Genomic DNA, 57671 nt, shown 5'->3' on the forward strand with positions numbered 1-57671 from the left:
GGGTCCCTGTCCGCGATGAAGTTCACACCCCGCGTGCGGGTGTCGTTCGTGGCATGGCGGATCGCGTAGATCTCCCAGGTCTTCATGGCGGCTCCTCCCGTCCTTCGCGCGCCGGGGCTCCGTCCTCCCGGTCATTGCCCCGGCACACCGTCCGACGATGCGCCGCCGCGACGGAAAGCGCAAACCCCCCGGTGACTGTGCCCGGTTTCCCTTGCCCCGGCTCGCGCGGGCATCGCTGCCCGAGCGGCTGCTTTCCGAAGCCACCGCCTGCTCGCCGCTCGTGGAAACTGTGGTACAGTGTCTTGCAGACCACGAGGAGGAGGAGCGGGGTTTTGCTGGAACATGCGCTTGTTCTTGATGCGTCGGGGGCGCCGATCCGGCACCGGCAGAAGACCCGTTCGGCCGACTGGGACGAGGTCGAAGAGTTCTGCCGGACGGTCTACATGCGGTATCGTGTGCGGCCCCTCGATCGCCTGTCCCGGCCCGACGCGACGATGATTTCCGCCAGGGCGGGACGGGTGACGATGACCCGGTTCGCCTATGGGACCGGCATTCACCTTGACCGGTTCGATCCGGACGCCGGAAACATTCTTGTCCTGAACACGCTGCGCGGGGCCCTGGATCACCAGACCGACGGCGGTTCGATCAACACCGGGGCCGGCGAAAGCTTTGTCGTCGACTGTTCCCGTGCCGAATACTGGCTTGAGGGAGATCCGGACCACATGCAGCTGAACCTGACGATCCCGCATCAGGTGATGGCGGATACGGCAGAGCGGTGGTTCGGTTTCGTCCCCGACGACCGGCTCTGGACCAGCCGGGTCAAGATCGGCGGACCCAACTCTGCCTGGCCCGCGCTGCTCGACTACGCGACGCGGGCCCTGGCGCGGGACGGCGGTATCTCCTCGGACGCGGCGCTGGCGCGACATATCGAGGAGATGCTCTGCGTCGAACTGCTGCGCCAGTGGGCGGCCGCTGCCGGGCTGAACCTTGAAACGGGCGCGCGCTGTGCCGCCCCGGCCTATGTGCGTGCGGCGGAGGAGATCATGGAGGCCGAAGCGCGGGAGGCGCCGGCCATCGGTGATGTCGCGCTGCGTGTCGGCGTTTCCGCGCGGACCCTGTCGGGCGGGTTTCAGAGGTTCCGGGGGATTTCGCCGCGGGCCTATCTCGCGGCGCGACGGATCGAGGGCTTCCGCCGGGACCTTGAAACGCTGCCGGGCGATGTGACGGTCACCGCGATTGCCTCTGACTGGGGTTTCGCGAACTTCGGCGCACTGGCTGGCCGGTATCGCGACAGGTTCGGCGAAACGCCGTCGCAGACACGCGCGCGGACGGCGGGGCGCGCCCGCCCGCACTGACTCGGCTTCCGAAACCGGACAGTCCATGCCGGTCACGGACAGCGCGCCCGTCCGTTGTCCGGCAGTCTTCCCTGCACGTCTTCAAGGGAGGAACCAATGAAGGACATCAAAACAAACGATCTGAAAACCCGCTGCGACGCCGTTCTGGAGGGGCTGGTCACCGGACCGTCGCGTGTGCCCGGTGTCGTCGCGATGGCGACGGACCGCGCTGGCGACATCTATTCCGGCGCGGCCGGTGAGCGGCGGCTGGACGGAGACGCGATGACGGAGGACACGGTCTTCGCCATCTTCTCGACCACCAAGGCCATCGCGGGCACGACCGCTCTGCAATGTGTCGAGGAGGGTCTGCTGGACCTCGACGCCCCGGCGAAGGACTATGCCCCGGCGATCGGCGCGCTTCAGGTGATCGACGGTTTCGACGCCGACGGCACCCCCCGGCTGCGTGCCCCCGAAAGCGATGTCACGACCCGCCAGTTGATGCTGCACACCGCCGGTTTCGGTTATGATTTCTTCAACGAGTTTTACAAGCGTCTCGCCGAAGAGCAGGGCCAGCCCTCTGTCGTCACGGGGAGCCGCGCCTGTATCGAGACCCCGCTGTTGTTCGATCCGGGCACGAAGTGGGAATACGGCACGAATATCGACTGGGTCGGACAGGTCGTCGAAGGCATCCGCGGCAAAAGGCTGGGCGAGGTCATGCAGGAGCGGATCTTCGATCAGCTTGGCATGCGGGACATCGGCTTCACCCGGACGCCCGACATGAAGGCGCGGACCGCGACGATACACGCGCGGGGCGAGGATGGCGGGCTGACCCCGATGGACGATTTCGCGCTGCCCGACGATCCGGAGGTCCACATGGGGGGCCACGGGCTTTACGCGACCGTGCCGGAATACATGAAGTTCATCCGCATGTGGCTGAACGACGGAGACGGGCCGAATGGCCGGGTGCTGAGGCCCGAGACGGTTGAATGGGCCGTGAAGGGCGCGCTTGTCCCGCCGCAGAAGGTCACGATGCTGCCGGGCGTCATCCCGTCGCTGTCGAACGATGCAGAGTTCTTCCCGGGTCTGGAAAAGGACTGGTCCTACACCTTCATGGTCAATTCCGAGGAGGCCCCGACCGGACGTCCCGCCGGTGCCATAGGCTGGGCCGGGCTGGCGAACAGCTACTACTGGATCGACCGGAAGAACGGGATCGGCGGCTACTGGGCGACACAGATCCTGCCCTTCGCGGATGGTGTCTCTTTCCCGGGGTACATGGGGTTCGAGAGCGCGGTCTACGCCGCCCTCCCGGCCCGCTGACGCATATCCTGCACCGTATCGAAGAACGGGGCGGCGGCGCAGGCGCGCGGCCGTCCCGGACCGCGCGCGTCATCCGGTTGCCGACACCTGAATACGGTCACGCGGTCGCAGGCCCGGCGGACAGGGTGAATGTCGGCACGCGGAAATCCGACTCCGTTCTTGAGAATTTCAGCTGAACGGGCATCCCGATGGACAGGTCCGCGGGGTCCGCGTCCACGATGTTCGTCATCATTGTCGGCCCTTCTTCCAGGGTGACATAGGCGATGATGTAGGGCTTCGGCATCCGCCGTAGCGGCGAGAAGCTGTAGATCGTTCCGCGACCGGAAGCGTCCTTCCACACCGTGTCGGATGAGCTGCAGAAGGGGCAGATGTTGCGCGGATACCAGTGGGCGCGATCACAGGCGGTGCATGTCTTGACGAGGAACCGCCCCTCTCTGGCCGCGTCCCAGAAGGCCTGGGTTTCGGGTCCGGGGGTCGGGTCGGGATTGATGTAGCCGTCCATGTTATCCGCGCTCCAGAATGATGGTCGAAGAGGCGTGCCGGACGCCAAGCTGACCGCCGATCGCATTGGCGATGGCAAGGTCGCAGTCGGGCACCTGAACGGCGGGATGGGCCTCACCCCGGATCTGGCGGACGGCCTCCAGAGCCTTGGTCATGCCGCCGCGGTTGACCGGATGGTTGTTGCACAGCCCGCCGCCGTCGGTGTTCACCGCCAGCCGGCCCTGACCCGAGATCAGCGCGCCATCGTCGACGAACCGGCCGATCTTTCCCTTTTCGCAGAAGCCGAGATCCTCGATCTGGATCATCTCGGTAATGGTGAAGCTGTCGTAAATGGACGCATAACGGATGTCCGCAGCCGTGACCCGGGCCTGTTCGTAGGCCGTGGCGCCGGACTTCTGCGCCCCGGAATTGGTGATCTCCATATAGCCGCCGTTCTGGCCGACCGGTGCCTCGCCGCAGCCGATGACCTTGACGAGCGGGCGTCTGAGGCTGCGCGCGATCTCTTCCCGCGCGACGACCAGCGCGCCGCCGCCATCGGTCACGACACAGCAGTCCAGCCGGTGCAGCGGATCGGCGACGAGGGGGGAATTCACCACATCCTCCACCGTCACGACGTCGCGCAGCATGGCGTTCGGGTTGTGCTGCGCGTGGTGGGATGCCGCGACCTTGACCCAGGCCATCTGTTCGGCCGTCGTGCCGAACAGGTGCCGGTGGCGCTGTGCAACCATGGCATAGACGCCGAGGATCTGGATGCCGAAGGGATGTTCCCATTCGAAATCCGGCTGGTTCGGGTTGTCCGCCCGTTTCAGCGCGCCCTTGGACTTGCCTTCCTGCCGGGGACGGCCGGCAAGGGTGATGAGCGCGACGTTGCACTTCCCCGCGGCAATCGCCTGACAGGCATGGGCCACATGGATCAGATAGGACGAGCCCGAGGTGTTCGTCGTATCCACATGCCGCAGGTTCAGGTTCATGTAGTCGGCCAGCGACAGCGGTCCGGTGCCCGGCGCGTCGGGACCGCAGAAGAACCCGTCCACATCGTCCTTCGTCAGGCCCGCGTCGGCCAGCGCGCCAAGGGCAACCTCCGCATGAAGCTGCGCGACGGAGGTATCGGGGGCCGCGCGCAACGGGTGCTCGTAGGCCCCGACGACATAGCCGAGAGCTTGACGGTTCATGATGCTCCTCCTCGCAGTTCGGGGCGACACTAGGGGCGGGTCCAGGCTGCTTCAACAGATCAATTTTCGGCCGCCGGAGGAGAAAAACTCACAGCATGCCGGTGGCGTGCCGGCGCGAAACCGGGATAGGATCCGCCATCCGTAGCGGCGACAAGCAAGGATCCGGCCAATGCGACGTCTTCCTCCCCTGAATGCCCTGCGCGCGTTGGAAGCCGCCGGTCGCCACGGCAGCTTCTCACTCGCCGCCGCGGAGCTGAACGTGACGCCGGGGGCGGTGAGCCGGCAGATCAAGCTGCTGGAGGAAACCTTCGACATGCAGCTTTTCGAGCGCAGGAGCGGCGCGCTTGAGGCGACGGAGAAATGCCGGGATTACGCAACGATGCTGTCCGATGTCTTCGACCGCATCGAAACCGCGACCACGCGGCTGACGGAGGCGGAGTCGGATAACGAAATCAAGCTCTCCGCCTCCATGACCTTCACGCTGCGCTGGATGGTCCCCAGGATGACGAGCTTTCATGACCGTCACCCGCATCTCAGGCTGCGGCTGAGCGGGGCGATGCCGCCGCCGCGGATGAGCGACAGGGGAGAGGTCGATGTCTACGTGCAGCTTGGCGACGGCAGCCGCACCGACCTTGCCGTGGAGCGCCTGCTTGGCAACGATCTGGTTCCCGTCTGCAGTCCAAGGCTGCTAGAGGGCGGACCGCCGCTGGAAACCCCGGAAGACCTTGCGAACCACACCCTCCTGCATTCGATGCTCAGAAAGCAGCACTGGCCGCACTGGCTTCGGGCGGTCGGCGTGGACGGGGTCAACGGGCGGGATGGCAACACGCACGGGTCTTCGGCGCTGTGCTATCAGGCGGCCATCGAAGGTCTGGGCGTGGCCATGGCGCAGATCAACTTCGTCATCGACGACATTGCCGAGGGGCGGCTGGTCACGCCGTTCCGCACCATCGTGGCGGATACGGAAAGCTTCAACCTGATCCGCGACCGGACCGAGACCGCGACGAAGGTTCAGGATTTCGCGGGGTGGATCCACGGCGAGGCGCGGACGCATGAGGACCGGGTCCGGGCGCTGACACGGGATTACAAGCGGCTCCCCGCGCCGGTGTGAACCTTCCGTCAACGTCCGGTCGATTTTTCGTCGTTTGACTTGAGCGGACCTCAAAAGCTTGATCGCAAAAGAAACAGGCCGGTTTCCGGGCGGGTCGCCGCGATGCGACGCCCGGCGACGCAGGTCCTGACGCGGCAAGGAGGCGCCAGTCGGCCCGATGATTTTTGAACGGAATTTCCGGTATGTCTGACCCGAAGCCCCTGGCCGGCCGGCGGATCCTGGAAGTGCAGTCAGCCGGGGACGACCCGGCCGTCCGCGAAGCCATCGCCTTCTGCGGGCGGATGCTGAGCGATCTCGGGGCGGAGGTGCTGACCGGCCCGTCGTCGTCCGGCCAGCCCTTCCTGACCCAGGGCAAGACCCTGTCGAAGCACCCGGAGGGCCGGATCGACCTGGCCCTCACCGGGGCGGGGACCGCGCCGGGACAGGAACGCGCCCGGGTCTCCGTTTCGATGCTGCCGGAAGGGGCGGGCGATATTCCGGTGTCGGAATTCACGGTCATGGCAACGGGCGGGCTGCTGGACATCGTCGGCGATCCCGATCGCGCCCCGCTGCGCCTTCCCGGGCATCAGCTGGCACGGGCCGCCGGGCTGGCCGCATTCACCGCGGCCTCGGCCTGCCTGCATGGCGGTCAGAGCAGCCGCGCGCATGTTTCCCTTCTGGACACCGCGATCTGGCTGAACTGGAAAAGCCTTGTTGTCGCCAGGGAGAACGGCCGTGCCCCTTCCCGGCTTGGTGCCGGGTCGGAATGGCAGACGGTGCGATGCGCCGACGGATGGATGGGGCTGGTTTACCGGCAGGAGGACTGGACCGCCCTGAAAGCGCTTGTCGGCAATCCGAGGCTGGACGACCCCGACCTGAATGTCCGCGCCATCCGGCGCCAGCGCGCGGCCGAGGTCACCGCGATGATCGAGGAGCATTTTCTCACCATGACGCGGGCAGAGATCATGGGCTACGCCGGACGCAACCGCATTCCGCTTGGCGCCGTGCTCAGCCCGCGGGAGGTGATTGATGACGCACACAGCCGGGCCCGCGGGGCTTTTGTCGCGACACCCGGCGGGGTGATGCCGCGGCTGCCGGTGAAATGGAACGGCAAGGGGATCGGTCCGGGGCAGGTGCTGCGATGAAACCGCTGGCGGGCAAAACGGTTCTCGACCTCGGGATCATCACCGCAGGGGCCGCGACCTCGGCCCTGCTCTGCGACATGGGTGCGGAGGTCATCAAGATCGAATCCCCGACCTACCGCGATCCGTTCCGGATCTGGGTGTCGCTTCGGCCCGAGGACCGCGACAAGACCTCGCCGCATTTCGGCGCGACCAACCGGGGCAAGAAATCCGTCGCCATCAACCTCAAGGACCCGGACGGGCGCCGGTGTTTCCTTGACCTCGTCCGCCACGCCGATGTCGTGGTCGAGAATTTCCGCCGCGGCGTCCTGGACAAGCTTGGCATCGGGTTCGATGTGCTGAAGCAGGCAAATCCCGCGATGGTTCTCGCCTCGATCTCCAGCCAGGGCGAGGACGGGCCGGGGGCGGGGCAGGTGTCCTACGGATCGACCTTGGAATGCGTTGCCGGCATGGCCTGGCATCTGGGGTACGACGACAGTCCGATGGTCAGCGGGGTCGATCTGAACTACCCCGACCAGGTCGTCGCGATGTTCGCGGCGGGCATGATCGTGAACGCGCTGACCTCGGTCAGGGATTGCGGAGAGGGCGTTCACCTCGATCTGGCGCAGCGGGAGCTGACCTCCTTCATGATCGGCGATGCCTTTGCCGCGCCCGATGACAATCCCGTGCGCGGAAATGCGGATCCGGCCTTCGCTGTGCAGGACTGCTTTGCCTGTGCCGATGGCCGCTGGATCGCCGTCAGTTTGCCGGAGCCGCAGGTCGAAACGCTGGTCCGGGCGACCGGTGCGCGGGACGCCCAAGGTCTTGCCCGCTGGTGCGCGCGTCGGGACGGAGCGGCGGCAGAGGGCGGATTGCAGGCCGCCGGGATCGCCGCCGCGCTGTCCCTGCGCGGCGAGGAGGTTCTGGCCCGCCAGGCGTGGTCGAGCGCGATGATCGCGGGTCCGCGCGGCGAGGTCTGGAAAGGAACGCCCTTCGACTTCGGCTCACCGCTGACGCCGGACCCGGTGCCGGAGTTCGGCGCGGACACGACCGATGTGCTTCAGACCCTCGGGGGGATGGGCAGGGACGAGATCGAGGATCTCAACGACAGGGGCAGCATCGTGGCGCCGGACGCCGCGCTGGTGCGCACCCGATAGGAGACGACATGCAGAATGTGAAACTGTTCATCGACGGCGGCTGGACCGCCGGCGGCGGAAACGACTGGATCGACGTGATGAACCCGGCCACCGGCACGGTGTTCACGCAGGTCGCCGTCGCCACGCCCGACGACATCGAACGCGCCGTGGATGCCGCGGACCGGGCCTTTCGCAGCTGGTCGTCAGTGTCGGGATACGAACGCGGGCAGATGCTCAAGAAGGCGTCCCGGCTGCTTTCCGAGAGGATCGAGGACATCGCGCCGCTTCTCACGCAGGAACAGGGCAAACCGCTGGCCGAAGCCCGGCTGGAGCTGGGGAACGCGGCGGCCCTGATTGAGTGGTTCGGGGAAGAGGCGCGGCGGAGTTATGGCCGCGACATCCCCTCGCGCTCGGCCGGTGTGACGCAGACTGTCCGGCGCGATCCTGTCGGTCCGGTCGCCGGGTTCACGCCGTGGAATTTCCCGGTGGCCCAGTCGACGCGCAAGATCGCCGCGGGGCTGGCGGCCGGGTGCACCATCGTCCTGAAGGGGGCGGAGGAAACCCCCGCCTCGGTCGCCGCGCTGGTGCAGTGTTTTCACGACGCGGGCGCGCCCGAGGGTACGGTCGGGCTGCTGTTCGGCAACCCGGCAGAGATTTCGGGCGCGCTGGTCCCGCATCCCAGGATCCGCAAGGTGACCTTCACCGGCTCTACCCCCGTCGGCAAACAGCTTGCCGCGCTGGCGGGTCAGCACATGAAGCGGGGCACCTTCGAGCTGGGTGGCCACGCGCCCGCCATCGTCTTCGGCGACGCGGACCTGGATCAGGCTGTCGAACGGCTGAGCGGGGCCAAGTACCGCAATGCCGGCCAGGTCTGCATCTCTCCGACCCGGTTTCTGATTCAGGACGGTATCTATGAGGAATTCGTCGGGAAGTTCGTCGAAAAGGCCCGGGCCGTGCGCGTCGGCAACGGGATGGAGCAGGGGACAACCATGGGTCCGCTGGCCAATCCCCGCCGCATCGACGCGATGGAACGGCTGATCGCCGATGCGCAGGACCGGGGCGCGCGGCTTCTTGCCGGGGGCGGGCGTATCGGGAACGAGGGCAACTTCTTCGAACCGACCGTTCTGGCCGATGTGCCGACCGACGCGATGGCGATGAACGAGGAACCCTTTGGCCCGGTTGCCCTGATGCGCCCCTTCTCCGACCCGGACGAGGCGCTGGCGGAGGCGAACCGGCTGGACTACGGTCTGGCCGCCTATGCCTACACGACCTCTCCCGCGACGGTGCGGAGGCTATCCTCCGAGGTGGAATCCGGCATGCTGTCGATCAATCACCACGGGCTGGGCGTGCCCGAGACGCCGTTTGGCGGGATCAAGGATTCCGGCTACGGCACCGAAGGCGGGGCCGAGGCGATCGAAGCCTTCCAGAACCTGCGGTTCGTCAGTCACGCCGCCTACTGACATGCAACGCAAAGGGGCCGCAGGCGGGAGAACCTGCGGCCCCTGTCTGCCCCGCCGGGGGTGTCATTCCTGGCGGATGACATTCCTCAGCGTGCCGATCTTCTCGATCTCCACCTCGACCGTATCGCCCGGTTTCATCCAGACCGGCGGGGTCCGCGCCTTGCCGACGCCTTCCGGCGTTCCGGTGACGACGATGTCGCCGGGCCGGAGTTCGGTGAAGACCGAGACGAAGCAGAGGATCGTCTGCACGTCGAAGATCATCCGGTCGGTCGAAGAGCTCTGCATCACCTCGCCGTTGAGCCGTGTTTCAAGCGTCAGACCCGAGGGATCGCCAATTTCGTCCGCCGTCACCACCCAGGGGCCAAGCCCCCCGGTCGAGGGAAAGTTCTTCCCGACCAGTGCGGAGTATTTGTCCTGAAAGTCGCGCAGCGTGCCGTCGTTGAAACAGGTGTAGCCGAAGACGCAGTCGAGCGCGGTCTCGCGGGTCAGGTTGCGCGCAGATCGGCCGATCACGATACCAAGCTCGCCTTCGTAATCGAGGTTGTCCGACACGCCGGGCCGCAGGATCGGGCCGTCGTGAGGGGTGAGCGACAGGCGGTTGCGGGCAAAGAAACCGGGGTGCCCGGGAAGCTCCTTGTTCTTGCCCTCGGCAACGTGGTCCTTGTAGTTGCGCCCGACGCAGAGGATCTTTTCCGGGTCGGCAACAGGCACCGCGAATTCGATGTCGCTCAGGGCATGCCGGGGCGCGTCCTCCCGGTCTCTGACCGGCGCGCCTGTCTTCAGGGCGTCGTCCAGGGTCACGGGGCCGTCCGCGCCAAGGTCGCTGACGCTGTCGCCGGTCACGACACCCCAGGTCAGCCGGCCGCCGACCCTGTAGCTGGCGACCTTCATACCGTGATCCCCCGCTTGAAGGCGGGCTTGGAACGGAGGTCCTTCAGCAGCCAGGCGCCGCCGGTGTGAACGAATTTCCCTTCGAGTATCCCGATGCTGCTTGGCAGGTCCATCGGCGCGGCACCGCGCTCTCCGGTCGCGCCGGTGTGCACGAAGGCCGTGTTGTAGAGCCGCACCGTCGCCGTGCGTTCGTCAAGCACATCCACGACGATGTTGGACAGCACATGTCTGGAGTGACGATCCGGCGCGCGTTCGGCGATCAGGGCGCGCATCGCGTCGGGGCCGATGTGGTCGACACCCGCGCGCCGCCAGCAGCCGTCCGGTGCGATCACGGCGGCGAGGGCATCGGCGTCCCTTTCGTCCAGGGCCATGTAGAAACGTTTGATCTGGTTCGATATTTCGATCTGGGCATGCAATGCGACAATGGCATCCATGGGCAAGTCCTCCCTCTGGTCTCGGGGACCAAGACGCCGCAGGTTCCGCCATGGGTCAACCGAGTTTTCCGCAACCGGGTCGTGTGAAATTGTCGTTTGACCTTGGGCGGTTGCTAGGTCGTCATGGGCGGAAATCGAGGGAGGATTTCCATGAACGGCGCAGAAAGTCTTGTGGCCACACTTGTCGAGAGCGGGGTCGAGGTCTGCTTCGCCAATCCGGGGACGTCGGAACTGCATCTCGTGGCCGCGCTGGACCGTGTTCCGGGCATGCGCTGCGTGCTGTGCCTGTTCGAAGGCGGCGCAACCGGGGCGGCGGACGCCTACGCCCGGATGACCGGCAAGCCGGCGGCGGTCCTGCTGCACCTCGGCCCCGGTCTCGCCAATGGATGGGCGAACCTGCACAACGCCCGCCGCGCGCACGCGCCCGTCATCAACGTCGTCGGAGAGCACGCGACCTATCACATGGAGTTCGACGCGCCGCTGACCTCCGACATCCAGTCCGTCGCCGGCGGAGTTTCGGCCCATGTCGAAACCGTCGCGACCGCCGCAGAGCTTGGCGCGGCGGGGGCGCGGGCCGTAGCGGCGGCGCGGTCGGGCATGGGGCAGATCGCCACCGTCATCGTGCATGCCGATGCCGCCTGGACCGACGGCGGCGTGAAGGCCCCGCCCGTCGCGCCCGAACCTCCCGCGCCCGTGCCGGAGGACCGGATCGACGCGGCCGTCGCGGCGCTGGAGGCCGGGAATGCGATGATCCTGGCCGGCAACCTCGCGGTGCGGAAAGAGGCGCTGATCCTCGCCGCGGCCATCGCCGCCAAGACCGGCGCGCGGATCGCCACCATCGGACGCAATCCCCGGCTGGAACGCGGCGCCGGAACCGCGAGGACGGAACGGCTGCCCAACCCTGCCGGGCCCCAGACCAAGGCGCTGAAGGACATCCGAAACCTCATCCTGGTCGGAGAGACGGACCCGGTTGCCTTCTTCGGCCATCCCGACAGGCCAAGCCGCACCACCTCGCCGGAGTGTGCGATCCTGCAGTTGGCGGACATCCACGACGACGCGCTTGGTGCCCTGAAGGCGCTGGCCGGACGCGTCGGGGCAACCGCCGCCGATGCGCCGCTGGAACCGCACGATCCGCCGGCGCTGCCCGAAGGCAAGCTGACCCCGGATACCGTGGCCGCCGTCGTCGGTGCGCTGCTGCCCGAGAATGCGGTCGTGGCCGATGAATCGATCACCGTCGGCCGATCGATGTTCGCCGCCACGCGCGCCGCCGCGCCGCATGACTGGATCCACCTGACCGGGGGTGCGATCGGTGCGGGCATTCCCATGGCCACCGGTGCGGCGGTCGCCTGTCCGGGGCGCAAGGTCATCAACCTTCAGGCGGACGGCAGCGGGATGTACACGCTTCAGGCCCTCTGGACCCAGGCGCGCGAGGATCTCGACGTGCTGACCATCGTCTGGTCGAACCGGACCTACAAGATCCTGAAGGATGAACTGGCCAATGTCGGACTGCCCAATCCCGGGCCGACCGCGCTTGGCATGCTCGACCTCGGGAATCCCCCGCTGGACTGGCCCAGCCTCGCCCGCGGCATGGGCGTCGAGGGGCGCCGGGTCGACACCGTGGAGGCATTCATCGACGCGTTCCGCGACTTTGTGGAGGTCAAGGGTCCGCGTCTGATCGAAGTCGCGCTCTAGAGACCGCGGTGACCGTCATTGCAGCGCGACGCCTCCTCCTGTGCCCAGGCGACGAGGCCCTGCACCGCTTCGTCGGTCTGGGAGGGCGTGGCATAGACGACATGGAAGGTGGAGCCGTCCCGAACCGGTTCCGGGAACGGCGCGACAAGGGTTCCGGCGATCAGGTCGTCTTCGACAAGCGCGCGGATCGCCATGGCGACGCCGGCACCGGATCGGGCGGCCTGATAGGCCAGCGTGGAGGTTTCGACCAGATCCGTGCGTTCCTCGTCAAACCGGGGCAGACCATAGCCGCGGCACCACACCGTCCAGTCGTTCGGGCGTGCCCGCGACCTGAGGAGGGAGCAGCGGTTGAGATCCTCGGGATTGCGGATGTCGCGCTGCGCGAGGTAGCCGGGCGAACACACCGGGATCAGGTTGATGTCGATCAGCGGCACGGCAATCGTGTTGGGCGTCGTCCCGGCAAGCCGGAACGCCACGTCGATCCGCGCCTCCTGCAGGTCCTGGGGCGGACGGATCAGGCTTTCCACGCTGATCTCCTGCATCGGGAAGGCCGCGTGATAGCGCGACAGGCGCGGCAGGAACCATCGCATCGCGAAGGTGGTCGGCGCGTATATCTTCAGTCGCGTGCTGTCGTCCGGTTTCACGAAGGCCCGCGTGGCGCGGTCCATCCGGGCGAAGGCCTCGAACAGCTCCGCGGCGAGTTCGCGGCTTGCGTCGGTCGCCACGACCTCGCGATAATTGCGGTCGAAGAGAGGGCGACCGAGATAGTCCTCGAGCCCGCGCACCTGCCGCGACACCGCACCGGGGGTCACGAAGAGTTCGTCTGCCGCGCGCGTGAAACTGGAATGCCGGGCCGCGACTTCAAAGGCCCGCAGGGCGTTCAGCGGGGGAAGACGCCATACCATCAGCGGCGACCCCAGATACAAAAAATCAATCGCGTCATTCGGTAGACTCCTCCCTACAGACAGAAAGGCTATTTCAGGAATGACAAAATCTCAAGTTACTTCGAATACAGAGCTATGGCGTCTGATCGGTTCCCGGCGCTCTCCCTACGTGCGCAAGGTACTCATACTGGCAGAGGAGCTGGGTCTCGCCGGGCGGATCGAGCTGGAGCCAATTGTCGTTTCGTTCCGCAAGACGGAACCGCAGCCTCTGAACCCGCATCCGCTGAACCAGATCCCGACCCTGATCGCGGAGGGACGTCCGATCTACGACAGTCTGGTGATCTGCGACTGGCTGTGTTCGGTCGCGGGGGAATCTGGCGCGTCATACATGGACAGCGACAGGGGCCGCCACGACATGCTGATCCGCCATGCCCTTGCACAGGCGATGATGGATACGGAGATGAAGCTCTACAGCGAACGCAGCCGGAGCGGAGACGGGCTGAACGAATACGCCCAGGCCTACACCATCCGTCTTGGGCGCGGGTGCGATGCGCTGGAAGAACAGGCGGGCGACTGGCAAGACAGACCCTTCGACATCGCGCAGATCGCCACCGCCGCGATGCTGTCCTACGCCGATCTCAGGCTTGGCCACCTCGGGTGGCGGGACGGACGACCAGGGCTGGCGGCGTGGTTTGAAACCGTCTCGGCCCGCCCCTCCATGCGCGCGACGGAGTACCAGACGTGATCCGCATCGACTATGCCGACGTGAACGGGGTCGCGCTGCGCTATGCCCTGCGCGAGTCCGGACGGCCCCGGCTTGTCCTGATCCACGAGATGGGCGGGACGATGGAGAACTGGGACGAGGCCGCTGCGATACTCGCCGACCACTTCGACATCCTGACCTACGACACCCGTGGCGCCGGCCTGTCCGAAAAAATCGCCGGCGACGTGTCGATTGACGATCTGGCGGCGGATGCAGAGGCACTGCTGGCCCATGTCGGCTGGACCGGGCCGGTTCTGGTCGCCGGAACAGCGATTGGCGCGGCGACCGGGATCAGGTTGGCGCTGCGCGCAGAGGGGCGGGTGGCAGGGCTGGCCTGCCTGTCGCCCGCGCTCGGCGTCGACCCCGCGAAACGGGAGGGCACGCTGGACGCGGCACGGCGGCTGGTGGATCTCGGCGTGCGGGCGGCGACGGATCCGAGATGGGATGTCGTCTGGCCGCCTGACCTGAGGGACGTACCCGCGCGCGCCGCGGCGGTGCGGTGCCGGAAGCTGGGCAACGATCCCGAAAGTTTTGCCGCACTGTACCGTATGGTCGCCGGAATGGACGTCGCCGCGGATCTCCCGCAGCTTGCCTGTCCCGTGCTGTTCGTGGCCGGGCGCCGGGACGGAACCCGGCCGCCGGAGTACGTGAGATCCCTTGCCGCGCAGATCGCCGGTGCGCGGTACGAGGAGATTGAAACCGGGCATGTCATGCAGGCCATGGCCCCGGAACAGACCGCCGGGACGCTGCTCAGGTTCTTTTCCAGCCTGGCGTGACGTGCCGATTTCTCAACCGAGGGCGCGGGCGGGTCGGCGCAGCGCGGGCATAATGTCTTGATTTTCTGCGCCCGGGCGAGGGGGCCGGAGAGGCCGATTACCTAAAACTCAAATCATCCGCAACTTAATGTCGTTTGACGGTTTGGCCCCCCGCTCACACGATGAGACCCAGGTGGTTCGTCCGCGAACCGAGGGAGGAAGACAATTTGCCAATCGGACTAGAACATCGCGGGCATGTCGCGATCGTGACACTCAACCGGCCTGAGGCGCTGAATTCCATCGATCCGGAAACACGTGTCGAACTGCGCGGTATCATGGCCCGTCTCGGCGCGGACCCGGAAGTCCGCGTCGTGATCCTGACGGGGACCGGAGAGAAGGCATTCTGCACCGGGTCCGACCTCAAGAAGACGATGCCGCCTGCAGAAAGTTTCGCCTCGCTCGCCTTTGGCGCGACCGAACAGAAGCAGAGCACCGAAACCATCACGAACACCCTGTCGATCCCGCAGCCGGTCATCTGTGCCATCAACGGCATCGCCACGGCGGGCGGGCTGGAGCTTGCCCTGGCCTGCGACATCCGCATCGCCGCCGACCACGCGACCTTTGGGCTGTCCGAGGTGCGGGTCGGGTCCATTCCCGGCGGCGGCGGCACGCAGCGGCTGCCCCGGATCGCCGGGCTGACGAACGCCCTGCCCATGCTGCTGATCGGCGACCGTATCGACGCGGAAGAGGCGCTGCGCATCGGGCTGATCTGGAAAGTCGTGCCGGCGGAGGCGCTGATGGAAACGGCCCTCTCCGTCGCCGAGCGCATCGCCGGGAATGCGCCGCTGAGCGTTCGCGCGGTCAAATCGCTCGCCTATCAGGGGCTGTCGATGCCCCTGCGCGACGGCATCGACCTGGAGCGCATGACTTCAGGCGTGCTGCGCGACAGCAAGGACAGGATCGAAGGCCGCCGCGCCTTTGCCGAGAAACGCCCGCCACAATACCGGGGCGAATAGCGCATCGCAAAGCTGCGCAGAAGAAATGCCACAGGGAGAAGGAGATTGGCATGCTGAACAGACGGAGATTTCTGGGGACCACGGCCGCCGCTGCCGGTGTCGCCACGTTCGGAGGGCGCATGGCGCTTGCCGACGACGCCATTCTTGAAGCCGCACGCAAGGAGGGAACGGTCAACTGGTACTGTTCGCTCATCCAGGATCAGGCAGCGCGTCCGCTGAAGGCCGCGTTCGAGGCCAAGTATCCGGGTGTGACGGTGGAACTGGTCGCCGGCAAGGCGTCCGAACTGTTCCTCAAGATCAACGACGAACTTTCGGCCAGCCGGCTGCAGGCCGACGTCCACCATGGCGGCAGCACCGCGGCGAAACTGCTCGCCCAGGGTCAGCTTGCCGCCTACGTGCCGCCCGCCGCGTCCGCCTATCCCGATGACATGAAGGATCCGGACGGGTTCTGGACCGCGCAGGTCGTCAGCTTCCTCGTCCCCGCCTACAACACCGACATGGTGTCGGCGGAAGAGGCGCCGAAAACCTACGACGACGTGCTCGATCCCAAGTGGAAGGGCGCGATTGCCTGGGCGACCTCGATGACGCAGGGCGGCCCTCCGGGGTTCATCGCCACGGTTCTCGAGCTCATGGGCGAGGACGAGGGCATGGCCTACCTCAGAAAGCTCAGCGAGCAGCAGATCGTGAACGTGCCCGCCAACCAGCGGGTCGTGCTGGACCAGGTCGTCGCCGGAGAGTATCCGCTGGCGCTCTGCACCTTCTCGCATCATTCCGAGATCTCGAAGGGCAAGGGTGCCCCGGTGCAGTGGATCCCGCTTGAACCCAAGGTAACCACCACGGCGGATCCGGTCTTCCTGATGAAGGACGCACCCAATCCGAACGCGGGTAAGCTGCTGATCGACTTCATCGTCTCGGACGAAGGTCAGGAGGTCCTGGCCAAGGCAGGGTATATTCCCGGCAACCCGGCCTTCCGCGATCCCGCGCACAACCCGCCCGCCGTGTCGTTGTCTCCGTCGTTCGTTGGCGACAATATCGACACCTGGATCGGCATCTACGACGAGCTCTTCAAGTGACGCAGCAGGACACCATGAACCGGAGCGGGGGTGCCATGCACCCCCCTCCCGCCCGCGCACGACGGCGGCGGCCCCGCGCCTTCCGCGCTTCGGTGCCCTCGCTGATCATGACGGCGATCCTGTGCCTTCTCGTCCTGCCGCCGCTCGTCATGCTGTTCCGGACAAGCCTGGTGAACTACGAGGACGCCTCCGCACCCTATTCACTCATCAATTACGTGAAGCTGATCGAGGATCCGCTTCTTTACATCAGCACCTTCAACTCCGTCTTCTTCGCCGCGGGCGCGACCGTCGTGTCGCTGCTGATCGGCGCCACCGTCGCCTGGATCGTCGAACGGACCAACGCGCCGTTCAAGTGGCTGGCCTATGTGACCACCATCGTATCGCTCGGGACACCGGCGATCCTGTACGTGAGCGCCTGGATCTTTCTTCTGGGGCGCGCAGGCCCGGTGAACCAGTTGTGGAAAGAGATCACCGGATCCTTTCAGCCGCTGGTCAACGTCTATTCCATTCCCGGCATGATGCTGGTCGAGGGCCTGCTCTGGGTTCCGCTGGTCTTCCTGCTGTGCGGCGCGACGTTCAAACGCCAGAACGCCGACCTCGAGGAAGCCGCGCGCATGTCCGGCGGGTCCGTCTTCGACACCGTCTGGCGAGTGTCCCTGCCGCTGGCCAAACCCGCGCTCTACGGGCTCGCCATCTTCATCTTCATCCGTAATATCGAGGCCTTCGACGTGCCGGTCCTGCTTGGCACGCCGGGGGGTATCAAGCTGCTGACCTCGGACATCTACCTCAGCATGACCCGGGTTCCGCCGGACCTCGGCCATTCCAGCGCGTTTGCCATCGTGATGATCCTCTTCGTGTCGGCGCTGCTTTACCTTTACGGCAGGGTTTCCGCGAATGCGGATCGTTTTGCCAGCGTCACCGGCAAGGGTTTCCGCCCGCGTCCCTTCGACCTTGGCCGGTACCGCTGGATCGGCGGTTTCGTCATCATCCTCAACTTCCTGCTCGTGCTGGCCCTGCCCGTGCTGGCGGTGCTGTGGAATTCGGTCACGCCCTTCGTGCGCGGTTTCAGCCTGAAGGCGTTCAGCACCCTGACGCTCGAGAACTATGTGCATGTGCTGACGGACAGCTACTACCTGCAGCTTGCCCTGAACACTGTCTTCGTCGCGGCCATATCGGCCACGGTGGCCATCGCCGTCACCGCGGTCGCCGCATGGCTGTCGGTTCGGAAATGGCCGGCATCCGGGCCGCTGAACCAGCTTGCCAGCCTGCCGATCATCTTTCCAGGCATCGTCCTGGGCGTGGCGATGATCCAGCTGGCGCTGCGGACCCCCTTCGGGCTTTACGGGTCGATCTGGCTGATCGCGATTGCCTTCATCATCCGGTACCTGCCCTACGGCATGCGCTACGCTCAGCCCGCGGTGATGCAGATCCACCGGGAACTGGAGGAGGCGGCCAATGTCTCGGGTGCGTCCCAGCCCGGCACCTTCCGGCGGATCGTGCTTCCGCTGACCGCACCGGCCCTGCTGGCGGGATGGCTGTTCATCTTCCTCGTCGCCGCGAAAGAGCTGTCGATCGCCGTCCTTCTGGCCGGATCGCGGTCCAAGACCGTCGCCGTCGCGATGTTCGACCAGTGGACCAACGGGCAGGCCGGAGAGGTCGCCGCACTGGGGATCATCTGGACAATCGCCATGTCCTGCTGCGCAGCGCTCATGATGGCACTGTCGCGCAACGATATGAAATCTCAAGGAACTCTTTGATGGATTCGCAAAACCTCACTCTGGTCGTCGACGGTCTGTCGAAACTGTACTGGACCAAGTCCCGCACACCGGGCGGCGGCATCCAGCCGATCAGCTTCACGCTCGAACCCGGTACGTTCTTCACGCTGCTCGGTCCCTCGGGCTGCGGCAAGACCACGACGCTGCGCTGTCTTGCGGGGCTGGAGCATCCGGACGTCGGTCGCCTGTCCCTCGGCGGCACCACCTTCTTCGACGGAGAGGCGGGGGATCACGTCCCCCTCAACAAGCGGAACATCGGGATGGTCTTCCAGTCCTACGCAATCTGGCCGCACATGACCGTCTTCGAAAACGTCGCCTTCCCGCTGCGCGTCCGTAAGGAGCTGAAGCTTTCGGGCGAGGAGATCAGGCAGATGGTGACGCAGGCGCTCACCACCGTGGGGCTGGCAGGATACGAAAGCCGTTCCGCGACCCAGCTTTCCGGCGGCCAGCAGCAGCGCGTCGCCCTGGCCCGCGCCATCGTGCGAAAACCCGGCCTGCTGCTTCTGGACGAACCGCTGTCGAACCTCGACGCGCGGCTTCGGGACGAGATGCGGAACGAACTGAAACGCCTTCAGAAGCAGATCGGCATCACCACGATCTATGTGACGCACGATCAGGTCGAGGCGCTCGAGATGTCGGACGTCATCGCCGTCATCAACGCGGGGCAGGTGGAACAGATGGGATCGCCGCGCGATGTCTATGACCGCCCGGCCAACGCCTTCGTGGCGAATTTCATGGGCGCGACCAACTTCCTGTCCGCCCGGCTCAGTGCGGATCAGCCCGCCGACAGCCGCGGTACCGTGGCGCTGGACACCGGAGAAACTCTCGACGTCTGGTTCCCCCATGCCGTCCGCCGCACAGACCGCATCGCCGTGTCGATGCGCCCGGATGTGATCCGGCTTGCGGCGGCGGGGTCCGACAATCCCGAAGGTGGCAACCGCCTGACGGGGACTGTCGTGTCCTCCGGCTTCATGGGCAATATCGAGCGCTATTCCGTGAAGGTCGGGGACGAGATCATTCAGGTTCACCAGGCCCCGGATGCGCATTTCGACAGCGGCAGCCGGGTCGATCTGCTGTTCCGTCCCGAACGGACGCTCGGCCTGCTGGAGAACCGGGCCGAGGTCGTGGGGGCCGCCGCATGATCGACAAGCGCGTGGCCTCGCTGACCGAGGCGCTTGAGGGGATCGGGGACGGCGCGACTGTCATGATCGGCGGGTTCGGCGCGGTCGGACAGCCCGACGCCCTGGTCGACGCGCTTGCCGAGATCGGCCCGCGTGACCTGACGATCATTGCCAACAACGCGGGGTGGAGCGCGGAGACCGGGATTTCGCATCTCATGGCCCGCGGGCTGGTGCGCAAGATGATCTGCTCGTTCCCGAAAGGGTCCGAGGTGTTCAAGTCGCTTTACACCGCCGGCAAGATCGAGCTCGAGATCGTGCCACAGGGCACACTGGCCGAACGCATCCGCTGCGGCGGCGCGGGCATCCCCGCCTTCTTCACGGCGACCGGTTACCAGACCAAGCTGTCAGAGAGTAAAGAGACACGTGAATTCGACGGGCGACACTATGTCATGGAGCGCAGCCTGACCGCCGACGTCGCCCTGGTCGAGGCCTGGAAGGCGGATCGTTGGGGCAACCTGATCTACCGGGGGTCCAGCCGGAACTTCAATCCAATCATGTCCATGGCCGCGCAGCTGACCATCGCGCAGGCGTCGGAAATCGTGGACGGGGACGGGCTTGAACCGAATGCCGTCGTGACGCCGGGAATCTTCGTGAACCGCGTCGTGCAGGTGGAAAGTCGCGTGGACGACCTGCTGCGCGCGCAGAAAGCATCGTGAGGCGCAGATGACCGGAACCCCCACATCAATCGGCCTGGACACGGCAGGCATGGCCAAACGGCTGGCCGACGACATTCACGACGCCTGGTATGTAAACCTGGGCGTCGGTCTGCCGACGGAGGTCGCCAACTACGTGACCGAGGAACGGGAGGTCGTCTTCCATTCCGAGAACGGAATCCTCGGCATGGGTCCGACACCCGGCGACAACGAAATCGACCCGTGGCTGGTGAACGCTGGCAAGAAGCCCGTCACGCTCCGACCCGGTGCGTCATTGTTCCACCACGCCGACAGCTTCGCGATGATCCGCGGCGGTCACATCGACCTCTGCGTTCTGGGCGGGTACGAGGTGTCGCAGGCCGGCGATCTGGCGAACTGGACCACCCCGAGCGGCGATCTCATGCCTGCCGTCGGTGGCGCCATGGACCTCGCGGTCGGCGCAAAACGGACATGGATCCTGATGCGCCACACGACGAAGGACGGACAGCCCAAGCTGGTCGAAACCTGCACCTATCCGCTGACCGCGCCAGCCGCAGTCGACCGTGTCTATACCGAACTCGGCGTGTTCGAAATCCGCGACGGCGGCCTGCATGTCGTCTCCCTGTCCGAAGGCCTTGATCTGGAAACCGTACAGGCCCGGACCGGAGCGACCCTGCATGCCTGACCTTCGCCGCCTGACACCCGGCGAGGCACGGGCGAGGTTCCGCGCAATGCTATCGGCAGGCGACTGCATCCGCCCGGCCTCGGTCTACGACGCCCTGACCGCACGCATGGCTGCGGAACTGGGCTTTCCGGCGGGAATGCTGGGCGGGTCGGTGGCTGCTCTGGCGGTGCTCGGCTCGCCGGACCACGGATTGCTGACGCTGGACGAGTTCGCCGGGCTGTGCCGCCGGATCTGCCGGACGGGCGCCCTGCCGCTGATGGTGGATGCCGACCACGGGTATGGCAATGCGCTGAACGCCATGCGCTGCGTCGAGGAACTGGAGACGGCGGGTGTCGCTGCGCTGACCCTGGAAGATACCGCGCTGCCGCTGGCCTACGGACAGAATGGCGCGAAGCTGATCGGCCTGGCCGAGGCGAGAGACAAGCTGTCGGCGGCGCTGGAGGCACGGCAGGACCCCGGTCTGGTCATCATCGCCCGGACCGACGCCCGGTATCAGGATGCCGCCGACCTGACGGCCCGTGCCCGCGCCTTTGCCGATGCCGGGGCGGATGCGATCTTTCTGACCGGCGCACGCACGGTGGACCAGCTGACGGCGGTGCGAGAGGCCTCGGGCCTGCCGCTAATGCTCGCGGCACAGAAGGGCGATCTGGCCGGCGTCGATGTCGCTGCCCTTGGTGTCCGGCTTTGCCTGACGCCGCATGACACCCTGCCCGCCGCCCTGCGCGGCGCGTACCGGAGCCTTGCCGCCGTCGCATCCGCAGACGGAACCGAAGCACCGGAGGACCTGATGCGCCGGCTGAACGAAACAGAGCGCTACGACGACCTGATGCGGCGATTTCTCAAGAAGTAAGCCGCCGCGCGGAATCGAATTTTTCATATGCCCCGCGATTTATGGTCGTTTGACGCGCTGCAGCAGGACGCAAAGGGTGGCGATCAGTTTCCAGGGCTGAGAATATCCGGAGGAGGACCCAATTGAGCAAGGGATTACATAAGGTTGCGGGGGTCGTCGGTGTCGGCGACACGGACTGGCGCGCGGATTATGCCGCGCAGCGAAAGGGTGAACCGGCGCGGTTTGACGGGATCGGTCTGGCCTCGCTCGCGTTCAAACGGGCGCTGGCGGATTCAGGACTGAAACGCGACGATATCGACGGTCTCATCGTCGGCCCGACCACCCCCTACGAACGTATGGGCGAGGTGCTTGGCCTTGATACGAGATGGGGCGGGCAGGCCGACGCGATGCTTGGTGTCATCCAGGCCTGCATGGCGATCAAGTCCGGCCTGGCAGAGGTCGTCGCGCTGGTCTACGGCAACAACCAGCGTAGCGGAAAGGTCAACTACGGCGGCTCCAACGCAGCGGGGGGGCAATCCTTTCTGAGCTATGTCTACCACGCTCCATGGGGCTTCACCTCGCAGGGCGCCCTCTATGCGATGATGTTCCAGCGCTACATGGAGGAAACCGGTCTGACCTCGGCCCAGCTTGGCCAGGTCGCGGTCGCGCAGCGCGAGGCCGCGTCGCTGAACCCCGGCGCGGTCATGCAGGAAAGGATCACGACGCAGGATTACCTCGACTCCCGGTTCGTCTGCGAACCGCTGCACCTGTTCGACTACTGTCTCATAAACGACGGCGGCGTTGCCCTCATCATCGCGGAGGCAGAGCGGGCGAAGTCCATCCGCCCCGATCCGGTGATGATCCACGGGGTCGGCCGCTATGACCTCAACAGCGGCGCAACGAGCCTGGAGCCGCGCCTGACCGACTATTACCTGCCCGCGCAGCAGAAGGTGGCCGAGCAGGTGTTCAACATGGCCGGGGTCGGACCGGAGGACATGTCTTCCGCGCAGGTCTACGACAGTTTCTCCTGTCACATTCCGCTGGCTCTGGAAGGCTATGGCTATTGTCCGCCGGGCGGGGCCGGGCAGTTCCTCGAGGAAGGGCATCACAGGCTTGGCGGACGCCTGCCGGTCAACACCTCGGGCGGGCATCTGTCGGAAAGCTACATGCAGGGCTGGGCGCATCAGGTCGAAGCGGTCCGGCAGCTCCGAGGCCAGTGCGGTGCGCGACAGGTGCCCGGCTGCAATTATGTGCACTACAGTTCAGACGTGGCCGGCAAGGCCGTTTCGATCATCTACGGGAGGTAGAGATGGGCAAATCCATTCCGATCCAGGCGCTGACCGACCTGCCGATGTGGCAGAGCATCGAAGAGGGCGCGCTGAAGCTTCAGTTCTGCTCGGACTGCGACACCTGCCGCTATCCCCCTGCGCCGATCTGTCCGTCCTGCCTGTCGATGGACTCCGAATGGCGTCCTGTCACGGGCGAGGGGACGGTGATGTCCTGGGTGATCTTCCACCGGAAGTATTTCGACGATTTCCCGCCGCCCTACAACGCCATGGCCGTGCGACTGGACGAAGGTCCGATCATCGTGACCAACCTGCTCGATCCGGTGCCGGGGTCGTCGCTGATTGGCCGCAGGATCAAACTTGAGTATGTCGACCATGACGGACGCAAGCAGCATGGCGCCCGCCTGAAGGAGGCAGACTGATGTTCGAGCGCGAAGTATCCATCACCACGCGGCATGGCCGGATGACCACCTTCGCGGTCTGCCCGGACGAACAGGGACAGTGGCCGCTGATCCTGTTCTACATGGACGCCCCCGGCTACCGGGAAGAGCTGAAGAACATGGCGCGGCGCATCGCCAAACAGGGCTACTATGTGCTGATGCCGGACCTCTACTACCGCATCGGCACGGTCCGCTTCGACCTTCCCCGGCGTGAGGAGACGATGTCCGCCGTGGTCAAGGCCTGCATCCAGCACGCCATGAACCGCGAACAGATCATCGACGACACCGGCGCGGCGATTGCCTATGGCGATGCGCAGGCGCAGGTGAAGGAAGGCCCGGTCGGCTGCGTCGGCTACTGCATGGGCGGGCCGTTCATCACCTGGGCGGCGGCGGCCTATCCGGACCGGATCAAGGCGGCCGGGTCGCTTTACGGCGTGCGCCTGGTCAACGAGCTTGAGCAGTCGCCGCATCTCTGGATCGGCAAGGTCGAGGCGGAGGTCTATTTCGGCTTTGCCGACCACGATCCCGCCAGCCCCCGCGACAAGGTCGAGATCTTTACCAGGGCGATGGAAGATGCCGGTGTGAAACATCAGGTCGAATGGCTGACGGATACGGAACACGGGTTCTGCTTTCCCGAACGGGGCCATTACAACCCGGTCGCAGCCGAACTCGTCTGGACGCGGCTGTTCGGCCTCTGGGAACGCAACCTCGGCTGACCCGGCCGGGCATGGCGACGGACCGGAGCCGGGCGATCCCCGGCTCCGGTTTTCCGTTTCCGGACCGCCGGATAGCACCGCGTTTCAAAAAACTCATGACAAATTCACGTTTTCCTCGTTTGACCGGGGTAGGCGCCTCGTCAACCATCCCGGAGAGATGTGCGGCCGGGCCAGGGCGGAGGAGACCGGCCCCCCGGACACCGGAACCTTCGGCGTATATTTTCCGCGATCTCAGACCTTGGCAGACGGCCCGACCTTACTGCACGCCATCCCCGGCGTATGGCCTGCGGGTATGGCTGTCTGCGTCCAAACGGGATGACTGAAGTTGGACAGAAGACATTTTCTGAATACGGCAGCGGCGGCCGGACTGGTCACGGCGGTACCGAAACTGACCCTTGCGCAGGAACAGGCGCTGGTCGAAGCAGCGATTAAGGAAGGCGAGGTGAACTGGTACACGACCCTCGTCGTGAACCCGGCCGTCCGGCCGATGGTCGCCGCATTCGAGGCGAAGTATCCGGGCATCAAGGTGAACACCATTACCGGCAAGGTCGGCGACCTGCTGATCCGGGTCAGCGGCGAACTGGACGCCGACAAGCTTGAGGCCGACGTCTACCACGGGTCGACCACCCTGCAGGCGATGCGCAAGCGGGACGAGGTGGCCAGGTTCCTGCCCGACTCCGCACCGACCTATCCAGAGGCGATGGTCGACCCGGACGGGTACTGGATCGCGCAGGAAATCAACTATACCGGCCCGGCCTGCAATACCGACATGGTCAGCGAAGCCGACGCGCCGAAAACTTACGAGGACCTGCTGAACCCGAAGTGGAAGGGCAACATCGCATGGGCCGCCGCAATGCAGCAGAGCGGACCTCCGGGATTCATCTGCGCCGTGCTTGGCATCATGGGCGAAGACAAGGGGATGGAGTTCCTGAAGCGTCTGTCGGATCAGGACATCGTCAACGTGCCGACCAACCAGAAAGGCGTGCTCGACAAGATCGCGGCGGGGGAATACCCGCTTGGCCTGCAGATCTTTTCCCACCACGTTCTGATGATTCAGGAGGCCGGTGCGCCGGTCCGGTTCCTGTCCATCAGCCCGGCGGTCCTCAATACGATCGACCCCCTGTACCTGATGAAGAAAGCGCCCAACCCGAATGCGGGAAAGCTGCTGATCAACTTCATCTCCTCGCCCGAGGGGCAGAGGGTGCTTCTGGCAGGTCAATACAACCCGGCACACCCTGACGAACGTGATCCGGACAAGGACTACAAGGCCTTCACCCTCACGCCGAACATGGTGGCCGAACATCTGGAAAGATGGATCGGGATCTACGACCAGTACTTCGCCTGAAACAACGGGCCGCTGCCTTCCCGCGACAGGGGAGGCCGCGGTCCAGCGTGCAGGATTTTTCAGGGACGCCGCACCAGCTTGCCGGGGTTCAGCCGGTAATCCGGGTCGAAGAGAGACTTGATCCGTTCCTGCAACTTCAACTCTTCCGGCGGCAGAAGGCGATATGCCTCATCCAGCCGGTATTGCCCGATGCCATGCTCGGCCGAAATGGAACCGCCGAATTCGGTGACCATGTCGTGGACGAGCCGGTTGACCGCAACAGTGGACTCCTTTGTCACGCCGATGACGTTGTAGTGCAGGTTGCCGTCTCCAACGTGGCCGAAGACATGCAGCTTCAGGTTCGGATCGTAAGCCGTGATCGCGTCCCGCACCGCCGCGACGAAGCGGGGAAGGCTGCTGATCGGTACTGAAATGTCGTGTTTTGCCGAAGGACCGGCGGCCTTTTCCGCCTCCGCAAGGCTCTCGCGCAGGGCCCACATGTCCTGTGCCTGCTGCTGTGAGCTCGCCATTGCACCGTCCATGACCAGACCTTCGGAAAAGATGTGCTCCATGTAGTCGCCAAACACATCCGTCACGCCGCCGGAGACGCTCTCTGCCTGGATCAGCAGGACCCAGCCCGAGCGGTCGATCGGCATGCTCCGCCCGGTGAGATCGAGAACACGGTCAAGCGCTTCGCCCGACATGATCTCGAAGGCGGAGAGGCATTCGCCGATCCAGTCCCGGGCCAGTTCGAGCAGCGTCATCGCCATGGACACATCGGGCACGGAAAGCATGGCCGTCGCCGTATGCGCGGCGAGGGTCTGGATCCGGAGGGTGGCCGAGGTGACGATTGCCAGGGTACCCTCCGCGCCGACCAGCAGGGCGGGCCAGTTCATCCCGGCGTTGTTCTTGTGCAGCGGGATGGTGGTGCCGACGACCGAACCCTGCATCGTGACGGCCTGCAACCCCAGAACCATCTGGCCGGTCATGCCGTATCGCAGGACATTTGCACCCCCGGCATTGGTCGACACGACCCCCCCGACGGTTGCGGTACCGCTTCCCCCGAACGAAATGGGCAGATCGCGGCCAACCTGTTTCAGGGCATCCCGCAGGGTGTCGATCACGACGCCGGCCTCGGCGCTCACGGACATGCCGACCCGGTCGATGTCGGTGATCCTGTTCAGCCGCTCCGTCGAAACGACGATGCTGCGCCCCTCGTTCAGCGGCACTGCGCCGGCGGCAAGTCCGGTGTTGCCGCCCTGGGGCACGAGAGACAGGTCGCGCGACCTTGCAAAGCGGACGATGGTCACGACGTCTTCGACGGTGGCGGGTCTGACAACCGCGATGGCCCTGCCGGTTGTCGTGCCCTTCCAGTCGGTCAGGTAGCGGCCGAGGTCATTTCTGTCCGCCAGAACCGCGCCCGCCCCCAATGCGGTAGCGAGATCCTTCCGGATCGTGTCTGTTTCGCCTGAATCCATTCCCGCCCCCCTGTACCGTGCCGCCAAACTAACGGTCCGGGGAAGCCGTTAAACCGAGTTATTCTCGCCGCGCGGCTGAGCCTGACGCAAAAGCCGGGGCCGGAAACACCACGTCGCGGCGGCAAGCGATTTCCACTGTGCGTTCTGCCCCGCAGCGCGACCAAATCGCACCGCGAAACTGGTGGAACGCAGCGGATTGCCGCACAGTGGCACCGGTTCGACTATTTTCGGAATGCACCTGCTATGAACGAGGCGGCCTGGCGTACTCTGCTCGACCTGCGTCCTGACAGCACACCTGCCGGAGGTCTGCAGCGCGAGTTGCGTTCGCGGCTCGTCACGGCCATCCGGCGCGGCGACCTCGCCACCGGAATGCGGCTGCCGGCGTCGAGGAAGCTCGCGGCATGGCTCGACATCTCGCGCAACACCGTGACGCTGGCGTACAATACGCTGGTTCAGGATGGCCTGCTCGAGGCGCGGCACGGGTCCGGTGTCTACGTCGCCCAGTCACCGCCTGTCCGTGCCGCGGTGGACAGGCCGCAGCCGGCCCAGTCCTGGGTGCGTCGTCCGGCGATCATGCCGTCGCTGATGCGGCAGGTGAACAAACCCCGCGACTGGCAAAGCTATCGGTATCCCTTCATATCGGGGCAGGTCGATCCCGAGCTCTTTCCGGTCAACGGGTGGCGCGAGAGTTCCCGCGCGGCCTGGAGCATGGCAGAGACCTCCATCTGGTCGCAGGACGTGATCGATGCCGATGACGACGCCCTGGTCGAGGCGGTCCGCCTGCATGTGCTTGCCGAACGCGGCATCCGTGCAGGCCGCGACGAGGTGCTCATCACACTCGGGGCGCAGCAGGCCCTGTCGCTGCTCGCGCAGCTCTACCTGACCGGCGGGCGGGTCGCGGGGATCGAGGATCCGGGCTACACCGACGTGCGCAACATGGCCGCCCAGTTCGCGAGCGAGCTTGCGCCGCTGCCGGTCGACGGGCAGGGGGCCATACCGGATGCCGCCCTGCTGCGATGCGACATCGCCTTTCTGACACCCGGTCAGCACTGCCCGACAAACGCCGTGATGCCGCTGGACCGACGGCGGCGTTTTCTGGAACAGGCTGCCCTGTCGGGGACGGTCCTTGTCGAAGACTCCTACGACTGGGATCACCGCTCCGAAGATGCGCCGCCGCCGCTCAAGACGCTGGACGCGGTCGGGCAGGTCGTTCACGTCGGATCCTTTTCCAAGAGCCTTGCGCCGGGCATTCGCGGCGGCTTCATGGTTGCGGCCCCCGACATCATCGCGGAGCTCCGGGCGCTCAGGCGCATGTCCATCCGGCATCCGCCGCTGAGCGATCAGCGCATACTCGCCAGCTTCCTGTCGCTTGGCCACCACGATGCACATCTGCGCCGGATACGCCCGATCCTGGCGGAACGGGCCGAACTGATCCGCCACGAACTCCCGCTTGCCATGCCCGATTGCACCGCGGTGCATGGTCCGGGGTCGCACAGCTTCTGGATCGCGCTGCCGGACGGACAGGACAGTCAGCGGCTCCTGCCGCTGGCGCAGGCCGAGGGCGTGCTGATCGAGCCGGGCGGCGTGTTCTTCGCCGACCCGGCCCGGGGCGCGCGCTACTTCCGGCTTGGCTACGCCGCGATCCGGACAGAGCGGATCGTTTCGGGGATCGCGGCGCTGGCCCGCGCCGTCAACCTGCTTCGCGGCGCGTGATACCGGGCTGATAGCCCTCGCTCGCCCGAAGCAACTGCCGGGCGTAATCCGTGCTGACGCGACCGCTGCGCATCTGATCGCCGGTCAGAAGCTCCACGGCCTCCCCGTTGCGCATCACAAGAATGCGCTCGCACATCGCACCAACCACGGCGAGGTCATGGCTCACGAAGAGGTAGGTCAGACCCCTCGTCTCTCGCAGGTCCATCAGCAGGTTCAGCACCTCGGCCTGAACCGAGACGTCGAGCGCCGAGGTCGGTTCATCCAGCAGAAGGATTTCGGGCTGCACCAGTAGGGCGCGGGCGATCGCGATGCGTTGCCGCTGACCGCCGGACAACTGGTGCGGGAAACGGTAAAGGAAGCTCGCGTTCAGACCGACCTGTTCGATGGCCTGGCGGATCCGGTCCATCCGGTCGTCCAGCCCCAGGATACGGATGGGTTCGGACAGCTGCCGTTCGACCGTCTGGCGGGGGTGCAGGGATCCGTAGGGATCCTGAAACACCATCTGGACGGCGCGTCGGAAGGCCCGGCTGCGCGTCGCACGCACCGGCTCTCCGCGGAACCGCACGGTGCCGTGGCTGATCGGGGCCAGCCCGCCGATGGCGCGCAGGATCGTGGACTTGCCGGATCCGGATTCCCCGACAAGGCCGAAACTCTCGCCATGCCGCACGTCGAAAGACACATCGCGGACGGCCCGGAAGTCGCTGAATTCGACACCAAGGCCAGCGACGCTGAGAGGGGCTTGGGTCATTCCGTTATCCATGAGGCCTCTCGTTTCAGGACAGGCAGGCGCTGCCCCGGCTTGTGGTCGATCGCGGGCAGACAGTTCATCAGCCCGCGCGTATAGGGATGCTGCGCGTTGTGCAGCTGGTTCGCGGCAAGGGATTCCACGATCCGTCCGGCGTACATCACGATGACCCGGTCGCAGAACTGCGACACCAGACGCAGGTCGTGGCTGATGAAGATCAAGCCCATGCCCCGCGCGGTGATCAGCTGGTCGAGCAGGGCGAGCACCTCAAGCTGCACCGTCACGTCCAGCGCGGAGGTCGGTTCATCCGCGATCAGCAGGTCTGGTTCACAGACGACCATCATGGCCAGCATGATCCTTTGCGCCATGCCGCCCGAAACTTCGTGCGGGTAGGCGCGCATCACCCGCTCGGGGTCGGAAATCTGGACCGCCCGCAGCACACGCACGGTCTCTGCCCGCGCCGCGGCCATCGTCATGCCGCGGCCCGCAATCGCCGCGGTGGCGATCTGGCGGCCCACGGTCTTGACCGGGTTGAGGCAATACTTCGGGTCCTGCATCACCAGACCGATCCGGCGTCCGCGTATCTGGCGAAGCTGACGGGGCGGCATGGTGAGCATGTCCTGCCCGTCGAACATCAGACGGTCGGCCGTAACGCTGGCCCTCCCGGGGGTCAGGCCAAGGATCGATTTTCCCGTGAGGGATTTGCCGGATCCGGATTCCCCGACGATGCCGATCTTTTCCCGGCCCATGGCGAAGGACACGCCGCGCAGCGCCTCATTCGGCCCGGCGGGCGTCGCGAAGGTGACGCGAAGGTTCCGGATGTCGAGAAGGTGATCCTGCATCTCAGGCCTCGTGCCGGGGGTCGAGTATGTCGCGCAGGCCGTCACCCAGAAGGTTGAAGCCCATGCAGACGAAAAAGATGGCCAGCCCGGGAAAGGTCGCGACCCACCAACCGGAAAGCAGGTATTCCTTGCCGTTCGACAGCATGACCCCCCATTCCGCCGCGGGCGGTTGCGCGCCGAGCCCGAGAAACCCGAGCCCCGCCGCAATCAGGATGACCCCGGCCATGTCCAGCGTCATCCGCACGAAAAGGGACGGCAGGCAGAGCGGCACGACATGCACCAGAATGATGCGCAGCCTGCTGGCCCCCATGAGCTCTACCGCGGCGATGTAGTCGGATTTGCGCATGGTCAGCGCCTCGGCCCGGGCGATGCGGACGTAGGGCGGCCAGCCTGTCAGGGCGATGGCGATGATCGCGTTGTTCAGGCCGGGTCCGAACGCGGTGACGAAGGCCAGCGCGAGGATCAGCCGGGGAAACGCCAGGGCGATATCGGTGATCCGCATGAACAGGGTGTCGATCCACCCGCCGAGGTAGCCCGAGCTTGCGCCGACCAGCAGACCGACGGGGGCCGCGATCACCGCGACCAGCACGACGATGTACAGCGTGTAGCGCGCGCCATTGATCACCCGGCTCAGTACGTCGCGGCCGAATTCGTCGGTGCCGAAGGGATGGTCCCAGGACGGCGGGACAAGCTGCCGGTCAAGCGCCTGGCCATAGGGCGTCTCGGGTGCAAGCTGGGGTGCGAACAGGGCGACCAGCAGCAGGGCGAGGATAATGGCCAGGCCGGTCAGGGCCGCGGGGCTGGCCCGAAGCAGCTGCCATCCGCGCCAGGCCTGCGCCAGTCGCGCCTCTCCGGGCGAAGACGGCAGGCCGGTGCGGATCCGCTCGAAAGCCCCGGTGGAAATATCGGTCATGTGCGTGTCCTCGGGTCGAGAATGCGGTACAGCAGGTCAGAGCCGAGGTTCAGCGCGACGAAGATCACGCCGATGACGAGGGTTCCTCCGAGCACGGCGTTCATGTCCGCATTGAACATGGCCTTGGTCATGTACTGGCCCAGCCCCGGCCAGGCGAAGACAGTTTCCGTCAGCACCGCCCCCTCCAGCAGCAGGCCGAAGGTCAGGGCGATCGTGGTGACAAGCTGTACCGCGCAGTTCGGCAGGACCTCGGTAAAGACCACGCGGAATTCGCTCAGCCCTTTCACCCGGGCGACCGAAACGTATTCCTGCCGGAGCTGGTCCAGCATGAAACTCCGCGTCATCCGCCCGATATAGGCCGCAGCGCCGTAGCCGAGACTGAAGGCCGGCAGGGCAAGATGGCCGAGGGCGTCCCGCATCACGTCCCATTCGCGGGCGAGGATCGCGTCGATGACGATCAGCCCGGTCCGTGTCGGCACCACCCCCTCGTAATATACCGACAGACGCCCGGGGCCATTGGCCCAGTCCAGCGCGGCGTAGAAGACGACGAGAAGTATCAGCCCCTTCCAGAACACGGGGGCCGAGTGGCCGACCAGCGTGACGACGCGGACCGCCCCGTCAATCGCGGTGCCGCGCTTGACAGCGGCCAGCACGCCAAGCGGCACCCCGATGAGGGTTCCGATCAGCACGCCGGCAGCCGCCAGTTCGACGGTTGCAGGAAACACCCGCGCGATGTCGCGGATGACCGGTTGGTTGGTTGAGAAGGAGACGCCGAAATCGCCGCGCAGCACCTGGCCAATGTAATCCAGAAGCTGGATCAGGAGCGGTTTGTTCAGGCCCATCTCCTCCTTTACGGCGTCGTAAATCTCTTGCGAGACGTCTGGCCCGACAGCCGCCGTGACCGGGTCCAGTGGCATGACCCGCCCGATCAGGAACGTCACCAGGACCAGCCCCAGGAAGGTGGCCGCGATCGTGGCCCCCTGCTTGAGCGCGATCCGGCCTGCTTTGGTCGAACGGGTCACCTGTCAGCCCCTACTTCTTGGTGACGGACGCGAAGCTTGAACCGCGCGTGTCATAGAAGACGCCCTCGACATTGTCGCGCATGGCCAGCTGCTGCGTGGCCTGGAACAGGAAGACGAAGGGGCTGTCCTCCCACGCCGCCTTCTGCAGCTCTTCGTACATCTTGGTGCGCTTGGTTTCGTCTAGCTCCTGCGCGGCGGCGGCGGTCTTCTCGCTCAGGTCCTCGGGATACCAGCCAAGCCGGTAGGTCATCTCCGAGGGCCATTTCGCTTCCCGGTCGGCGCCGGGCATGGCACCGGGGTTGAAGGTGAACTTCGACGCCGTCGCATTCGGATCGAGGTAGCCCGCCGTGTAGGACAGCTGAAGGGCCTGAAGCTTCTGGTCGCGGTAGAGGGGAATGGTCTGCGACACCGGTGCGTTGACGACGTCGACCTTCACCCCGGCCTGGGCGGCGGTTGCCTGGAAACTGGTGGCAAGGTCCATCTCGGGCTTGCGGTTGTAGGCGGTAAAGGTGAATTCGAAACCGTCCGGATAGCCGGCCTCCGCAAGAAGCGCCTTGGCCTTTTCCACAGCCAGCGAAAACGGCGTTTCAGTCACCGCGCCCAGGAAGCCCGCCGGCACGAAGGTCTGATGGACCGTGCCGATGTCCTTCATGATCGAATTGCTCAGCCCCTCGTAATCCACGAGATAGCGCATCGCCTTGACCACCCGCGGATCGTCAAAGGGTTCGATCATCCGGTTGAAGCCGAAGTACAAAATCTTCTTGGACGGCCGGTATTCGACCTTCACGCCTTCGGCGCCCGCCATCGCGGCGGCATCGGTGGCGGTGATGTTGAAGGCCAGATCGGCATCGCCCTTTTCGATCAGCAGCCGCTGCGTGCCGGCCTCGGGGACGTGGCGGTAAATGACCCGCTTCATCGCGGGCTTGAAACGCCAGTAGTCCTCGTTGGCGCTCAGCATGACCAGCGACTGCGGGCGGAAAGTATCGATCATGAAGGGACCGCTGCCGGCAGAGGCTTCGCCGTCGGCGCGCCCGGACAGCCACTTGGCGCCGAAATCGCCGTCGACCTCATGGGATTTCACCAGTTCGCTGTCGACGACCGAAAAGGCCGAGGAGGTCAGCATGTTGATGACCATCGTCGGGGCAAGCTTGTTCGGCAGCTTCATCACGAAGGTCTGGGGATCCGGGGCGCTCAGGTAGTCGTCGATGTTTTCGGCAGAGTAGCCAAGCGCGCGCATGTTCGACGACGGTTCCCGCCCGATCAGCATGAGACGGCGGAAACTGAACAGCGGGTCGGCCGAGGTCACGGGGTTGCCGCTGTGGAACGTCACGCCTTCGCGCATCTTGAAGGTGATCGTCATGCCGTCTTCCGACACCGACCAGCTTTCCGCCAGCATGCCGCCCAGGGTGTCCGGGTTGCGCGGATCGAAGCCGACGAGGCTGTCATACACGTCCCCGTTGATCAGGGCGACGTCGAGGATCTGCGAAACAGCCGGGTCCCATTCGGCGATGGATGAGATTTCGCGCACGATGACAAAGGTATCGGACGGCGTTTCGGCATGCAGCGCGGGGATTCCGGTCGACAGCGCGACGGCGATGGCGAGCGGGCTTGCGAACTTCAGGTTCATCAGGAGTTCTCCTCTGTTGGTTGGGTGCGGCCTGTTTCGCCAGGCTCTCTCGCATGACACCGCAGATGCGGGCTGCGGTTTGGTTGGGTTTCTTCAGCCGGTCACTTCGGCGTCCATGGGCCAGATCGGACGCGGCACGTGCTTCCAGTCGAAAAGCAGGGGGTCCGGGCTGGTGATGCCGCCGCTGTCCACGTCGAGGCACACGCCCGCGATCGGCTGGAAATCGGCGCGATGGCCCTGCATCGTCTTGATCACCAGCACGTCCATCTTCTCGGGTTCGATGCCGTAGATCCTGAGCTGTTCCTTGTCGTAGACGCTGCGGTGCAGGGAGGTGACGATCACCATGACACCGTCGGATTCGATCAGCGCGCTCTCGCCAAAGCTGCCGCGTGTGCCGGTGCCGTAGGGCCCGGTGAAGGCGAATTTTCCGTCCGAGATGCGCTTCACCGTCCAGTCCCGTTCGACCGGGCCCCCGCCGCGGACCGGGTCGTATTTGCCGCCGAGGGGCAGGGTGAGCGTTGCGCCCTCGCCGGCTGTGTAGAACGCCAGTGCTGCTTCGGGGTCGTACATCGGAACGACGACCGCATTCTTCGCGCCGGTCTCAAGCAGAAGCGAGAGCAGCGCGGTACCGTCCCCGTGCGCGCCGCCACCGGGCGCATCGCCGTAGTCGCCCAGCACGACGGGCCTGTCGCCGGGCCGGCGTTCGGCCAGCGCCCTGCGGGCGGCTTCCATGGATACCACAGCCTCGGAGGTTTCGTTCCGGGTGCGCCAGCATTCGTCCATCATGGTCTCCGCGACCTCGCGCAGCTTCTCCTCGGGCGCGAAGCCGGTCACGGCAGCGGAGGGGCCGACCATCGGGCAATCCGCCTTGGAATACCCGGCATGGATCGACACCCTGAGGATCTCCGGATCCGCTTCGAACGTCTTGGCAAGCGCGATGGCCTCGTGGAACGGGCCGTGGTCGTGGTAGGTGCGGGCGCCGTCGAAGCCGATCAGCATCCGGCGGCGGGCCAGGACACAACGCGACAGGGCGCCGCGCCGGAAGTTTTCGGCCAGCATCCGGGCCGTCACGATCCCGGTGCGGCGCTGGTCGACATGCGGCGAGGTGCGGAAGGCGTACATGCCCTGAACGTCCGCCGCCATCTCGTGCGAGATGTTGCAGTGCGGATCGAGCGAGACGAGAACCGGCACGGTTGGTCCGACCACGGCACGCACCCGGCGGACGATTTCCCGCTCGGTGTCCATGCAGGTTTCCGACATCATCGATCCGTGCAGCGCCAGCAGCACACCGTCCACCGGCATCGCGGCGGTCAGATCCTCGATCAGCATGTCGCAGAGCGCTTCGAGCGCGGCGCCCTCGACCGGCCCCGAGGAGCTTGCGAAGGCGGCGATGGAGGGGACGAGTTGCCAGCCCTCGGCCTCGGCCACTTCGATGAATCCGCCGGGTTCCAGATTGGTGCCACGGTATCTTTCGATCATCTCGGGACCGCGCAGGATGCGGTTCTGCGATCCGAACGCGGACAGCGGCGTGGTCATCTTGCTGAACCCGTTGGATTCGCTTTTGATGAGGGCAATCAGAACCTTGCGGGGCATGGTTGTCTCCGTATCCGGTGTTTGGCGGTCAATAGGTGGCCTGGGTGCTGGTCTGTCGGTGATCCTTTCGGACCACCTCGACGGCACGCCGCAGGTCGGTCAGGTAATCGTCGCGTGCGGGGTCGTGGAACAGCGACATCATCGCGTGCATGCCGCGCGGCGCATTCGTCAGACCCGGCAGCCAGCCGCCGCGCGACATCTCGTCGGCAACCGCAAAGATATCGACCTCGTCCGACCCGAAGTTGATGATCGACAGGTCGGGCACGGCATGCATCTTCAGCCCGGGGACGGCCTCGATCCCGGCCACGTAGGCATCGGTCATTTCCGCCAGCCGTCGGGCGATGTCGCGATACCCCTCCACCCCGAGGTGGTGGAGCACCGCCCAGGCCGCCGCCACCGCCCCGCCGGGCCGGGTGCCCACAAGGGTCGAGGTTTCGAACCGGCCATTGGGCCATGGACCCGAAACGAAGGAGGCGCGCGCCAGATCCTCACCGTCGCGGGCGAATACCGTGGACGCGGGCTTGGGGCAGAACCCGAACTTGTGCAGATCGGCCGAAATCGACCGCACGCCGGGATGGCGAAAGTCGAACGTCGGTGTGGCGCGGCCGTTCATGGTGAAGAACGGGGCCATCCACCCGCCGACGCAGGCGTCGACATGAAGCCATATGCCGGTTTCCAGCGCGAGATCGCTGAGCGCGGCAATCGGGTCCACGACGCCGTGCGGAAAACAGGGGGCCGAACCGACGATAGCGACGGTATTGCCATCGATCAGCGCCCGCAGGGTGGCCGGATCCGCGCGCCCGTCCTCCGAAATGGCACCGCGCCGCACCTCCATGTCCATCAGGTCGGCAGCCTTGTCGAAGGCGGGATGCACGGTTGTCGCCGCCACGATGTTCATCCGGCCATCGCCGGTCGCCTTGCCGGCGCGCTTCTTCTCGCGGGCCATCTTCATTGCGACGAGGATGCTTTCGCTTCCCCCTGTGGTGAACGCCCCGTCCGCGTCATCGGGCGCGGACATAAGGCTGAGACCGAAATCCAGGACATCGCGCTCCATCTTCCGGATGCTCGGAAAGGCCCGGTTCCGGCCGAGCGCGTTTTCGGAGAAGAAGTCGAAGAACGCCTGCTTGCCGACGTCATAGGTGGTCTGGTCGCTGCGGAAGACATACAGCGGGACGCGACCGTTCTGCCAATCGACATCGCCTGTCTTGAGCGCCTGCATCTCGGAGCGGAGGTCGCTCCAGTCGCGGCCGGTTTCGGGAAAGGGCTGTCGTGTCATTCTGTCCTGCGTCCGTTGGTTCGTCTTCATTCGTCCAGCACCGCGAGGATGACCCGCGATCCGTCCTGAAGGTCCGCCGCGATCTCGTCCCGGGCGGCCTGGCCATCCCGCGATCTCAGGGCGGTGATGATGTTCTTGTGGTGTCCCAGGCCTGTCCGCGACTTGCGGTATTCCCCGGACAGCCGCGTGCGTGTCGGGCCGGCCCGCAGCAAAAGGGCGTTGATGGTCGAGAGGAGAAGCGGCTGCCTGGCAGCGGCGTAGAGCCCGAGGTGGAATTCCGTGTCGAACTCCAGCGCCACGTCGAACTTCTCGGCCGACACTGCCTGTTCCAGGCTTTCGTTTGCGCGGATCAGGGTCGCGATCTCGGCTTCGGAAATGATCGGGGCGGCAAGTTCGGCGGCCATCGGTTCGAGGGCCATCCGCATCCGCGTGATCTCGGCATAGGCGTCGCGGGACAGTTTCGGCGTCCGGAATTCCCGCGTCGCCGTCATCTCAAGCGCGCCTTCGTTCACCAGACGCATCATGGCTTCACGGACCGGGGTCGGGCTGACGTTCATGGTGCGCGACAGCTGCCGCGCCGACATGCGCTGATCGGGTTTCCAGACGCCCATCAACATGCCGCGCCGCAGATTGGCGTAGACCTGTTCGGTCAGCGTCGTGTTGCGGAACACCTCGAGATTGAGGTGCGGTGCGCCGTCCGGGTCGGTTTCGGCCAGACCGCTCACGCTGCGCTCATCAACCTGATCTTCATGGGGGGTGTCGTCGTTCACCACGGGGTCCTTGCCTGCCGGTTTCGAACACAAGGTGAGCAATGCGCCCGATCAAAATCAACAACTGACATGTTATATATCGAAGATTGAGATCAGGGGACTCGGACATAATGCTCAATAAAATAAGGGTAGACTACATGATATTCGAGTTTCCAGCTCGGTAAATGGCACCATCTATAGACGAAATTGGATTCATCTCCGCGCTGTTTTGCCGGGCGATTTGCCCCTAGCTTCGGCCCGCGGTCCGCCCTCGGCAAACGTCCCGGGATTCGGTTCTCCCGCACCACCACACCTGAATTCGACTGGTCCCGGAGTATGGTGCGCTCTGGCACTTGGTCGCCAGCCATTGGCCCGTCTTCCTTTGCGGCACCACAAACACAGAGGACACCCCATGTACGACAACGACATCCGCCGCCTCGTGGACGCAGACCGGGCTCACGTCTGGCACCACCTCTTCCAGCACCGTCAACTCGACATCAGGGACCCTCGGGTCATCGTCCGGGGGGAAGGGATGCGGGTCTGGGACCAGAATGGCACCGAATTCCTCGATGCGGTGTCCGGAGGCGTCTGGACCGTGAACCTCGGCTATGGACGCGACAGCATCGGTGAGGCGATCAAGGAACAGGTAGTGCGGATGGCCTACTTCGCGGGAAGCGCCGGCACGGTGCCCGCCGCCCGCTATGCGGAGATGCTGATCGAACGGATGCCGGGGCTGGCGCGGGTCTATTACACGAATTCAGGCAGCGAGGCGAACGAGAAGGCGTTCAAGATGGTCCGCCAGATTGCCGAAAAACGGTCCGACGGCCGCAAACACAAGATCCTCTTTCGCGAACGCGACTACCACGGCACCACCATCGGCACGCTGTCGGCCTGCGGGCAGGAACAGCGGGCGTCGCACTACGGCCCGTTTGCGCCGGGCTTCGTCGCGGTGCCGCATTGCCTGGAATACCGGCGTCAGTGGGACGGGCCGGACTATGGTCTCCGGGCCGCGGACGCGATCGAAGAGGTGATCCTGCGTGAGGGACCCGACACCGTGGGCGCACTGTGCCTGGAACCGGTGACGGCAGGCGGCGGCGTCATCGTTCCGCCCGAGGGATACTGGGCGCGGGTTCAGGAGATCTGCCGCAGGTACGATATCCTCCTGCATATCGACGAGGTGGTCTGCGGGCTTGGCCGGACCGGGGAATGGTTCGGATATCAGAACTTCGGCGTGCAGCCGGATATCGTGACCATGGCCAAGGGGGTCGCCAGCGGTTACGCGGCCATCGCCTGCTGCGTCACGACCGAAGCCGTCTTCGACATGTTCCGGTCCGATGCCTCGGATCCGCTCGACCATTTTCGCGACATCTCCACCTTCGGGGGCTGCACCGCCGGTCCGGCCGCCGCGATCGAGACCATGCGGATAATCGAGGACGAAGGCCTTCTGGACAACGTCAGGGTCATGGGGGCCCGTCTGATGACCGGGCTCGAAACGCTCATGGACAGGCATGAGTGCATCGGGGACGTACGCGGGCTCGGCCTGTTTGCCGGGGCGGAGCTTGTCGCGGATCGTGCCAGCCGGACACCGATGGAGGAAGGTATGGTGTCCCAGGTCGTGGCGGCCTGTGATCGTCGGGGTGTCCTGATCGGGATGACGAACAGGTCGATTCCGGGGTTCAACAATACTCTCTGCCTGGCTCCGGCCCTGATTGCGGGACCGGATGAAATCGACAGGATCGTCGCGACACTGGACGAGGCGCTGACCGAAGTGACGGGTCATGCCTAGCCCCGAAGCGGTTCCGATACATGTCGATGGCGGCGCCGGTCAGGCCGTGGCGGCCAGCACGCTTTTCCCGCCCCGCGCGCCGGGGGTGCCGCTTCAGGCGTGGATCCGGCAGTCGCTGGTCAGGGCCATCGTGGCGGGCACGCTCGGTCAGGGCCAGCGCATGCCCGCCACCCGCAGCCTTGCCCGCAGCCTCGGCATCGGTCGGAACACGGTCACCGCTGCATATGAAGAGCTTGTTTCGCTCGGGTATCTCGATGCGCGCGAACGGCTCGGTTTCTTCGTCGCCCGGCCCGCCCCTCCGGCGGACCGGCATGTCCCGTCCGGCGTCCACGGACCAACCCGGCAGCCCGCGTGGGACAGGCATCTGAAGACCGTCCCCTCGCAGATGCGCCACATCACCAAGCCACACGACTGGCAGAGTTACCGGTATCCGTTCATTTACGGTCAGGTCGACCGCGCGCTGTTCCCGGTCGACAGGTGGCGCGCCTGTTCGCGTGATGCGCTTGGCCGGTCTGCCATCGACTTCTGGGCCCCTGACCGGGCTGTGGAGGATGACCCGATGCTGGTGGATCAGCTGTGCCGTCACGTCCTTCCGCAGCGCGGGATCTTCGTCCGGCCCGAGGAGGTGATGGTCACACTGGGATCGCAGGAGGGCATCTACATCCTCTCGCAGCTTCTGCTTGGTCCCGGGAGCACGGTCGCGATGGAAGATCCGGGCTATCCGGACGCCCGGAATATCTTTGCGGCGCAGCGGGCCCGCGTCATGGGCCTGCCTGTGGACGGCGAGGGGCTTCGACTGGACGCAGGGGCCGAGGCGGTGCTGGCCCAGGCGTCGCTGCTTTTCGTCACCCCGGCACACCAATGCCCCACGATGGTGAGCCTGTCCGACGATCGCCGGGCGCGGCTCCTGTCGCTTGCCGATGCCAGCAACTTCCTGATCGTCGAAGACGATTACGAGGGAGAGCTGCGGTCGCACGATACGCCGCCCGCGCTCAGGTCGATCGACCACACGGGCCGCGTGATCTATGTCGGGACCATGTCCAAGGTGCTCTCTCCGGGCGTCCGGATCGGCTACGTCGTGGCCGCGCCGCGACTGATTGCCGAGGCACGGGCCATGCGACGGCTGATGCATCGCTCGGCGCCGATGAACAACCAGCGGACCGTGGCGCTATTGCTGGCCAACGGTCATTATCAGGGCATGGTCCGGGCGATGCGCCAAACCCTGACGGAACGGCGCAGGGTCGCGGCGGAGTGTGTCGCGACGCACCTGCCGGATTTCGGCCCCGGCCAGAGCCTGGGCGGCACCGGGCTCTGGCTGACATGTCCCCCGGATGTGGATGCCAACAGTCTGATTTCCAGCGCCGCCCGGCGGAGCGTTCTGATGGAAACCGGTGATCCCTTTGTCGCAGCCGAGCTGAACGGCAGATACATCCGGCTCGGAATCAGCGCTATTCCGACCGGCCTCATCGCGCCCGGTATCGGCGAAATCGCCCGCGCCGTGAACGACCTCCGCGCGGGCTGAGCAGCCTGGACCCATGCTTTGGAACCGGCTGGATCTGTCTGGGCGGCGGGCGGTCTGCAAACTGGCGGCATGGAAACATCAGACATCATCCCGTCGCGCCCCTTCGATGACCTCTCTGCGGAGGACTGGCTTGCCCGCGTGGCTGACCGCAACCTGATCGACGGGGATCTGACCCCCGGACCTGCCACGCTGGACGTGATGGAACCGGCGCAGATGCGGCGGCTGGCCGGCACGCCGGCGTCGGGCGAAGACGAGGTGGCCGCAGCGGTCGGGGCGGCCCGCGCGGCGCTGCCCCACTGGGCCACGACAAACGCCAGACAGCGCGGACGGCTTTTGGCCAAAGCCGCGCGCGAAATAACCGCCTGTTCCGAAGCCATCGCCCGGCTTCTGGCGCGCGAAACCGGCAAGGCGCTGGCCACGGAATGCCGGGGCGAACTGGCCGTGGCCGCCGACCTGCTGGAATTCTACGGCGGCCTTGCGCCGGAGCTGAAGGGCGAAACCGTACCCTTCGACCCCTCCGTATTTGCCACGACGACCCGCGAACCACTCGGCGTCGTCGCGGCCATCGTGCCCTGGAATGTCCCGCTGGTCCTGACCATGCTCAAGATCGCTCCGGCCCTGGTGGCCGGGAATACCGTGGTCGTGAAAGCCTCCGAAGAAGCGCCGTTTGCCACACTTGCCTGCGCGGTCATCCTGAACAGGTTCCTTCCGGCCGGTGTGGTCAACGTCATCGTGGGCGAGGGGCCGTCCTGCGGTACGGCGCTCACCGCGCATCCCGACGTGGCCAAGATTACCTTCACCGGGTCCGAGGCCGCCGGCCGCAAGGTCTATGGCGAAGGTGCGAAACGTATCGTTCCGGTCTCGCTCGAACTTGGCGGCAAGAGCCCGATGATCGTCTGTGGGGACGCCGAACTCGACCGCGCCGTTGCCGGCGCGATTGCCGGGATGCGCTTTACCCGGCAGGGCCAGAGCTGCACGGCCGCGTCCCGCATCTACGTGCACGCCAGCCTTTACGACGCCTTCGTCTCGGACCTGTGCGGCCGGCTTGAAACCCTCCGGATCGGAGATCCGCTGGACGAAGCTACCGACGTCGGAACGATCATCAACACCCGCCAGAAGGCAACGATCGAGCGCTACGTGAAACTGGCAGAGGCGTCCCCCGGCGCGCGGATCCTGCGGCTCGGCACTCTGCCCGAACCCGGTCCGGTGGCGCCCGATCTGTTCATGCAGCCGACACTGATCCTCGACCTTCCCGCCGACAACCCGGCGGCCTGCGAGGAAATCTTCGGCCCCGTCTGCGTCATCAGCAAGTGGGACGATTACGAGGAGGTTCTGGCAGCGGCCAATGCGTCGCCCTACGGGCTCGCGGCGACGGTCTGGACGGACAGCCTCTCCACGGCGCTGGACGCGACACGGCGCCTGAACGCCGGATATGTACAGGTGAACCAGAACCTGACGATCCAGCCCAACCTCAGCTATGGCGGATTCGGGGTCTCCGGGCTCGGGAAAGAGGCGACGCTCGAGGCGATGCTGGAAAACTTCACCCGGAAGAAGACGATCGTCTTTGCCATGTGACACAACCCGACACGAGGGTTCGGCATGCCCCAATTTCCACTGCTGACGGACGCGGTCGCGATTGCCCTGATCGTCCTCGCATCCGCGGTTCTGCGCGGCCTCACCGGCTTCGGCTTCGCACTCACTGCTGTGCCTCTGCTGTCGCTTGTCCTGGAACCCGTACAGGCCGTGGCGCTGACCGTGCTGGTCCAGGCGGCGATCGGACTGCGCGATCTCCTGACCCACAAGGGTGAATGGGACGGGGCCATTCTGGCCCGGCTTGGCACAAGGGCGGTCCTGGGAACACCGATTGGTGTCCTGCTACTGCTTTGGGTCGATCCTGCTGTCGCCCGTCTGGCAATTGCAGCGCTGATCGTCGCCGGATTGGTGCTCATGCTGCGATCGCCGACGACAGCTCCGAAACCGCCGGACCCGATGCTCGGCGTTGTCGTAGGGGCGGTCTCCGGCGTCTTCGGCGGTTTCGCGGCGATGCCGGGGCCGCCGGTCGTGGCGTACCTGCTGAACAGCGACATGCCGTCGGCACGGGTGCGCGTCTCGCTCATCATCTTCTTCTTCGCGACATCGGTGTTGACCGTCCCGGGCCTGGTCTGGGGCGGCGCCGTCACCGTCCATACAGTTGGCATGGCCCTGTGCCTGATACCCGTGACGATCGGCGGCACATGGGTCGGCCACCGGCTGTTTCTAAGCCTGGGTGACATCGGGTATCGCCGCATTGCGATCATGGTTCTGACCGGCACCGCCATCGCGGCCTCGATGCGCGGGCTCTCCGGTTTGTTGTATTGACCGAGAGCGCCCGAACGTCTGCGGGCGCATAGCCAAGTCTTTCGGGTCGACCGTCTTTTTCCTCTGCGCAATAATTACATAATTCAAGTTATGCACCGAACGGTTCCCCACGGGGGCTCCCACATCTCCCGAAGCACAGGCCAACCTGACGTCACTACACGGCGGCGCTGTCCAGTGACCGCCCCCCCGCCTTTTCGAAACACCGGCGCAGCATCGCGTCGACGTCCAGGATCATGACGCCGCCGTTGGCCGGGCTCTGGATGCAGCCGCAGATATCCTCGGCGATTTTCATGGTCGCGTCGCGCAGGTTCAGTGAGGTCATCTCGGCGACCTTGTTTTCGGTCGTGATGACGATCTCGTCGACCGTATCGACGATGATCCCGTACTGGCTGCCGTCCTGACGAAAGATCAGCACCTTGTCGCCCATCCTGTCCGTGCCCGGCATGTCGTACAGCGTCCGCGGATTTATGAGGCTGATGAGGTCGCCGCGGAGGTTCATGACTCCCTCAACGAATTCAATCGCATAAGGCGGCTGGAGCAGTGATTCAGGATAGTTGATGACCTCGCTGACCTGCGATGTGTTCAGTGCGAAACGGCGGCCGAAACTGAAGACGATGAAGGTCATGCGGGCATGTGCCGACCGCTCTGCCCTGTCGGACACCGCCTTGTCTCCAGGTGGATGGACCTCCCTGCAGCGGCGCGCAGTGTCGGCGAGGATCGGGTCGCTTTTCAATGCGCCGTGGTCGAGAACCATGACGATATCGCTGTCCCTGCTCAGCAGGCAGCCCCTCACAACGTCGGCGCGTGGCAGGGCAAGCTTGGTGAACTGGAGGATTTCGTCCTGAAAACAGGTGATGATGCTGTCGATCGAATAGACCAGCAGGCCGATCGGTCCGCCCTCTGTCTCGATGATGAGCATTTTTCGCTTGGGCGGATAGGGGGTGCTGTCCCGTATGTCCGCGACATCCTTCATGAAGTTCCGGAAATCCGCGACCGGGATGATCGTGCCGCGCAGGTTGGCGATGCCGATGAAGCAGTCGTGGACGAGCAGTGATTCCATGATCTCCGGTGCATCCATGACGCGGTCGACGTGACGCAGATCGATGGCGCAGGTCGTGTGCCCGAACTGGAAGGAGAGACAGTTGAACCGGCGGCCGCGGGAACGGGCGGTCTCCTGCCTGTGATCCACAAGCGTCTCTCCGGTCGGGACCTTCTCAAGGTTCAGGATCTCGTAGGGATCGAGGATCTGTACGATCCGCTCCCCCTCCTCAAGCTTGAGAAGACCCTCGATCACCACGTCCTTGATCGCGCCATCGCGAGGGCGGAAATCCACGCGCGCGGCGTCCTGGACGTTCAGCACCTCTCCGGTGCGGTCGACGGTGAGACCGACGCAAAGGTCACCGTCTTCGACAATGGCTACCTTTCGCTCCGCGACCTCCCGATCCGGGTAGCCGAGCAACTGGCGCAGGTCGATGACCGGGATGATCCGTCCGCGCAGGTTGAACAGGCCCTGCATGAACGGCGGCGAAAGAGGTACAGGGGAAACGGTTGCAGGTTCGTTCACCACCTCCTTGATGACGCTGGCACCTAGCGCGAATTCGGTCTGGTCGAGCCAGAAGGACCCGTAGATCTTCTGCAACCCTGCCCTGTCTCGCCGTAGGGGTCCGTCGGGCTGCGGACGGGTTTCATCAGGTGTGATCTGCGGCAGGGTCATCTCGTCCCTCCGATGCGCGGGATCTGCGAGATCTGGAACTCTCCGCTCGTGCAGTCGATGGTGACCTGACGGCCCAGAACGCCGCCGGTATCCTCGTAAATGTTGCGCAGCCCGAGCTGGCGAACCGCCCGGTAGGCACTGCTTGAATTCGTCGCGCCGACAAGCCGGGACGGGTCGGTGTCGGGCGGCATGGTCATGTTCGCGCCGCCGGCGACAATCACCTTGACGTGCTGGTAGTCGGGCGGCGCGATCTTCATCAGCGACACCAGCGAATGCACGGCCTGATCCACGTGGCGGCCGTCGATCCTGTCCGTGACGCCGCCGGAATCACTTAGCAGACAATGTGCGAGACCGTAGGTTTCCCGGGCGGGACAGAGGAAACCGAGACCGACGCATGACCCGAGGATCGCCGTCAGGATCTGCCCGGGGCCGCCGGTCTTCACCTCGCCGATCTGGACGTGAAGCTTGGTCGCGATGGTCATGCCGGCACCCCGGCGGTGCGGGCGACCGGGCGGTAGATAATCGGTTCCACCTGCTCGAAATCGGTTTCGATGAACTTCAGGGATTCGCTTTCGCCGATGAACAGCACGCCTCCGGGATGCAGCAGGCGACGGACATGGCCAAGGATCCGTTCCTGGTCGGCCGGGGTGAAGTAGATCAGCACGTTGCGCAGGAAGACCACGTCGAACTGCGCGGTATTGGTCAGCGGTTCCAGCAGGTTGTGCTGGCGGAACCGGATGCGCGACCTGATCTGCGGTGCGACCTGCCAGCCCTCGTCGTCAGACCCGGTCATGTGGCGCGCGAACAGGTCGGGCTGGTCCGCGCGGAACCGGGCGACGGGGCGGCCACGGTACACGCCTTCGGTGGCCACACCGATCACGCGGGAGGAGATGTCGGTGCCGAGCACGGCATAGTCGAAGCCCGGCGTGCGGGAGCGGGTCTCTTCAAGAAAGGTGCCTATTGTGTGCGCTTCTTCCCCGGTTGAGGCGGCGGCGGACCAGACGCGCATCGGGCGGCCATGTTTCGCGGCCAGGAAATCCGGGATGAAACTGTCGGTGAAATAGGTCCAGACCCGGGGCGTGCGGTAGAAATAGGTTTCGTTGGTCGTGACCCGGTTGGTCAGTTCCTGCCGCTCTGCTTCGTCCGCCGCGACGCGGGCGATATAGGTGCCATATTCGCTGAGGCCGAGGTCCCGCAAGCGGGGACGCAGGCGCGAGACAAGCAACGATTTGCGCGTCTCGCCGATGGTGATGCCGGTCTGATCGTAGACAATAGCGCGGAGTTTCGCGAAGTCGCCGTCGCTCATCATGCTGGGAAGCTCCATTCTGGGTCTTGGCCGTCCGGGACACCTGTCACGCGTCGAGCTTTGCGATTTCCTTTGTCAGCCCCTCTGCCCCTGTCTTCAGGTTGTCTGTTGCCGCCGCGATGTTGTCCGAGGCGATGACCGACTGTTCGGAGGCGTCGACGATGCTCTGTATCGCCTCTGCCACGTCGCGGGCGGCGGTCTGCTGTTCGTTGGCGGCGACCGAGATTTGGGTGATGGATTCGGTCGTGTCGGAAATACCGGCGAGGATCTTGGTGAAGGCGGCGCCCGCCTCGCGCGAGACCTCGCTGCCTTGGGACACGCGCTTCACCGTCTCGTTGATCAGCTTGGTGATCTCCTTCGTGGCCTGGGAAGATCGTTCCGCCAGTTTGCGCACCTCGTCCGCGACGACGGAGAAGCCGAGCCCGTGTTCCCCGGCGCGCGCGGCCTCGATCGCCGCGTTGAAGGCCAGGAGGTTGGTCTGGCTGGCGATTTCGCTGATGACCTTGACGATTTCATTGATTTCCTCCGAAGAGGCGTTGATCAGGTCCATCGCCTCGATCGAGCGTTCGATCGCCTTCGCGCCGAGATCGGCCTCGTCCTTCGTGCGTTTCGCGATCTCGTCCGAAAGCCCGCTGTTCTGTGCGATGGAGTCGATGGAAGCGCTCAGTTCCTCGACCGAGGCGTTGATCTCCTCCGTGGTGCAGCCAAGTGTCTGGGACCCGGCGGCGACCTTCTGTGCCTGTTCCGCGATGTCGGCGGACATGGTGCGGAATTCGTCGGCGATGCGGGACACGTTCTGTTCGACCGTCTTCTGCCCGGTGATGTCGATGGCGAATTTCACCACCTTGAACGGTTTGCCACGCGCGTCGAGGATCGGGTTGTAGGAGGCGTTGATCCAGACCTCGCGCCCGTTCTTGCCAAGACGTCTGAACTGACCTGCGCTGATATCGCCGGCAGCGAGGTCCGACCAGAATGTCTGGTACTCCTTGCTCTGGACATAGTCGGTGTCGCAGAACATGCGGTGGTGCTTGCCGCGGATTTCGTCCAGCGAATAGCCGGTGGCGGCCAGGAAATTGTCGTTTGCGCTCAGGATGGTGCCGTCGAGCGTGAATTCGATCATCGCCTGCGCGCGGTTGATCGCGGCCATCCGGCCATCCTGTTCGGCGGTGCGGCGCTTCTCCTCCGTAATGTCGGAGGCGAACTTGACGACCTTGAAGGGGCGGCCACTGCCGTCGAGGATCGGATTGTAGGTGGCGTTGATCCAGACCTCGGTCCCATCCTTGGCAAAGCGCCGGAATTCACCGGTCTTGGGCTCTCCGTCGCGCAGGTCCTGCCAGAAAGCCTTGTACGCCCCGCCGCCGACCTCGTCCGGATCGCAGAACATCCGGTGATGGCGGCCGGCGATTTCCTCCAGCGCGTATCCCATGACGCTCAGGAAGTTGTCGTTCGCGCTCAGTATCTTGCCGTCCAGATCGAATTCGATGGTCGCCTGGGACCGGTCCAGCGCCGCGAGGATTCCGGCGGTCTTGCGCTGATCCGTCACGTCCGCCCATTCCAGCACATTGCCGGCGAGGGCCCCTTCGGCGTCGACGATGCCATGCACGTCCAGCGTCAGCATGCGGTCGCCGAGGGTCAGGTCCGTCCGCAGCGGCAGGCCGTCGAGGTCGGAGAGCGCCCTGCCCTTGTGGCCCGTCGCCTTGAGGATCGCGTCGATCCGGGCACCGACAATCCTGTCCGGATCGAAGCCGGGCCAGAGTTCGGCGAAGGCCGCCGCGTTGCGGCTCAGCAGATCCAGCATCGCGGCATTGGCCTGGGTGACGGAGAGGTCGCGGTCCACGGTCATCAGCGCCACGGATGCGGTGTCGAAGCCCGTCGTGCGCGCGCTGTCCTGCGCCGCGCGGCGTGCCTCTTCGGTTACGTCGGTGGCAAAGACCATGACGCGGCAGGGCTTGCCCGCCGCGTCCGGAACCGGGACATAGCCTGAGCGGACGGTCAGCGCACGTCCCCCCTTGGCCAGCCGCGAAAAAGCGCCCTCGACCGTCTGGCCCATGGCAAGCTGCATCCAGAGATCGCGGTCGTCGTCGGCACCGCTCTGGCCCGTATTGCACAGCATCCTGTGGCTGCGACCGCGCAGTTCCTCCGAACCGTATCCGAAGATATCGAGGAAATTCTCGTTGACAGACAATATCTTGCCATCAAGATCGCATTCGGCCACCGCCTGCATGCGGTGGATTGCATCGGTCAGGCCGGTGTCGGGCGCAACGGCCACCTGATCCTCCGCAACCGCGGCAGGGGTATCGACGGCGATGTTGGTATTTTCCTTGGCGGTCATGGCCCGGCCTCAAGTTGACTCTGGTCTGCGGGCACCATTGGGCATGCGCCTTAACATGCGGTTACATGCGGCCCGGATCCCTCCGCCGCTTCGTTGCCAATTCGATCTAAAATGGCGCGTCCCGGCAGTCAGCCGTCCGCCGCGGGGGACCCGAGGTCCGGCGCGGGCGGCATCGAGGCCGTCATGCCGCGCAGCCGGACCGGAAAGGGGACGGCGGGTCCGCTGGCGGTTTCGGTGATCAGCCCGCGGGCGGCGAAATGGTCCGAGGCGGTCGCCTCGTTCACCGTCAGGACCGGGCTGGCGGGAACGTCGTGCGCCCCGAGCACCGCCATGGCCGCGTCGCGGGTCATCGGCGCAAGGGCCGTGGCGATGGCGGCGTTGATATCGCGCATGGCGTTCCGGCGCGCGGCGAGCCGGTCCCACTCCGCCCCCGCAAACCGCCCGAGGTCGAGCGCGCGGCAGAGATTCTTCCAGAAATGATCCTCCAGCGCGGCGACGGAAACCGCGCCGTCGCTGCAGGCAAAGACCCCGTAGGCCGGACGCACCAGCGCGACCTCCCGCTGGCCCTCCGGGTCGTCGATGCCGCGGTGGTTGTAGACCCCCCGCCGCGGGTTCAGCCAATGCGCCATGCAGTCGGTGATCGACAGGTCGATATACTGCCCCTCCCCCGTCCGCTCCCTCTGGAAGAGCGCGGCGAGGACAGAGGCAAGACCGTAGAGCCCGCCGCCCAGATCGGCGACCGGCAGGCCGAAGGTGTGGTCCGGCGGTCCGTCGGGCGTCCCGCAAAGCGCCGTCACCCCGGCCAGCGCAAGGTAGTTCAGGTCGTGTCCCGGTGCGGACACCATCGGGCCGGTCTGCCCGTAGCCGGAGAGGGAAATGTAGACCAGCCCCGGATTGACCGCCGCCATCGCCTCGTACCCGAGGCCGAGCCGCGCCATCACGCCGGGCCGAAAGCCTTCGACCATGACATCGGCGGTGCGCACGATCTCCTCCGCCCGCGCGCGGTCGGCGCCGGACTTGAGGTCGAGCGTGACCGACTCCTTGCCGCGATTGACGATCCCGAAGGTGCCGGGCTGGCTCTGGCGCAGCCCGTCGCCGCCGGGGCGTTCGATCTTGATGACCCGCGCGCCCATCTCGGCCAGCGCGCCGGTCATGAAGGGCCCCGGCAGCAGTTCGGAGAAATCGGCGACGGTGATGCCGTGGAGAGGCTTCGGTCCGCTCATTCCTCCACCACGATCACCGCATCCAGCGCCATGACCCCCTGCCCTTCCGTGCCGGTCCAGACCGGGTTGATGTCCATCTCCACCAGCCCCGGCGTCGCCATGGCATAGTCCGACACCTTCACGATGAGGTCCGCCAGCGCGGCCACGTCCCGTTTCGGCTGGCCACGATAGCCGGTCAGCAGTTTCGCAGACTTCAGCTCTCCGATCATCTCCTCCGCCATGGGCCGGGTCACCGGCAGCATGCGGCGCGTCACGTCGGCGAACATCTCCACATAGATGCCGCCAAGACCGAAGGTCATGACCTGCCCGAAGACCGGATCGCGGAGAATGCCGACAAAGGCCTCCAGCCCGCCTGCCGGGGCCATCGGCTCGATCAGCACGCCGTCCAGCGTGGCCGACGGGACCGCCGCCCTGGCATTCGCCATGATCTCCGCGAACGCCGCCGCCGCGCCGTCGCCCGTCACGCCCAGTTTCACCCCGCCGATGTCGGACTTGTGGGTGATCTGTGCGCTCACGATCTTCATCGCCACCGTGCCCATGGCCTGCGCGATGCGCACCGCGTCCTCAGCCGTGGTGGCGATCTCGGGCGCGGTCGCGGGCACACCGGCGGCGGCGAGTGCGCGTTTGCCCTCCACCTCGCTCAGCGTACGGGTCGGGTCGGGATCGCCCTGCGATCCGGTGGCGATGATGCCCGGCTGCCAGCCGGTGTCCCGCGCCGCCCTCCACAACCCGTAGTCGATCCAGCGCCGGACCGCCTTGCGCATGTTCCGCAGCGACCGGAAGGGCGGCAGTCCGGCCTCCGCCAGTTTCGCGTATCCCCCGCCCTGCCGCTCCGACATCCAGATCGGTACGATCGGCACGGAGGCTGCGTCCTGCACCGCCTTCAGCGACCCCGCGTTGACCACCGAATAGGTGCCGTAGTCCATCGGCAGCGGCGCCAGCACCAGCCCGACATTGGCATCGTCGGCACAGGCGGCCAGCGCCTCACGGTAGGCGTCGGGGTGGGAAATGGAGATGGAGGTCGTGTCGATCGGGTTGGACATGCCCGCATAGGGCGGCAGGGCATCGGCCAGCCGTTTCGCCGTTTCCGGCGTGAACTCTGCCAGTTCCAGCCCCGCGATCCCGACGTTGTCGGCACAGAGAGACGCTGCCCCGCCAGAGCTGGCGAAGACGGCGATCTTCTCCGTCCCCTCGGGCATCTTGCGGGTAAACAGCATGGCGACGTCGACCAGTTCATCCAGATCGTCGACCTCCACCACGCCCATTTGCCGGAACACGGTCGAATTGACCTCGGCCGAACCGGTGATGGAGGCGGTATGCGACTGCGCCGCCCTGGCCCCGTAAGCGGACCTCCCGACCTTGAGCCCCACCACCGGTTTGCCCTTCCGCGCGGCCTCCTGACAGGCGGCGGCAAAGCGGGCTCCGTCCTTGAAGCCCTCGATCAGGCAGCCGATCACCTTGATCTCGGGATCCTGCGCCATGTGGTGCACGAAGTCGGCGACCTGCAGGTCGCATTCGTTGCCCGAGGATGACCAGAGGCCGAAGCCGATCCCCCGCACGTTGTGCTGGATCATGTTGCGTCCCAGCCCGCCGCCCTGGGTGGCCAGCCCGATCGGGCCCGGCGTGATGTCGTCCTTGAACGCGGGCGAAAAGGTGAGGCCAAGCGGCAGATTCAGGTTCACCAGCCCGGGGCAGTTCGGCCCGTAGATGCGGATGCCCGTGCGCTGCGAGATCTCCACCAGCGCAGCCTCCTCCGCCCGGCCCCAGTCATCCGCCTCCGAAAAGCCGGAGGTCAGGATGACGGCAAAGCCGCAGCCCTTTTCCCCCGCCTGTTCCACCGCCGCGCGCACGGCCGGGGCGGGCACGACGACGACGATCACGTCCACCGCTTCGGGAAGGGAGGCGACATCGGGATAGCAGCGCAGGCCCATGACCTCCGCCTGCTTGGGGTTCACCGGATAGACCGTTCCGGCAAAGGCCGAATGCTGCACGATGTTCCTCATCGCGTGGTTTCCGATGGAATGCTCCTTCTCCGATGCGCCGATGACCGCGACAGTGCGGGGCGCGAAGAGACGGGTCAGGTCGGGGAAGACGTAGGGTTCGTAATTGTCTTTCGGCATGGCGCGGCCTCAGGTGATGGCGTTCAGGCCAAGGATCTCCCGGCCCGCGATAAGCGTCTGGATCTCAGAGGTGCCCTCGGGGATCATGCCGCCGCGCGTGTCGCGGAAGATCCGCTCGATCGGGTAGTCACAGGCATAGCCCAGCCCCCCGTGCACCTGCAGCGCCATGTCCGCGACCTCGAAAGCCGCCTGCGTGGCGTAGAGCTTGGCGATGGAGCAGTCCTCCCGCGCCTCCTCCCCCGCGTCGAGCCGGGCGGCGGCGGCGTAGGACAGCGCCCGCGCGGCCTTCACCCGCATCGTCATGTCGACGATATGCTTCTGGACCAGCTGGAATTCCCCGATCAGCTTGCCGAACTGCCGGCGCGTTTTGGCGTAGTCGATGGAGAGATCCAGCGCCGCCTGCGCCTGCCCGACCGCGCCCATGGCAATATTCACGCGCGCGGTGTTCAGCCCCGCCAACGTGCCCGACAGCGCGGTGCCCTCCGCCCCGACACGGTTCTCGACCGGAACGACGACATTGTCGAACTCCAGCTCCGAGGTGCCGGTCGGGCGCAGCGTCATCTTCTGCACCCGTTTCGCGGAGAACCCCTTCATCCCCTTCTCGACCACAAAGGCGGACAGACCACCGTCGCAGTCCGGGCTGAAGGTCCTGGCCACCAGCAGGCAGATGTCCGCGTTGATCCCGTTGGTGATCCACAGCTTTCGGCCCGAAATGACGTAGTGATCGCCCTTGAGATCGGCCCGCGTTTCGATCCCGCGCACGTTCGACCCGACATTGGGCTCGGACAGGCCCGTGCAGGTGCGGATGCGGTTGGCGAGCAGGGGCTTCAGCCAGCGGTCCTTCTGGTCGTCGGTGCCGAAGCGCGACAGCTTCTGGATGGTGCCGTTGGTGATGTTGACGATGGTCCGCAGGGAACCCCAGCAATACCCGGCGCTCTCCATCAGCATGCCCCAGGTGACATAGGGCAGGTCAAAGCCGCCGTCGGCCTCGGGGATCCTGCCGCCGAGATAGCCGAAGTCCTTGAGGCCATCGAGGATCTCGAAGGGGAATGTCGCCTCCGCCTCGTGCTTGGGGATCAGGGGCGTGACGTTGGCCTTCAGCCAGCGATCCACGGTGTCCTTCAGCATCCGCTGTTCTTCGGTCAGCAGCGCGGTCATTTGCGCCGCCGCCCTGCGCAAGCGAAGCCCGGACCGCCGCGGCGGTTCCGTTTCGTGACGGTCATCCTGTCTCCTCCCCTGGCCACGGCCCACGGGGAGCCACGACACGTTTTACCTATGGGGCCCTAATTCTACTCATCAGTCAATAAGTGAATTAGCGGGGGCGGAGGAGGAGACGCGGATCGCCTACCAGAGCTTTGCGTCGGCACGGACCTGGATCAGCGGGCCGCCGATGCCCGGGCGCCCGAAGGGATCGATCAGCGGCACACCGATGATGCCGGATGCGGTAAACCGCCCAAAGCTCCACGACAGGCCCAGACCGGCCCCGGCGGCGTGTGTCCGGCGGCCGGTGGCGCGATCGCGGACCACCCCGGCGTCAAGGAACAGGTGCGGCTGGATCCGCGTCGCCGCCGTCTGGCGCATCGCGGCGGGAAGCAGACGGGTCCAGACATCCGCGGCCAGGTACAGATCGTTGCGCAGGTAGGCCCCGGTTTCGCCAGCACCGACCGCCTCCTCGTATCCCCGCACGGTCGAAAAGGAGCCGATCGCCATCTGCTCGCTGCCATAGAGCGTGTGCGGGCTGATCTGCGCCCGCAGGTCCGTGACCAGCGTGCCGGCCGCTCCGAACGCCCCCTGCCTCTGCCAGCCGAATTCCAGCCGCGCGAACTGCGCCCGCGGTTCATCCCGCGCGGGGCTGGCAGGGTCGCGGGTCGCGCCGAAGGCATCCAGCCCGAAGGACAGGGTCGCGTCGTAGGAATTGCGCGCCTGCTCCCCGATCCGGATGTGGCGCAGACCGAAGGACAGGGTCGCCACCCGCTGCGGGGTGAGGGCGGCGAAATTGATGACGCGCGTGCCGTCGCGCACGCCCAGGGTCACACTGCCTTCGGTTGTCGAGAACTGCCCCCGCGCCAGCATCCGCGTGACCGAGAGCGAGACGTTGGTCGACGTGCCGAACAGCTCTGCCGCCGGGGACAGCGGCACCAGGTATTCCGAATACCCAAGGTCCAGCTGCACCGTCGTGTAGCCGAAAGGAACCGAACCGGAGAGGGTCAGCGCGTTGGTGTTCTCCGTCCCCGCCAGTCCGACGGTCCAGGTGTCGTTGGCACCGAACAGGTCGTCCACCGTGGTTTCGAAGGTCAGCCGGTTGCGCCCGGTCCCTTCCGAGGCGAGCGTGTCGAACCGCCCCAGCCCGCGGAACCTGTCCTGCTGCAGCCGCTGCACGATGACGTGGGATCCGCCCGGCGTATCGCCCGGCTGCAGCCGCACCGTCGCCTCGACCGACCCGAGCCGGTTCATCTGGTCCAGCCCCTGTTCGAAGTCGCGCAGGTTGAAGGGCCGGGTGGCGGCGCCGGGGAAGGCCGTCGCGATCTGGCGGCGCGCGCGCGGGCCGGTCAGTTCCTCTGCCTCGCCGACAAGGTAGATGCCCTCGACATGACCCTCCAGCACCTCAAGCACCAGCACGCCGGTGGTGAGGTTCTGCGCCGGGATGTAACTGCGGGTGGTGATATACCCCTTGTCGGCATAGGCCCCGTCCAGCGCGCGCATGGCTGACTGGATGTCCGCCCCCTGCATGCAGGCGGGCGCGAAGGGGGCCATCAGCCGCGCGAGCGTCACCTCAGGCAGCAGGGTGACGCCGGTCACCTCGATCCGGTCGATCGGGAAACAGGGGCCACCCCGGGCCTGCGCCGGTCCGGGATCGGGCGCGCCGCCCTGGGGCCGGAACCCGCCAAGGGCCGAGGTCCGCTCGCTCAGCTCCTGCACCCGGCGCTGTTCGACCAGCGGGTCGGTCACGGCCTGTGCCGTTGCGACACCCGCCAAACCAAGCCCCGTGGCCAGCGCCACCGCCGCGATCCCGAGCCTGCGCATCTAGCGGCCTATCGCAGGCACGCGCGCCAGCATGCCAAGCGGCGCATCGCCCCCGCCCGGACGGATGCCGCCGACGGCGCGACCCGTGGCCTCGCCCGCCGTCATCTCCGTGCCGTCGCGGGCAGAGACATAACCGCCCTCCATCTCAACCGGGGTCAGCGACCGGATCACCAGTCGCCCCGCATCCGCCAGCAGCCCGCCGAAGCGGTCCCGCAGGATGATCCACGACGACGCCCCGGACCACAGGTTGTAGAGCCCGCCGGGGCGGCTCACCACCAGCGGGTCCTGCACGGAGGCCAGCCGCACCCGCGCCGCCGTCACCGTCAGATCGGCCAGCGACAGCACCTCTCCGCCCGCGTTGTCGAGAAGATCGGCCGTCACCGTGACATGGCCCGTCGCCGCGATCCGCGCCGGCAGGAAAGCCAGCTCCGAGGTCCCCGCAGACCGGCAGGACCGGCCGCAGGTCATCGTCATCGCGACATGGCCGACCGCATGCGTGCGATTGTCGACCGCCGCAGCGGTAAGAGCGATGTCGCCGCCGTTTGCGTTGATCTCTCCGCCATGGTTGCGGATCGTGCCGCCCGCCGTGACGGTCACGCCGGTCAGGGCGGTGACGATGGCGGTGCGGTCGGCGGCCACCGGGTCGGCGGCATAGGTCAGCGTCGTGACCCGCCGCTTCGGCAGGAAGAACAGCAGCCCGCGTGATCGCCGCACGGTCTGCACCGCGACCGGCGCGGCATCGGCGGTCAGCACGCCCACATCCCCCGCCGCCGCCAGCGTCACGGCGCCGTTGGCCAGCACACGCGCCTGCCGCACCTCAAGATCGCCGCCCGCGCGCAGCACCGCATCCCCCGCCGCGCCGAAGATCAGGCCGAGGTGATCCGCCGTGCTGCCGTGCCGCAGGTCGCCGGTGAAGGACAGGGTCACCGCCCCCTCCACCCCCGACCCGTCAGGCGCGGCGACCCCGTCGATCCGCTGGCCGCCCTGGATCAGCCCGCCGGCGTTGGTGAAGCTGCCGCCGGAGAGCACAAGGCTCCCGTTCTCCGCCACCACGTCCGCCTGCCGCGCGACAGACCTTACCGTCATCGCGCCGACCGTCCCGACAAGATGCCCCGCCGCGCGCAGGCTGCCGTCGACCAGTTCCAGCCCCTCGGCCTCCAGCTGGACCGATCCCTCCGCCGTGACATCCGCGCCGAGCAGGCGCAGGGTGCCGCCGGTCAGGCTCAGGTCCGGGGCGCCGCGCAGCCTGGCCCGCGTCGCGCCCTCCGCGTCGAAGCTCAGCACCGCGCCCATGGAGGTGCCGATGGCGAGCGCGTCGATCGTGCCGCCGCTGACCAGCGCGCTGGCGGTCCCGGTGATCTGCACTCCGCCGGAGGTCGCCGTGACCTCTGCCCCGCGCAGCCGCACCCCGCCGCCATTGACCGAGACGGAGCCCGCGCTTGTCACCCGCCCGCCGTCCACCTCGACCATCCCGTCGGCGCGGACGGAAAACCCGTGCGCCCCGGCAACGGCGGATCCGGCATGGCGCACCCCCGCCCCCGCCCCCGTGACCTCGATCCCGATGCGGTAGGCGTTCAGCACGCCGGGGCTGAGGATCTCCACCATCACGCCCTCAGTCCCGCCGGCCAGGGCGGTGCCGCGTGACCAGCCGAGGCTGGTGTTTCCCGGCACGATGGAGGAATCGAATTCCGTCACCCCATGCCCCGCGCGCAGGGTCAGCGCGGCCTCCGCCCCCTCGGCAGAGATCGCGCCGTTCACCCGGATCCGCTCCGCGATCAGGTCGACCGCGTCCATCTGTCCGGACAGCCCGCCGCCTTCGATTGTGATCGTGCCGCCGGTGACGCGGGCGGTGACGTTGCTCTGGAAAATGCCGGGCGCGATCTGCTGGTCGGCCAGCCCCGCCTGCCCCGTAGTCAGCCCGACGCGACCCGTGTTCACGAAGCGGCCGCCGTCGATGACGATGCCGTTCGGGTTCGCCACGATGACATGGGCGCGCTGGCCCAGAACAGTCAGCGGCCCCTCCAGCCGGGAGGGTGCGGTGCCCGTGACCTCATTCAGGATGGTGCGCGCCGCGGCTGTCCGGTTGTCCAGATCGACCCCGGCAGAGGGCACGGAGAACCGGTCATAGCTGTTACGGCTGATCCCGTTGCGCCCCGGCGCGGCCACACCCACGGTGACCCGCCCGTCGGGGGCGACGGTGACGGTGGTGGCCGTGCTGCCATCGGGCACCACCTGCGCGGACACAGGCAGTGCGGCGAGGATCAGCAGCAGGGCCGGCCGGAAGGCAGCCCCGCCCACGGTCTAGTTGCCGGCCGCCGGCGCGGTGACCGCAGCGGTTGCCGAGGCCTCCGCCGCACGCTTCTGGCTTTCTTCAACCCATGCGCGTGCCATTTTCTGCCCCTCCGCGACCTGCTCCGGGGTCAGCTCCGCCTCGATCTCGTCGCGCAGGGCGGGGGCTTCGGGATGGGTCATCGCGGCGGCTATATTGGCATAGGAATAAGCCTGAACCAGGTTTTTTTCCGTGCCATTCCCTTCGTGAAGGGCTTTTGCCGTTTCAAAAAGACCCATTGCATTGCCACGCTCTGCATTTGCGCTGAAAAGGGCAAACGCACGGGCCGGATCCTTTTCCACGCCTTCCCCTTCCTTATAAGCAACGGCCAAAAGATTGCCGGCGGCAATGTGGCCGCCTTCCGCCGCCTCGGACCACAGCGCGCGGGCCTTGTCCGGGTCCGCAGGAATGCCGCGCCCGTCCAGCATCAGCGCGCCGCAGTTGAACTGCCCGTTGGCATCGCCCATGTCAGCCGCCTTGCAAACAAGCTCC

The 57671-nt window shown here is 66.0% G+C and carries 49 protein-coding genes (1 of these 49 running past the window's edge); 25 read left to right on the forward strand and 24 right to left on the reverse strand.

Translation table 11 applies throughout. The features are described from left to right. Positions 1 to 332 precede the first annotated feature (332 nt). Positions 333 to 1355 carry an AraC family transcriptional regulator gene (locus tag IEV87_RS20645; protein WP_188479623.1) on the forward strand — a complete coding sequence of 341 codons (1023 nt, stop codon included), beginning with the start codon at positions 333 to 335 and terminating at the stop codon, positions 1353 to 1355. Between the two features lie 96 nt (positions 1356 to 1451). After that, positions 1452 to 2651 carry a serine hydrolase domain-containing protein gene (locus IEV87_RS20650; RefSeq protein ID WP_188479624.1) on the forward strand — a complete coding sequence of 400 codons (1200 nt, stop codon included), beginning with the start codon at positions 1452 to 1454 and terminating at the stop codon, positions 2649 to 2651. A 97-nt stretch (positions 2652 to 2748) separates the two neighbouring features. On the opposite strand, the gene IEV87_RS20655 is transcribed toward IEV87_RS20650, so the two are convergent. Both IEV87_RS20655 and IEV87_RS20660 read right to left on the reverse strand, forming a co-directional pair. After that, a complete protein-coding gene (locus IEV87_RS20655) occupies positions 2749 to 3153 on the reverse strand; it encodes a Zn-ribbon domain-containing OB-fold protein (protein WP_188479625.1) in 405 nt (134 codons plus the stop codon). Between the two features lies 1 nt (position 3154). Next, positions 3155 to 4324 carry a thiolase domain-containing protein gene (locus IEV87_RS20660; protein WP_188479626.1) on the reverse strand — a complete coding sequence of 390 codons (1170 nt, stop codon included), beginning with the start codon at positions 4322 to 4324 and terminating at the stop codon, positions 3155 to 3157. Between the two features lie 169 nt (positions 4325 to 4493). Between IEV87_RS20660 and gcvA the strand changes: the two genes are divergently transcribed. The 4 genes from gcvA (at position 4494) to IEV87_RS20680 (ending at position 9131) form a co-directional block, all read left to right on the forward strand. Beyond that, a complete protein-coding gene (gene gcvA / locus IEV87_RS20665; protein ID WP_188479627.1) occupies positions 4494 to 5435 on the forward strand; it encodes a transcriptional regulator GcvA in 942 nt (313 codons plus the stop codon). 182 nt (positions 5436 to 5617) lie between these two features. After that, on the forward strand, positions 5618 to 6559 hold the full coding sequence (locus IEV87_RS20670) for a CoA transferase (RefSeq protein ID WP_188479628.1): 942 nt from the start codon (positions 5618 to 5620) through the stop codon (positions 6557 to 6559). Beyond that, positions 6556 to 7692 carry a CaiB/BaiF CoA transferase family protein gene (locus IEV87_RS20675; protein ID WP_188479629.1) on the forward strand — a complete coding sequence of 379 codons (1137 nt, stop codon included), beginning with the start codon at positions 6556 to 6558 and terminating at the stop codon, positions 7690 to 7692. Before IEV87_RS20670 ends, IEV87_RS20675 begins: the two co-directional genes overlap by 4 nt. A gap of 8 nt (positions 7693 to 7700) precedes the next feature. Then, entirely contained in the window at positions 7701 to 9131 is a 1431-nt protein-coding gene (locus IEV87_RS20680) for an NAD-dependent succinate-semialdehyde dehydrogenase (protein WP_188479630.1), read from the forward strand. 63 nt (positions 9132 to 9194) lie between these two features. Here IEV87_RS20680 and IEV87_RS20685 read toward each other — a convergent pair whose 3' ends face one another. Both IEV87_RS20685 and IEV87_RS20690 read right to left on the reverse strand, forming a co-directional pair. Beyond that, entirely contained in the window at positions 9195 to 10022 is an 828-nt protein-coding gene (locus IEV87_RS20685) for a fumarylacetoacetate hydrolase family protein (protein WP_188479631.1), read from the reverse strand. Beyond that, a complete protein-coding gene (locus tag IEV87_RS20690) occupies positions 10019 to 10456 on the reverse strand; it encodes a nuclear transport factor 2 family protein (RefSeq protein WP_188479632.1) in 438 nt (145 codons plus the stop codon). Before IEV87_RS20690 ends, IEV87_RS20685 begins: the two co-directional genes overlap by 4 nt. A 150-nt stretch (positions 10457 to 10606) precedes the next feature. Between IEV87_RS20690 and IEV87_RS20695 the strand changes: the two genes are divergently transcribed. After that, the gene (locus IEV87_RS20695; protein ID WP_188479633.1) at positions 10607 to 12148 is read left to right on the forward strand and encodes an acetolactate synthase large subunit; all 1542 of its coding nucleotides are present in this window, start codon (positions 10607 to 10609) and stop codon (positions 12146 to 12148) included. On the opposite strand, the gene IEV87_RS20700 is transcribed toward IEV87_RS20695, so the two are convergent. Then, complete coding sequence (locus tag IEV87_RS20700) at positions 12145 to 13053, reverse strand: LysR substrate-binding domain-containing protein (protein ID WP_188479634.1); 909 nt, start codon at positions 13051 to 13053, stop codon at positions 12145 to 12147. The two genes, IEV87_RS20695 and IEV87_RS20700, sit on opposite strands and share 4 nt — an antisense overlap. A gap of 79 nt (positions 13054 to 13132) precedes the next feature. On the opposite strand from IEV87_RS20700, the gene IEV87_RS20705 reads away from it, so the two are divergent. The 13 genes from IEV87_RS20705 to IEV87_RS20765 all read left to right on the forward strand — a co-directional run bounded on the left by IEV87_RS20705 (position 13133) and on the right by IEV87_RS20765 (position 25528). Further along, positions 13133 to 13777 carry a glutathione S-transferase family protein gene (locus tag IEV87_RS20705; RefSeq protein WP_269902659.1) on the forward strand — a complete coding sequence of 215 codons (645 nt, stop codon included), beginning with the start codon at positions 13133 to 13135 and terminating at the stop codon, positions 13775 to 13777. Then, entirely contained in the window at positions 13774 to 14571 is a 798-nt protein-coding gene (locus IEV87_RS20710) for an alpha/beta fold hydrolase (protein WP_188479636.1), read from the forward strand. The genes IEV87_RS20705 and IEV87_RS20710 overlap by 4 nt, the downstream gene beginning before the upstream one ends. Positions 14572 to 14777: 206 nt before the next feature. Then, complete coding sequence (locus IEV87_RS20715; RefSeq protein WP_229737748.1) at positions 14778 to 15566, forward strand: enoyl-CoA hydratase/isomerase family protein; 789 nt, start codon at positions 14778 to 14780, stop codon at positions 15564 to 15566. Between the two features lie 50 nt (positions 15567 to 15616). Then, complete coding sequence (locus tag IEV87_RS20720; RefSeq protein WP_188479638.1) at positions 15617 to 16639, forward strand: ABC transporter substrate-binding protein; 1023 nt, start codon at positions 15617 to 15619, stop codon at positions 16637 to 16639. A 35-nt stretch (positions 16640 to 16674) separates the two neighbouring features. Then, a complete protein-coding gene (locus tag IEV87_RS20725; protein WP_229737749.1) occupies positions 16675 to 18396 on the forward strand; it encodes an ABC transporter permease in 1722 nt (573 codons plus the stop codon). After that, entirely contained in the window at positions 18396 to 19556 is a 1161-nt protein-coding gene (locus IEV87_RS20730) for an ABC transporter ATP-binding protein (protein ID WP_188479640.1), read from the forward strand. The genes IEV87_RS20725 and IEV87_RS20730 overlap by 1 nt, the downstream gene beginning before the upstream one ends. Further along, entirely contained in the window at positions 19553 to 20251 is a 699-nt protein-coding gene (locus tag IEV87_RS20735; RefSeq protein ID WP_188479641.1) for a 3-oxoacid CoA-transferase subunit A, read from the forward strand. Before IEV87_RS20730 ends, IEV87_RS20735 begins: the two co-directional genes overlap by 4 nt. 7 nt (positions 20252 to 20258) lie before the next feature. Continuing rightward, entirely contained in the window at positions 20259 to 20912 is a 654-nt protein-coding gene (locus IEV87_RS20740) for a 3-oxoacid CoA-transferase subunit B (RefSeq protein WP_229737750.1), read from the forward strand. Continuing rightward, positions 20905 to 21762 carry an isocitrate lyase/PEP mutase family protein gene (locus IEV87_RS20745; protein ID WP_188479642.1) on the forward strand — a complete coding sequence of 286 codons (858 nt, stop codon included), beginning with the start codon at positions 20905 to 20907 and terminating at the stop codon, positions 21760 to 21762. Before IEV87_RS20740 ends, IEV87_RS20745 begins: the two co-directional genes overlap by 8 nt. Positions 21763 to 21884: 122 nt before the next feature. Continuing rightward, on the forward strand, positions 21885 to 23048 hold the full coding sequence (locus IEV87_RS20750) for a thiolase family protein (RefSeq protein WP_229737751.1): 1164 nt from the start codon (positions 21885 to 21887) through the stop codon (positions 23046 to 23048). 2 nt (positions 23049 to 23050) lie between these two features. Further along, on the forward strand, positions 23051 to 23449 hold the full coding sequence (locus IEV87_RS20755) for a Zn-ribbon domain-containing OB-fold protein (RefSeq protein WP_188479643.1): 399 nt from the start codon (positions 23051 to 23053) through the stop codon (positions 23447 to 23449). Continuing rightward, positions 23449 to 24183 carry a dienelactone hydrolase family protein gene (locus tag IEV87_RS20760; RefSeq protein WP_188479644.1) on the forward strand — a complete coding sequence of 245 codons (735 nt, stop codon included), beginning with the start codon at positions 23449 to 23451 and terminating at the stop codon, positions 24181 to 24183. Before IEV87_RS20755 ends, IEV87_RS20760 begins: the two co-directional genes overlap by 1 nt. Positions 24184 to 24508: 325 nt before the next feature. Then, a complete protein-coding gene (locus IEV87_RS20765) occupies positions 24509 to 25528 on the forward strand; it encodes an ABC transporter substrate-binding protein (RefSeq protein ID WP_188479645.1) in 1020 nt (339 codons plus the stop codon). Positions 25529 to 25587: 59 nt separating this feature from the next. On the opposite strand, the gene IEV87_RS20770 is transcribed toward IEV87_RS20765, so the two are convergent. Beyond that, positions 25588 to 26985, reverse strand: coding sequence for an FAD-binding oxidoreductase (locus IEV87_RS20770; protein ID WP_188479646.1), 1398 nt, complete (start codon positions 26983 to 26985; stop codon positions 25588 to 25590). Positions 26986 to 27228: 243 nt separating this feature from the next. On the opposite strand from IEV87_RS20770, the gene IEV87_RS20775 reads away from it, so the two are divergent. Then, the gene (locus IEV87_RS20775; protein WP_188479647.1) at positions 27229 to 28698 is read left to right on the forward strand and encodes an aminotransferase-like domain-containing protein; all 1470 of its coding nucleotides are present in this window, start codon (positions 27229 to 27231) and stop codon (positions 28696 to 28698) included. Here IEV87_RS20775 and IEV87_RS20780 read toward each other — a convergent pair. The 8 genes from IEV87_RS20780 to IEV87_RS20815 form a co-directional block, all read right to left on the reverse strand. Next, entirely contained in the window at positions 28676 to 29446 is a 771-nt protein-coding gene (locus tag IEV87_RS20780; protein ID WP_188479648.1) for an ABC transporter ATP-binding protein, read from the reverse strand. The genes IEV87_RS20775 and IEV87_RS20780 overlap by 23 nt on opposite strands. After that, positions 29443 to 30285: an ABC transporter ATP-binding protein gene (locus IEV87_RS20785; RefSeq protein ID WP_188479649.1), complete on the reverse strand. Its 843-nt coding sequence runs from the start codon at positions 30283 to 30285 to the stop codon at positions 29443 to 29445. The genes IEV87_RS20780 and IEV87_RS20785 overlap by 4 nt, the downstream gene beginning before the upstream one ends. A 1-nt stretch (position 30286) precedes the next feature. Further along, positions 30287 to 31198, reverse strand: coding sequence for an ABC transporter permease (locus IEV87_RS20790; RefSeq protein ID WP_188479650.1), 912 nt, complete (start codon positions 31196 to 31198; stop codon positions 30287 to 30289). Next, positions 31195 to 32220, reverse strand: a complete 1026-nt coding sequence (locus IEV87_RS20795) for an ABC transporter permease (RefSeq protein ID WP_229737752.1) — start codon at positions 32218 to 32220, stop codon at positions 31195 to 31197. The genes IEV87_RS20790 and IEV87_RS20795 overlap by 4 nt, the downstream gene beginning before the upstream one ends. Positions 32221 to 32230: 10 nt before the next feature. Continuing rightward, positions 32231 to 33847, reverse strand: a complete 1617-nt coding sequence (locus tag IEV87_RS20800; protein ID WP_188479651.1) for an ABC transporter substrate-binding protein — start codon at positions 33845 to 33847, stop codon at positions 32231 to 32233. A 93-nt stretch (positions 33848 to 33940) separates the two neighbouring features. Next, a complete protein-coding gene (locus tag IEV87_RS20805) occupies positions 33941 to 35440 on the reverse strand; it encodes a M81 family metallopeptidase (RefSeq protein ID WP_188479652.1) in 1500 nt (499 codons plus the stop codon). Between the two features lie 28 nt (positions 35441 to 35468). Then, positions 35469 to 36716: a pyridoxal phosphate-dependent decarboxylase family protein gene (locus IEV87_RS20810; protein ID WP_188479653.1), complete on the reverse strand. Its 1248-nt coding sequence runs from the start codon at positions 36714 to 36716 to the stop codon at positions 35469 to 35471. Positions 36717 to 36742: 26 nt separating this feature from the next. Next, complete coding sequence (locus tag IEV87_RS20815) at positions 36743 to 37486, reverse strand: GntR family transcriptional regulator (RefSeq protein WP_188479654.1); 744 nt, start codon at positions 37484 to 37486, stop codon at positions 36743 to 36745. A gap of 391 nt (positions 37487 to 37877) precedes the next feature. On the opposite strand from IEV87_RS20815, the gene IEV87_RS20820 reads away from it, so the two are divergent. The 4 genes from IEV87_RS20820 (at position 37878) to IEV87_RS20835 (ending at position 43131) form a co-directional block, all read left to right on the forward strand. After that, positions 37878 to 39251 (forward strand): aminotransferase family protein, encoded by a 1374-nt coding sequence (locus IEV87_RS20820; protein ID WP_188479655.1) that lies wholly within the window; start codon positions 37878 to 37880, stop codon positions 39249 to 39251. Further along, the gene (gene pdxR, locus IEV87_RS20825) at positions 39244 to 40773 is read left to right on the forward strand and encodes a MocR-like pyridoxine biosynthesis transcription factor PdxR (RefSeq protein ID WP_188479656.1); all 1530 of its coding nucleotides are present in this window, start codon (positions 39244 to 39246) and stop codon (positions 40771 to 40773) included. The genes IEV87_RS20820 and pdxR overlap by 8 nt, the downstream gene beginning before the upstream one ends. A 69-nt stretch (positions 40774 to 40842) precedes the next feature. Then, positions 40843 to 42348 (forward strand): aldehyde dehydrogenase family protein, encoded by a 1506-nt coding sequence (locus tag IEV87_RS20830; protein WP_188479657.1) that lies wholly within the window; start codon positions 40843 to 40845, stop codon positions 42346 to 42348. A 24-nt stretch (positions 42349 to 42372) separates the two neighbouring features. Further along, entirely contained in the window at positions 42373 to 43131 is a 759-nt protein-coding gene (locus IEV87_RS20835; RefSeq protein ID WP_188479658.1) for a sulfite exporter TauE/SafE family protein, read from the forward strand. A 154-nt stretch (positions 43132 to 43285) separates the two neighbouring features. Here IEV87_RS20835 and IEV87_RS20840 read toward each other — a convergent pair whose 3' ends face one another. The 10 genes from IEV87_RS20840 to IEV87_RS20885 form a co-directional block, all read right to left on the reverse strand. Further along, entirely contained in the window at positions 43286 to 44845 is a 1560-nt protein-coding gene (locus tag IEV87_RS20840; RefSeq protein ID WP_188479659.1) for a chemotaxis protein CheW, read from the reverse strand. Further along, positions 44842 to 45327, reverse strand: coding sequence for a chemotaxis protein CheD (locus IEV87_RS20845; RefSeq protein WP_188479660.1), 486 nt, complete (start codon positions 45325 to 45327; stop codon positions 44842 to 44844). Before IEV87_RS20845 ends, IEV87_RS20840 begins: the two co-directional genes overlap by 4 nt. Beyond that, the gene (locus tag IEV87_RS20850; RefSeq protein ID WP_188479661.1) at positions 45324 to 46169 is read right to left on the reverse strand and encodes a CheR family methyltransferase; all 846 of its coding nucleotides are present in this window, start codon (positions 46167 to 46169) and stop codon (positions 45324 to 45326) included. Before IEV87_RS20850 ends, IEV87_RS20845 begins: the two co-directional genes overlap by 4 nt. A gap of 28 nt (positions 46170 to 46197) precedes the next feature. After that, entirely contained in the window at positions 46198 to 48483 is a 2286-nt protein-coding gene (locus IEV87_RS20855; protein ID WP_188479662.1) for a methyl-accepting chemotaxis protein, read from the reverse strand. Between the two features lie 128 nt (positions 48484 to 48611). Continuing rightward, the gene (locus tag IEV87_RS20860) at positions 48612 to 49706 is read right to left on the reverse strand and encodes a CaiB/BaiF CoA transferase family protein (RefSeq protein ID WP_188479663.1); all 1095 of its coding nucleotides are present in this window, start codon (positions 49704 to 49706) and stop codon (positions 48612 to 48614) included. Beyond that, complete coding sequence (locus tag IEV87_RS20865; RefSeq protein WP_188479664.1) at positions 49703 to 51826, reverse strand: acetate--CoA ligase family protein; 2124 nt, start codon at positions 51824 to 51826, stop codon at positions 49703 to 49705. The genes IEV87_RS20860 and IEV87_RS20865 overlap by 4 nt, the downstream gene beginning before the upstream one ends. 9 nt (positions 51827 to 51835) lie before the next feature. Beyond that, a complete protein-coding gene (locus tag IEV87_RS20870) occupies positions 51836 to 52984 on the reverse strand; it encodes an acyl-CoA dehydrogenase family protein (protein WP_229737753.1) in 1149 nt (382 codons plus the stop codon). 186 nt (positions 52985 to 53170) lie between these two features. Next, a complete protein-coding gene (locus IEV87_RS20875; protein WP_188479665.1) occupies positions 53171 to 54850 on the reverse strand; it encodes a ShlB/FhaC/HecB family hemolysin secretion/activation protein in 1680 nt (559 codons plus the stop codon). Then, entirely contained in the window at positions 54851 to 57148 is a 2298-nt protein-coding gene (locus tag IEV87_RS20880; protein ID WP_188479666.1) for a filamentous hemagglutinin N-terminal domain-containing protein, read from the reverse strand. It abuts the gene before it with no gap. 3 nt (positions 57149 to 57151) lie between these two features. Further along, on the reverse strand, positions 57152 to 57671 hold the 3' portion of the coding sequence (locus IEV87_RS20885; protein WP_188479667.1) for a tetratricopeptide repeat protein. 329 nt of this gene lie beyond the right edge of the window; the window shows 520 of its 849 coding nt (coding positions 330-849); its start codon lies beyond the right edge, outside the window; the stop codon is at positions 57152 to 57154.

The organism is Primorskyibacter flagellatus (assembly GCF_014638275.1).
GTDB lineage: Bacteria > Pseudomonadota > Alphaproteobacteria > Rhodobacterales > Rhodobacteraceae > Pseudooceanicola > Pseudooceanicola flagellatus_A.

Excerpts from the sequence above, each read along its gene's own strand:
- IEV87_RS20670 (WP_188479628.1), top strand. The coding sequence starts at position 5,618 with ATGTCTGACCCGAAGCCCCTGGCCGGCCGGCGGATCCTGGAAGTGCAG.
- IEV87_RS20855 (WP_188479662.1), bottom strand. The coding sequence starts at position 48,483 with ATGACCGCCAAGGAAAATACCAACATCGCCGTCGATACCCCTGCCGCG.
- IEV87_RS20770 (WP_188479646.1), bottom strand. The coding sequence starts at position 26,985 with ATGGATTCAGGCGAAACAGACACGATCCGGAAGGATCTCGCTACCGCA.
- IEV87_RS20660 (WP_188479626.1), bottom strand. The coding sequence starts at position 4,324 with ATGAACCGTCAAGCTCTCGGCTATGTCGTCGGGGCCTACGAGCACCCG.
- IEV87_RS20760 (WP_188479644.1), top strand. The coding sequence starts at position 23,449 with ATGTTCGAGCGCGAAGTATCCATCACCACGCGGCATGGCCGGATGACC.
- IEV87_RS20820 (WP_188479655.1), top strand. The coding sequence starts at position 37,878 with ATGTACGACAACGACATCCGCCGCCTCGTGGACGCAGACCGGGCTCAC.
- IEV87_RS20745 (WP_188479642.1), top strand. The coding sequence starts at position 20,905 with ATGCCTGACCTTCGCCGCCTGACACCCGGCGAGGCACGGGCGAGGTTC.
- IEV87_RS20875 (WP_188479665.1), bottom strand. The coding sequence starts at position 54,850 with ATGCGCAGGCTCGGGATCGCGGCGGTGGCGCTGGCCACGGGGCTTGGT.
- IEV87_RS20805 (WP_188479652.1), bottom strand. The coding sequence starts at position 35,440 with ATGCCCCGCAAGGTTCTGATTGCCCTCATCAAAAGCGAATCCAACGGG.
- IEV87_RS20810 (WP_188479653.1), bottom strand. The coding sequence starts at position 36,716 with ATGACACGACAGCCCTTTCCCGAAACCGGCCGCGACTGGAGCGACCTC.
- IEV87_RS20725 (WP_229737749.1), top strand. The coding sequence starts at position 16,675 with ATGCACCCCCCTCCCGCCCGCGCACGACGGCGGCGGCCCCGCGCCTTC.
- IEV87_RS20690 (WP_188479632.1), bottom strand. The coding sequence starts at position 10,456 with ATGGATGCCATTGTCGCATTGCATGCCCAGATCGAAATATCGAACCAG.
- IEV87_RS20840 (WP_188479659.1), bottom strand. The coding sequence starts at position 44,845 with ATGACCCTGCCGCAGATCACACCTGATGAAACCCGTCCGCAGCCCGAC.
- IEV87_RS20785 (WP_188479649.1), bottom strand. The coding sequence starts at position 30,285 with ATGCAGGATCACCTTCTCGACATCCGGAACCTTCGCGTCACCTTCGCG.
- IEV87_RS20790 (WP_188479650.1), bottom strand. The coding sequence starts at position 31,198 with ATGACCGATATTTCCACCGGGGCTTTCGAGCGGATCCGCACCGGCCTG.
- IEV87_RS20865 (WP_188479664.1), bottom strand. The coding sequence starts at position 51,826 with ATGCCGAAAGACAATTACGAACCCTACGTCTTCCCCGACCTGACCCGT.
- IEV87_RS20700 (WP_188479634.1), bottom strand. The coding sequence starts at position 13,053 with ATGGTATGGCGTCTTCCCCCGCTGAACGCCCTGCGGGCCTTTGAAGTC.
- IEV87_RS20705 (WP_269902659.1), top strand. The coding sequence starts at position 13,133 with ATGACAAAATCTCAAGTTACTTCGAATACAGAGCTATGGCGTCTGATC.
- IEV87_RS20680 (WP_188479630.1), top strand. The coding sequence starts at position 7,701 with ATGCAGAATGTGAAACTGTTCATCGACGGCGGCTGGACCGCCGGCGGC.
- gcvA (WP_188479627.1), top strand. The coding sequence starts at position 4,494 with ATGCGACGTCTTCCTCCCCTGAATGCCCTGCGCGCGTTGGAAGCCGCC.
- IEV87_RS20735 (WP_188479641.1), top strand. The coding sequence starts at position 19,553 with ATGATCGACAAGCGCGTGGCCTCGCTGACCGAGGCGCTTGAGGGGATC.
- IEV87_RS20720 (WP_188479638.1), top strand. The coding sequence starts at position 15,617 with ATGCTGAACAGACGGAGATTTCTGGGGACCACGGCCGCCGCTGCCGGT.
- IEV87_RS20835 (WP_188479658.1), top strand. The coding sequence starts at position 42,373 with ATGCCCCAATTTCCACTGCTGACGGACGCGGTCGCGATTGCCCTGATC.
- IEV87_RS20780 (WP_188479648.1), bottom strand. The coding sequence starts at position 29,446 with ATGACCCAAGCCCCTCTCAGCGTCGCTGGCCTTGGTGTCGAATTCAGC.
- IEV87_RS20755 (WP_188479643.1), top strand. The coding sequence starts at position 23,051 with ATGGGCAAATCCATTCCGATCCAGGCGCTGACCGACCTGCCGATGTGG.
- IEV87_RS20650 (WP_188479624.1), top strand. The coding sequence starts at position 1,452 with ATGAAGGACATCAAAACAAACGATCTGAAAACCCGCTGCGACGCCGTT.
- IEV87_RS20775 (WP_188479647.1), top strand. The coding sequence starts at position 27,229 with ATGAACGAGGCGGCCTGGCGTACTCTGCTCGACCTGCGTCCTGACAGC.
- IEV87_RS20800 (WP_188479651.1), bottom strand. The coding sequence starts at position 33,847 with ATGAACCTGAAGTTCGCAAGCCCGCTCGCCATCGCCGTCGCGCTGTCG.
- IEV87_RS20695 (WP_188479633.1), top strand. The coding sequence starts at position 10,607 with ATGAACGGCGCAGAAAGTCTTGTGGCCACACTTGTCGAGAGCGGGGTC.
- pdxR (WP_188479656.1), top strand. The coding sequence starts at position 39,244 with ATGCCTAGCCCCGAAGCGGTTCCGATACATGTCGATGGCGGCGCCGGT.
- IEV87_RS20850 (WP_188479661.1), bottom strand. The coding sequence starts at position 46,169 with ATGGAGCTTCCCAGCATGATGAGCGACGGCGACTTCGCGAAACTCCGC.
- IEV87_RS20675 (WP_188479629.1), top strand. The coding sequence starts at position 6,556 with ATGAAACCGCTGGCGGGCAAAACGGTTCTCGACCTCGGGATCATCACC.
- IEV87_RS20740 (WP_229737750.1), top strand. The coding sequence starts at position 20,259 with ATGACCGGAACCCCCACATCAATCGGCCTGGACACGGCAGGCATGGCC.
- IEV87_RS20845 (WP_188479660.1), bottom strand. The coding sequence starts at position 45,327 with ATGACCATCGCGACCAAGCTTCACGTCCAGATCGGCGAGGTGAAGACC.
- IEV87_RS20870 (WP_229737753.1), bottom strand. The coding sequence starts at position 52,984 with ATGACCGCGCTGCTGACCGAAGAACAGCGGATGCTGAAGGACACCGTG.
- IEV87_RS20730 (WP_188479640.1), top strand. The coding sequence starts at position 18,396 with ATGGATTCGCAAAACCTCACTCTGGTCGTCGACGGTCTGTCGAAACTG.
- IEV87_RS20830 (WP_188479657.1), top strand. The coding sequence starts at position 40,843 with ATGGAAACATCAGACATCATCCCGTCGCGCCCCTTCGATGACCTCTCT.
- IEV87_RS20860 (WP_188479663.1), bottom strand. The coding sequence starts at position 49,706 with ATGAGCGGACCGAAGCCTCTCCACGGCATCACCGTCGCCGATTTCTCC.
- IEV87_RS20685 (WP_188479631.1), bottom strand. The coding sequence starts at position 10,022 with ATGAAGGTCGCCAGCTACAGGGTCGGCGGCCGGCTGACCTGGGGTGTC.
- IEV87_RS20655 (WP_188479625.1), bottom strand. The coding sequence starts at position 3,153 with ATGGACGGCTACATCAATCCCGACCCGACCCCCGGACCCGAAACCCAG.